Source organism: Variovorax boronicumulans, assembly GCF_029892485.1.
GTDB classification, from domain to species: domain Bacteria; phylum Pseudomonadota; class Gammaproteobacteria; order Burkholderiales; family Burkholderiaceae_C; genus Variovorax; species Variovorax boronicumulans_B.
In genome coordinates this window covers 55,434-111,842 of sequence record NZ_JARXVG010000016.1, presented here as the reverse complement: position 1 = coordinate 111,842, position 56,409 = coordinate 55,434, and the positions used below count along the sequence as shown (strand labels likewise).

General features: G+C 68.2%; 52 protein-coding genes (2 of these 52 running past the window's edge). 24 read left to right on the top strand and 28 right to left on the bottom strand.

All coding sequences use genetic code 11. The features are described from left to right. A protein-coding gene (locus M2282_RS27855) for a phospholipase D family protein (protein WP_280812020.1) crosses the window boundary here: on the top strand, positions 1-1,154 show its 3' portion. The gene continues 655 nt to the left of window position 1, outside the view; 1,154 of the gene's 1,809 nt are visible here — the last part of the coding sequence; the start codon falls outside the window, past its left edge; the stop codon is at positions 1,152-1,154. Positions 1,155-1,163: 9 nt separating this feature from the next. On the opposite strand, the gene M2282_RS27850 is transcribed toward M2282_RS27855, so the two are convergent. From M2282_RS27850 to M2282_RS27835, 4 genes are all read right to left on the bottom strand, one after another. Continuing rightward, entirely contained in the window at positions 1,164-2,075 is a 912-nt protein-coding gene (locus tag M2282_RS27850; RefSeq protein WP_280812019.1) for a copper chaperone PCu(A)C, read from the bottom strand. A gap of 31 nt (positions 2,076-2,106) precedes the next feature. Continuing rightward, positions 2,107-4,392 carry a TonB-dependent receptor gene (locus M2282_RS27845; RefSeq protein WP_280812018.1) on the bottom strand — a complete coding sequence of 762 codons (2,286 nt, stop codon included), beginning with the start codon at positions 4,390-4,392 and terminating at the stop codon, positions 2,107-2,109. 115 nt (positions 4,393-4,507) lie between these two features. After that, positions 4,508-4,879, bottom strand: a complete 372-nt coding sequence (locus M2282_RS27840; protein WP_280812017.1) for a DUF2946 family protein — start codon at positions 4,877-4,879, stop codon at positions 4,508-4,510. Between the two features lie 11 nt (positions 4,880-4,890). Continuing rightward, complete coding sequence (locus tag M2282_RS27835; RefSeq protein ID WP_280812016.1) at positions 4,891-6,135, bottom strand: TraB/GumN family protein; 1,245 nt, start codon at positions 6,133-6,135, stop codon at positions 4,891-4,893. Positions 6,136-6,199: 64 nt separating this feature from the next. Between M2282_RS27835 and M2282_RS27830 the strand changes: the two genes are divergently transcribed. From M2282_RS27830 to M2282_RS27820, 3 genes are read left to right on the top strand one after another with little or no spacing between them, the layout of a single operon-like run. Further along, the gene (locus M2282_RS27830) at positions 6,200-6,613 is read left to right on the top strand and encodes a VOC family protein (RefSeq protein ID WP_280812015.1); all 414 of its coding nucleotides are present in this window, start codon (positions 6,200-6,202) and stop codon (positions 6,611-6,613) included. 6 nt (positions 6,614-6,619) lie between these two features. Further along, the gene (locus M2282_RS27825; RefSeq protein ID WP_280812014.1) at positions 6,620-7,225 is read left to right on the top strand and encodes a MarC family protein; all 606 of its coding nucleotides are present in this window, start codon (positions 6,620-6,622) and stop codon (positions 7,223-7,225) included. 8 nt (positions 7,226-7,233) lie between these two features. Further along, positions 7,234-8,439, top strand: coding sequence for a toxin-antitoxin system YwqK family antitoxin (locus tag M2282_RS27820; RefSeq protein ID WP_280812013.1), 1,206 nt, complete (start codon positions 7,234-7,236; stop codon positions 8,437-8,439). A gap of 21 nt (positions 8,440-8,460) precedes the next feature. Here M2282_RS27820 and M2282_RS27815 read toward each other — a convergent pair whose 3' ends face one another. The 3 genes from M2282_RS27815 to M2282_RS27805 are packed head-to-tail and all read right to left on the bottom strand — an operon-like array spanning position 8,461 to position 11,429. Further along, positions 8,461-9,435 carry a Bug family tripartite tricarboxylate transporter substrate binding protein gene (locus tag M2282_RS27815; protein ID WP_280812012.1) on the bottom strand — a complete coding sequence of 325 codons (975 nt, stop codon included), beginning with the start codon at positions 9,433-9,435 and terminating at the stop codon, positions 8,461-8,463. A gap of 3 nt (positions 9,436-9,438) precedes the next feature. Further along, entirely contained in the window at positions 9,439-9,672 is a 234-nt protein-coding gene (locus M2282_RS27810; RefSeq protein ID WP_280812011.1) for a hypothetical protein, read from the bottom strand. After that, positions 9,669-11,429, bottom strand: a complete 1,761-nt coding sequence (locus tag M2282_RS27805) for an FAD-dependent monooxygenase (protein ID WP_280812010.1) — start codon at positions 11,427-11,429, stop codon at positions 9,669-9,671. Before M2282_RS27805 ends, M2282_RS27810 begins: the two co-directional genes overlap by 4 nt. Positions 11,430-11,510: 81 nt before the next feature. Here M2282_RS27805 and M2282_RS27800 point away from each other — a divergent pair, with 81 nt between their 5' ends. Further along, complete coding sequence (locus M2282_RS27800; RefSeq protein ID WP_280812009.1) at positions 11,511-12,293, top strand: helix-turn-helix transcriptional regulator; 783 nt, start codon at positions 11,511-11,513, stop codon at positions 12,291-12,293. Between the two features lie 29 nt (positions 12,294-12,322). Here the strand turns inward: M2282_RS27800 and M2282_RS27795 are convergent, their stop codons facing one another. Further along, complete coding sequence (locus M2282_RS27795; RefSeq protein WP_280812008.1) at positions 12,323-13,084, bottom strand: M48 family metalloprotease; 762 nt, start codon at positions 13,082-13,084, stop codon at positions 12,323-12,325. Between the two features lie 182 nt (positions 13,085-13,266). Next, positions 13,267-14,340 (bottom strand): fumarylacetoacetate hydrolase family protein, encoded by a 1,074-nt coding sequence (locus tag M2282_RS27790; protein WP_280812007.1) that lies wholly within the window; start codon positions 14,338-14,340, stop codon positions 13,267-13,269. Between the two features lie 132 nt (positions 14,341-14,472). Between M2282_RS27790 and M2282_RS27785 the strand changes: the two genes are divergently transcribed. Both M2282_RS27785 and M2282_RS27780 read left to right on the top strand, forming a co-directional pair. Next, a complete protein-coding gene (locus tag M2282_RS27785; protein WP_280812006.1) occupies positions 14,473-15,654 on the top strand; it encodes a DUF3108 domain-containing protein in 1,182 nt (393 codons plus the stop codon). A gap of 108 nt (positions 15,655-15,762) precedes the next feature. Further along, the gene (locus M2282_RS27780; RefSeq protein ID WP_041944045.1) at positions 15,763-16,041 is read left to right on the top strand and encodes a BTH_I0359 family protein; all 279 of its coding nucleotides are present in this window, start codon (positions 15,763-15,765) and stop codon (positions 16,039-16,041) included. Positions 16,042-16,086: 45 nt separating this feature from the next. Here the strand turns inward: M2282_RS27780 and M2282_RS27775 are convergent, their stop codons facing one another. After that, complete coding sequence (locus M2282_RS27775) at positions 16,087-17,160, bottom strand: AbrB family transcriptional regulator (RefSeq protein WP_280812005.1); 1,074 nt, start codon at positions 17,158-17,160, stop codon at positions 16,087-16,089. 73 nt (positions 17,161-17,233) lie between these two features. On the opposite strand from M2282_RS27775, the gene M2282_RS27770 reads away from it, so the two are divergent. Beyond that, positions 17,234-18,079: a ChaN family lipoprotein gene (locus tag M2282_RS27770; RefSeq protein WP_280812004.1), complete on the top strand. Its 846-nt coding sequence runs from the start codon at positions 17,234-17,236 to the stop codon at positions 18,077-18,079. Positions 18,080-18,103: 24 nt separating this feature from the next. Here the strand turns inward: M2282_RS27770 and M2282_RS27765 are convergent, their stop codons facing one another. Beyond that, positions 18,104-19,438 (bottom strand): aminotransferase class III-fold pyridoxal phosphate-dependent enzyme, encoded by a 1,335-nt coding sequence (locus tag M2282_RS27765; RefSeq protein ID WP_280812003.1) that lies wholly within the window; start codon positions 19,436-19,438, stop codon positions 18,104-18,106. Between the two features lie 70 nt (positions 19,439-19,508). On the opposite strand from M2282_RS27765, the gene purU reads away from it, so the two are divergent. From purU to M2282_RS27750, 3 genes are all read left to right on the top strand, one after another. Further along, complete coding sequence (gene purU / locus M2282_RS27760) at positions 19,509-20,375, top strand: formyltetrahydrofolate deformylase (protein ID WP_280812002.1); 867 nt, start codon at positions 19,509-19,511, stop codon at positions 20,373-20,375. A gap of 61 nt (positions 20,376-20,436) precedes the next feature. Continuing rightward, on the top strand, positions 20,437-21,141 hold the full coding sequence (locus M2282_RS27755) for a DUF2846 domain-containing protein (RefSeq protein WP_280812001.1): 705 nt from the start codon (positions 20,437-20,439) through the stop codon (positions 21,139-21,141). After that, complete coding sequence (locus M2282_RS27750) at positions 21,138-22,385, top strand: S1 family peptidase (RefSeq protein ID WP_280812000.1); 1,248 nt, start codon at positions 21,138-21,140, stop codon at positions 22,383-22,385. The genes M2282_RS27755 and M2282_RS27750 overlap by 4 nt, the downstream gene beginning before the upstream one ends. 39 nt (positions 22,386-22,424) lie before the next feature. Here the strand turns inward: M2282_RS27750 and M2282_RS27745 are convergent, their stop codons facing one another. From M2282_RS27745 to M2282_RS27730, 4 genes are all read right to left on the bottom strand, one after another. After that, complete coding sequence (locus M2282_RS27745; protein ID WP_280811999.1) at positions 22,425-22,799, bottom strand: YXWGXW repeat-containing protein; 375 nt, start codon at positions 22,797-22,799, stop codon at positions 22,425-22,427. A gap of 130 nt (positions 22,800-22,929) precedes the next feature. Further along, positions 22,930-24,249 (bottom strand): SGNH/GDSL hydrolase family protein, encoded by a 1,320-nt coding sequence (locus tag M2282_RS27740; protein ID WP_280811998.1) that lies wholly within the window; start codon positions 24,247-24,249, stop codon positions 22,930-22,932. Between the two features lie 65 nt (positions 24,250-24,314). Further along, entirely contained in the window at positions 24,315-27,608 is a 3,294-nt protein-coding gene (locus tag M2282_RS27735) for a carboxyl transferase domain-containing protein (RefSeq protein ID WP_280811997.1), read from the bottom strand. A 10-nt stretch (positions 27,609-27,618) separates the two neighbouring features. Beyond that, positions 27,619-29,232, bottom strand: a complete 1,614-nt coding sequence (locus M2282_RS27730; protein WP_280811996.1) for an AMP-binding protein — start codon at positions 29,230-29,232, stop codon at positions 27,619-27,621. Between the two features lie 86 nt (positions 29,233-29,318). On the opposite strand from M2282_RS27730, the gene M2282_RS27725 reads away from it, so the two are divergent. The 5 genes from M2282_RS27725 (at position 29,319) to M2282_RS27705 (ending at position 37,762) form a co-directional block, all read left to right on the top strand. Beyond that, on the top strand, positions 29,319-30,017 hold the full coding sequence (locus M2282_RS27725; RefSeq protein WP_280811995.1) for a TetR/AcrR family transcriptional regulator: 699 nt from the start codon (positions 29,319-29,321) through the stop codon (positions 30,015-30,017). 24 nt (positions 30,018-30,041) lie between these two features. Next, positions 30,042-31,298: a branched-chain amino acid ABC transporter substrate-binding protein gene (locus M2282_RS27720; protein ID WP_280811994.1), complete on the top strand. Its 1,257-nt coding sequence runs from the start codon at positions 30,042-30,044 to the stop codon at positions 31,296-31,298. A gap of 443 nt (positions 31,299-31,741) precedes the next feature. Next, complete coding sequence (locus tag M2282_RS27715; RefSeq protein WP_280811993.1) at positions 31,742-34,960, top strand: bifunctional cytochrome P450/NADPH--P450 reductase; 3,219 nt, start codon at positions 31,742-31,744, stop codon at positions 34,958-34,960. Between the two features lie 115 nt (positions 34,961-35,075). Next, positions 35,076-36,455, top strand: coding sequence for a chromate efflux transporter (gene chrA / locus M2282_RS27710; RefSeq protein WP_280811992.1), 1,380 nt, complete (start codon positions 35,076-35,078; stop codon positions 36,453-36,455). 11 nt (positions 36,456-36,466) lie between these two features. After that, positions 36,467-37,762 carry an MFS transporter gene (locus tag M2282_RS27705; RefSeq protein WP_280811991.1) on the top strand — a complete coding sequence of 432 codons (1,296 nt, stop codon included), beginning with the start codon at positions 36,467-36,469 and terminating at the stop codon, positions 37,760-37,762. Positions 37,763-37,803: 41 nt separating this feature from the next. Here M2282_RS27705 and M2282_RS27700 read toward each other — a convergent pair whose 3' ends face one another. From M2282_RS27700 to M2282_RS27680, 5 genes are all read right to left on the bottom strand, one after another. Next, positions 37,804-38,577, bottom strand: coding sequence for an esterase/lipase family protein (locus tag M2282_RS27700; protein ID WP_280811990.1), 774 nt, complete (start codon positions 38,575-38,577; stop codon positions 37,804-37,806). Positions 38,578-38,666: 89 nt separating this feature from the next. Beyond that, positions 38,667-39,302 (bottom strand): TetR/AcrR family transcriptional regulator, encoded by a 636-nt coding sequence (locus M2282_RS27695; RefSeq protein WP_280811989.1) that lies wholly within the window; start codon positions 39,300-39,302, stop codon positions 38,667-38,669. Positions 39,303-39,324: 22 nt separating this feature from the next. Further along, positions 39,325-39,834: a phasin family protein gene (locus tag M2282_RS27690; RefSeq protein WP_280811988.1), complete on the bottom strand. Its 510-nt coding sequence runs from the start codon at positions 39,832-39,834 to the stop codon at positions 39,325-39,327. A 53-nt stretch (positions 39,835-39,887) separates the two neighbouring features. Next, a complete protein-coding gene (locus M2282_RS27685) occupies positions 39,888-40,448 on the bottom strand; it encodes a hypothetical protein (protein WP_280811987.1) in 561 nt (186 codons plus the stop codon). Positions 40,449-40,584: 136 nt separating this feature from the next. Beyond that, positions 40,585-42,279 carry a WS/DGAT/MGAT family O-acyltransferase gene (locus tag M2282_RS27680; protein ID WP_280811986.1) on the bottom strand — a complete coding sequence of 565 codons (1,695 nt, stop codon included), beginning with the start codon at positions 42,277-42,279 and terminating at the stop codon, positions 40,585-40,587. Positions 42,280-42,457: 178 nt separating this feature from the next. On the opposite strand from M2282_RS27680, the gene M2282_RS27675 reads away from it, so the two are divergent. Next, on the top strand, positions 42,458-44,512 hold the full coding sequence (locus M2282_RS27675) for a prolyl oligopeptidase family serine peptidase (RefSeq protein WP_280811984.1): 2,055 nt from the start codon (positions 42,458-42,460) through the stop codon (positions 44,510-44,512). Then, positions 44,509-45,429, top strand: coding sequence for an arginase (gene rocF, locus M2282_RS27670; protein WP_280811983.1), 921 nt, complete (start codon positions 44,509-44,511; stop codon positions 45,427-45,429). The genes M2282_RS27675 and rocF overlap by 4 nt, the downstream gene beginning before the upstream one ends. Positions 45,430-45,436: 7 nt before the next feature. Here the strand turns inward: rocF and M2282_RS27665 are convergent, their stop codons facing one another. The 3 genes from M2282_RS27665 to M2282_RS27655 form a co-directional block, all read right to left on the bottom strand. Further along, positions 45,437-46,099 (bottom strand): DUF2242 domain-containing protein, encoded by a 663-nt coding sequence (locus M2282_RS27665; RefSeq protein ID WP_280811982.1) that lies wholly within the window; start codon positions 46,097-46,099, stop codon positions 45,437-45,439. 84 nt (positions 46,100-46,183) lie between these two features. Next, on the bottom strand, positions 46,184-46,837 hold the full coding sequence (locus tag M2282_RS27660; protein ID WP_280811981.1) for a nucleoside/nucleotide kinase family protein: 654 nt from the start codon (positions 46,835-46,837) through the stop codon (positions 46,184-46,186). Between the two features lie 34 nt (positions 46,838-46,871). Then, positions 46,872-48,143, bottom strand: coding sequence for a Glu/Leu/Phe/Val family dehydrogenase (locus tag M2282_RS27655; RefSeq protein ID WP_257865281.1), 1,272 nt, complete (start codon positions 48,141-48,143; stop codon positions 46,872-46,874). A gap of 249 nt (positions 48,144-48,392) precedes the next feature. On the opposite strand from M2282_RS27655, the gene M2282_RS27650 reads away from it, so the two are divergent. Both M2282_RS27650 and M2282_RS27645 read left to right on the top strand, forming a co-directional pair. After that, entirely contained in the window at positions 48,393-48,866 is a 474-nt protein-coding gene (locus M2282_RS27650) for a hypothetical protein (protein ID WP_280811980.1), read from the top strand. Positions 48,867-49,003: 137 nt separating this feature from the next. After that, a complete protein-coding gene (locus M2282_RS27645; protein WP_280811979.1) occupies positions 49,004-49,471 on the top strand; it encodes an Lrp/AsnC ligand binding domain-containing protein in 468 nt (155 codons plus the stop codon). Between the two features lie 12 nt (positions 49,472-49,483). On the opposite strand, the gene M2282_RS27640 is transcribed toward M2282_RS27645, so the two are convergent. Then, positions 49,484-50,185: a YggS family pyridoxal phosphate-dependent enzyme gene (locus M2282_RS27640; protein ID WP_280811978.1), complete on the bottom strand. Its 702-nt coding sequence runs from the start codon at positions 50,183-50,185 to the stop codon at positions 49,484-49,486. A gap of 51 nt (positions 50,186-50,236) precedes the next feature. On the opposite strand from M2282_RS27640, the gene M2282_RS27635 reads away from it, so the two are divergent. The 3 genes from M2282_RS27635 (at position 50,237) to M2282_RS27625 (ending at position 53,419) form a co-directional block, all read left to right on the top strand. Further along, the gene (locus M2282_RS27635; protein WP_013543830.1) at positions 50,237-51,280 is read left to right on the top strand and encodes a type IV pilus twitching motility protein PilT; all 1,044 of its coding nucleotides are present in this window, start codon (positions 50,237-50,239) and stop codon (positions 51,278-51,280) included. 27 nt (positions 51,281-51,307) lie between these two features. Beyond that, on the top strand, positions 51,308-52,444 hold the full coding sequence (locus M2282_RS27630; RefSeq protein ID WP_013543831.1) for a PilT/PilU family type 4a pilus ATPase: 1,137 nt from the start codon (positions 51,308-51,310) through the stop codon (positions 52,442-52,444). A 66-nt stretch (positions 52,445-52,510) separates the two neighbouring features. Continuing rightward, the gene (locus M2282_RS27625; protein ID WP_280811976.1) at positions 52,511-53,419 is read left to right on the top strand and encodes an NAD(P)-dependent oxidoreductase; all 909 of its coding nucleotides are present in this window, start codon (positions 52,511-52,513) and stop codon (positions 53,417-53,419) included. Positions 53,420-53,447: 28 nt separating this feature from the next. Here M2282_RS27625 and M2282_RS27620 read toward each other — a convergent pair whose 3' ends face one another. From M2282_RS27620 to M2282_RS27610, 3 genes are all read right to left on the bottom strand, one after another. Beyond that, entirely contained in the window at positions 53,448-54,239 is a 792-nt protein-coding gene (locus M2282_RS27620; RefSeq protein ID WP_280811975.1) for a BON domain-containing protein, read from the bottom strand. Then, on the bottom strand, positions 54,236-54,880 hold the full coding sequence (locus M2282_RS27615; RefSeq protein WP_280811974.1) for an SIS domain-containing protein: 645 nt from the start codon (positions 54,878-54,880) through the stop codon (positions 54,236-54,238). The genes M2282_RS27620 and M2282_RS27615 overlap by 4 nt, the downstream gene beginning before the upstream one ends. An 87-nt stretch (positions 54,881-54,967) precedes the next feature. Next, entirely contained in the window at positions 54,968-55,342 is a 375-nt protein-coding gene (locus tag M2282_RS27610; protein ID WP_280811973.1) for a YraN family protein, read from the bottom strand. A gap of 48 nt (positions 55,343-55,390) precedes the next feature. On the opposite strand from M2282_RS27610, the gene rsmI reads away from it, so the two are divergent. Beyond that, positions 55,391-56,347 (top strand): 16S rRNA (cytidine(1402)-2'-O)-methyltransferase, encoded by a 957-nt coding sequence (gene rsmI / locus M2282_RS27605; RefSeq protein WP_280811972.1) that lies wholly within the window; start codon positions 55,391-55,393, stop codon positions 56,345-56,347. On the opposite strand, the gene M2282_RS27600 is transcribed toward rsmI, so the two are convergent. Next, a protein-coding gene (locus M2282_RS27600) for a glutathione S-transferase (protein ID WP_280811971.1) crosses the window boundary here: on the bottom strand, positions 56,344-56,409 show its end. 663 nt of this gene lie beyond the right edge of the window; the window shows 66 of its 729 coding nt (coding positions 664-729); its start codon lies beyond the right edge, outside the window — the gene reads right to left on this strand; the stop codon is at positions 56,344-56,346. The genes rsmI and M2282_RS27600 overlap by 4 nt on opposite strands.

Here is a 56,409-nt window from a genome sequence, read left to right as displayed (position 1 = left end):
CCATCGTGCAGGACCTCTCGCGCAGCTTCGACAGCTACTGGAACAACGAGCGCGCCTATCCGGTGCAGTCGCTGGTCTCGCGGGAGGAATTCCAGGAGATCCGAGACCGCGCGCGCAAGGCCGACAAGGAACTGACCGACGAAGCCGCCCAGGCGAAGAGCGATCCGCAGGCACCCGAGAGCCAGGACAAGAGCAAGCCCCGGCCCGACGCGCCGCCCACCGCCGAACAACGCGCCCGCGTCTGGGACGAGAAACCCCTGGACCTGCGCACCGCCACCTTCGTCTGGGCGCCGGCCGTGATGCTGGCCGACCAGCCCGGCAAGATCCCGGCCGACACCGGCCCCGGCGCAACGCGCGACCCGGGCCTCGTGGTAAGCCAGTCCGCCGACGCAGCGCGCGCGCCTCGCGCCTCGAACGCATCGCCGACCTCGCCGCCCCCTCCGGCTTCGCGCCGCACCGCGTCGCTCGAAGCCGCATCGGACGCGGCTGCCAGCGGCGACACCGTGGTCGAAGGCCTGCTGCAACTGATCGGCCAGGCGCGCTCCGAGCTGCTGATCATCTCGCCCTACTTCGTGCCTGGCGAGGACATGAAGCAGGCGTTTTCGGCCGCACGCGCCCGCGGCGTGAAGATCCGGGTGCTGACCAATTCGCTGGCGTCGAACGACGCGCCCGTGGCGCACGTCGGCTACGCGCGCCACCGCGAAGAACTGCTGAAGATGGGCATCCAGCTCTACGAACTGCGCAGCGAGCAGACCACCTTCGGCACGGTCTTCGGCTCCGGCTCATCGGGCGGCGGCGCCGGCGGCAGCAGTGCCACCGGCGAATCGCGCGCGATGCTGCACTCCAAGGTGCTGGTGATGGACGGGCGCCTCCTGGTCGTCGGCTCGATGAACCTCGACCTGCGCTCGCAACTGCAGAACACCGAGATCGCGCTGCTGATCCGCAGCGACGAACTCTCGCGCGCGGCCGGCGAGCAGATCGAGCGCGGCATGCGCGAGCGCTCCTGGCACGTCGAACAGGTCAACGGCGCGCTGGTGTGGCACGCCCCCGAAGGCAGCGGCCTCGCGGACACGACCACCGAGCCCGACGCCAGCGCCACGCTGCGCCTGATGCTGAAGCTCTTCGGCCCGCTCGCGCCCGACCAGTTGCTCTAACCGACCCGGTCAGTGCTTGTGCTGGTGGGTCGCCCCGCCGGCATCGGCGCCTTCGGGCGCGCCCACGGGCAGCGTCACGTCCAGCGCGGTCTTCACGCCCTTGGCGTCTTCGAACTTCAGGGTGAACGGCACGGCCGCGCCCTTGGCCAGCGCGCCCTTCAGGTCCATCATCATCACGTGGTAGCCGCCTGGCTTGAGCTCGACGGTCTGGCCCGCGGGCAGGTCGAGGCCGCCGGCCAGCTCGCGCATCTTCATGGTGTCGCCTTCCATCTTCATCTCGTGCACCTCGGCCACGCCGGCCGCGGGCGTCGAGATGCCGACCAGCTTCGCGCCGGTGGGCGCGGTGAGCTTCATGAAGGCGCCCGTGCCGCTCTGGCCCGGCACCGATTGCCGCACCCAGCCGTCGCGCACGTCGACCGTGGCCACGCCCTGTGCCACCACGTTGAGCTTCGCGGCCGGCGCCTTGAGCCCCGCGGTCGAACTGCCCGACGTCGGCACTTCGGCCCAATCGGCGGCGCCGACGTCGCAGGTCTGCAGCACCTTGAACCACAGCGTGCCCGGCGTGCCCGGCACCTTGCCGCGCAGCACGAACTCGCTGCGCTCCTTGCCGGGCAGCGCGTCCTGCGGGGTCTCGGCGGTCCAGCGCACCTCGCCGCCGCCGGCGTTCTTCTGCACGTCGAGCTTCCAGCCCTTGCGCGCCTGGGCGTCGGTCAGCACGAAGCCCTTGGGCAGGCGCACCGCGAGGCCCGTGGTGGCGGTGGCGCCCTCGCAGGCATGGCCGACGCGGAAGGCGGCGTTGTAGTCGCTGCCGACCGTGGCGCCGCCCGGCGGCAGGGTGACGTGGGCCAGCGCGGCGGCCGCTCCGCCCAACAGGGCGCAGGCGGCGAGGGTCTTGTGGATCTTGAAGCGAGGGGTGTTCATGTCGTCGTGTCCTTGCAGATGAATGAAAGCGTCATAGGTCGAACTTGAGTTCGGCCACGTAGGTGCGTTGCGGGTACGGGTGGAAGGCCCAGTACTTGTTGTTGTTCAGGTTGTCGATGCCGACGGCGGCGCTCCACTGCCGGTCGATGCGGTAGCGGATGCGCGCATCGACCACGAAGAATTTCGAAAAGCCCATGTACGCGAAGCCGTTGGGGTCGCTGTTGTCGAGCGAGCCGTACTGCTTGCCGCTGTAGCGCATGCCGACGGTGTAACTCCATTTGGCATCGGGCCGGTACGTGGCGAGGAGCGAGGCGCGCACCTTGGGCACACGCGGCTGCTCCCGGCCGACGCTCGCGGGGAAGCCGCTGTTGGCGGTGATCTTCGAGTTCGTGAGCGTGAGGCTGCCGCTCAGGTCGAGCCCCTTCATGCCCACGTCGACCGCGTTCAGCGCCACTTCGAGGCCGCGGGTGCGGACGGCATCGACGTTCTGCACCGTGCTCACCAGGCTGTTGAGCGCCTGGCTGTAGAGCGCGTCCTTCGTGTTCTCGAAGAAGAGCGTGGTGCGCAGCATGCCGTCCAGGCCCCAGCCCTTGAGGTCGCGCTCGGCGGTGAGCTCGGTGGTCCACGAGCGCTCGGGGCGCAGGTTCGGGTTGGTGTTGACGATGCGGTTGCCGTCGATCGAGCCCTGGTAGAGCTCACTCACCGTGGGCATGCGCACCGCGCGGCCGGTCGAGGCCTTGAAGAGCCAGTCGGGCGTGGCCTGCCAGGCGATGGCCGCCTTGGGCGAGTCGTAGCTGTTCTTGCGCGGCGCGAAGTCGAGCAGCCGCGTCGCGTTGCCCAGCTGCCCGCCGTAGGCTTCCCAGCGTTCGTGGCGCAGGCCCAGCGTGGTCTTCCAGTCCTTGGCGAAGCGCCAGGTGTCCTGCACGTAGAGCGACTGCAGCCGGGTGTTGCCGTTGAAGGCGGAGAACGGGGTCACGGCCGGCCCGTTGATCCAGTCGAGCGTGTTGCCGACGCTGGTGCGCAGGCGCGCCGTGTCCTGCTGGAAACCGAAGTCGACCACGTGCGCGCCCACGCCCTCGGCCGAGCCGGTGGGGCGCCAGGTGCCCGCGGCCTTGAAGGTGTTCCAGCCCGAGCCGCCCATGTCGGTGGTGCGCCCGGGGCCGCCGTTGAAGGCGCCCGGCAACGGGGTCGTTGGCGTGCGCGAGGTGTCGCTCGAATAGTCGAACAGGCTCGCCGCCACCTCCCAGTCGAACACGCCGCCGGTGTGGCTCTTCACGGAAAGGCCGTGCATGTAGTGGGTGAGCGCGGTTTCGGTCGGCGCCAGCGCGGCGCTGGGAGCATCGAGGTTGTAGGCGCGCCCCGCGATGTTCACCCGCCCCGAATACACCGGCTGCCCGAACGCATTGCGCAGGTAGGTGTCGACGCCGCCGTGCGTGGTGTTGTTCCAGGCGCCCAGCGTGTAGGTCGCGCGGACGGTGGGCGAGAAGTCGTAGGCCACCTTGAGCTTGGCCTGCTCCTGCGTGGTGTCGTAGATGGTCGAGCCGCCCACCAACCACCACGGCTGGTTCGACGGGTTCAGCCCCAGCACCGCGCCGGTGACCGGCGTGCCGGCGTTGCCCACGGTGCCGGCGCTGAGCAGCCGGTTGCCGAACACCAGCGCCTGTCCCTTGCTGTGGGTGCGCGAGGCGCTGAGCCACCACGACCAGTCGCCGCTGCGGCTGCCCAGCGACAGGTCCAGCTGCTGGCCGGCCGGCGACGAATGGCTGCCGTACTGGTCGAAGTTCGAAGCAAAGCCGCTGAGCTTGACGTGCGCTTCCAGCTGCGTGGGCATGCGGGTCACGTAGTCGACCACCGCGCCCACCGAATTGCCCGGGTACGCGGCAGAGAACGGCCCGTAGAGCACATCGACCCGCTCGATTTCCTCGGGCGACACCATGCCCCAGCGCGGCGCATACGTGGCGCCGTTGCCCAGCGGGTTCGACAGCATGATGCCGTCCGCATAGACCATCGAGCGCGCGCTGTTGCCCGTGCCAGAGGCGCGGGTGGCGAGCACCGCATGGTTGAAGTCGCCGATGTAGCGCTTGCGCACGACCAGGCTCGGCAGGTACTTCAGGGCGTCTTCGCTGTCGGTCGCGTTGACCGTCTCGGCGATCTGCTCGTGCGTCACGCCTTCGATGGTGGTCGGAATCTGCGCCGGCAGCGAGGTCGGCCGGCCACCGGTCACGGTGACGGTGCTCAGGGCGCGGCCGGTGCCGCCTTCAGGCGAATCGCCGGATGCCTGCTGCGCCCACACGGGCGCGCTGAGGGGAAATGCCATGGCGATCGCCAAGGCGCGGGAATGCTTTTTCACTGGGAACCTGCTCCACGAACTTCAACACGGACAAACCGCAGGCACCCGTTCGATCGGGCACATGCGGCGAGGTTTGAAAGCTTCAGGAGCGGTTCGGGGGCCCGCGCGCCGGCAACGGCGCCGCGGTGGCCGCGGCAAGGCGCGCGGCGGGAATCGGCTGGACCACGCGGCCCAGCGGGAGGGGAAGGTCGAAAGAGGCCGCCGCCATCGCCGGCGGCGGTGCGCCGGTCAGCACGCACAGCGGGCAGTCCATGTGCGAGGCGCCCATTTCCTGCGCGCCGTCCTCGGTGTGCACCACCACCTTGATGGAACCGGCGCTGGAACACACCAGTTCCATGGCCTGCGGATGCACGAGCGGCGACGCCACCGCCACGCCCAGCGAGAGCACGAACCACAGCAGCACCCAGCGGCCGATGTGGCCGAGGAAGCGGGTGTGGGAGCGCAGCAGGTGCATGGCGGGCGCGATTATCGGCGCACTTGGCCCTTGGGAGCCGCCGCACGTGTGCCGGCCGCTGCCTTGGCGGGCGCCTTCGCACCCTTCGGAGCCGGTGCGGCCTTCGAGGATTTCGCCCCCTTCGCGGCCGGCGCGCCCTTCTGGGCTTTCTGCCCTTTCTGGACCTTCTGTCCCTTGATGGCCTTGCCGCCCCGTGCAGCCCGGGGCGCCGGCTCGGGCGCCGAGAGCGCGGGCATCGGCACCGCCTCCTGCGCCTGTGCGCTGGTCAGCACCGGCGTGACCGTGAAGCCGCGCGTCGCCATCAGCGCCGGCAGCCCCTGCGGGCCGATCATGTGCAACGCGCCGACCGCGGCAAACACACCCTTGCCGCCCGCATGCAGGCGCTCGATGCCGTTGGCCAGGCCGGGATTGCGGTCGTCGAGCAGGCGCTTCATGAGCCGCTGCTCGGCGGGGGTGCGAAGGCAGTCGCACCAGTCGGCATAGCGGGCCAGCTTGTCGGCGTCGCTGCGCGCCCAGACATCGGCCAACTCCTTCATCTGCCCGCGCAGCTTGCCCGACTCCAGTTCGTCGAGCGCCGCATCGACCTGCTCGGCTTCTTCGGTCTCGGAGCCGCCGGTCAGCGCCTTCACCTGGTCGGCCGCGTTCTCCAGCGCGAAGATCGGCTTGTTGGCGTTACGGGCGGACACCGCCATCGTCTCGTCGACGCCGAATTCGGGGTACAGCCCATCGGCGCGCGCCACCAGGCCGGCCAGCGCCGCCACCTGCAGGATGGGCTGCAGCTTCGCCGTCGCGCCCGGCGGCACGCAGGCCTCGGCGTTCTGGCGGTCGAGTCGGCGTGCGCGCTCGCCGCTGAGCATGCGCGAGAGCAGGGCCGGATCGGCCGGCTGGCCCATGAACCGGGCGGTGGCGTCGTCGCGCGCATCGATCTCCAGCGCGAGCGTGTCGCTCTGCGCCAGCGCCTTCTGCACGGTGGGGCCGGGCCGCACCCATTCGGCGCGGCCGATGTGGATGGTTCCGTAGAGCCAGGAGGTGCGCCCGTCGCGCTCGATGCGCCAGAGCATGCCCCGGTCGACGCCGTTGCGCACGCCCGGTCCGAGCTTGGCGAGGCTGGCAATGGCCGAGGGCGGGCAGTCGGCCGCATGTGCCGCGACAGCGAACACGCAGAGGGCGCCGGCCAGCGCCTGGCGCGCAAGACGCCCAGGGGTCGATAAATCGGTGGTGCGCCTCAGCGCGGCGAGGATCCGGCGTATCCGCAAGGCCTGCTCCAGGATGAAAGAAAGTCCGGCATTCTCACAGCACCGCTGCCCATAATCCGAAACCATGCAGAGCATCTTCCACCTTGCCTTTCACGTCCGCGACCTCGACGGTGCCCGCCGCTTCTACGGCGACGTCCTCGGTTGCGCCGAGGGCCGCAGCACCGATACCTGGGTCGATTTCGATTTCTTCGGCCACCAGATCTCGCTCCACCTGGGCGAGCCCTTCGCCACCGCGCGCACCGGCCGCGTCGGCGACGTGATGGTCCCGATGCCGCACTTCGGCCTTGCGCTGGCCCTGCCCGACTGGCAGGCGCTGGCCCGGCGGCTCCAGGCCGCGAACACCGATTTCGTGCTCGAGCCCCAGGTGCGCTTCGAAGGCCAGCCGGGCGAGCAGTGGACGATGTTCTTCTGCGACCCCTTCGGCAACCCGATCGAGGTCAAGGGCTTCCGCTCCCTGGCCACCCTCTACGACAAGTAAAACCCAGTGGGATACACCTTCGCATCGGCCACCGTGTTGCTGCTGCTGATCACCGATCCGCTGGGCAACATCCCGATCTTTGCCAATGCGCTCAAGGGCGTGGCGCCCGAACGGCGCACCCGGGTGATCGTGCGCGAGGTGCTGATCGCCTTCGCGCTGCTGCTGGGCTTCATGTTCGTGGGCGACGGGTTCCTGCGGGTGATGGGCCTGTCGGGCCTCTCGCTTCAGATCGCGGGCGGGGTGGTGATGTTCCTGATCGCGCTGCGCATGATCTTTCCGCCCGAGCACGGCGCGGCGCCTGTCGCGGCACCGACCGAAGAACCGTTGATCGTGCCACTCGCCGTGCCCGCGCTGGCCGGCCCCTCGGCACTGGCCACGGTGATGCTGCTGGTGTCGCAGGCACCCGAGCGGCGCCTCGAATGGGTGGCCGCGCTCAGCGTCACCATGGCCGTGTGCGCCATCGTGCTGGTGCTGGCCGAGCGCATCCAGCGGCTGGTCGGCGAGCGCCTGGTGCTGGCCTTCGAGCGGCTGATGGGCCTGATCCTGGTGGCCGTGGCGGTCGAGATGATGATCCGCGGCGTCAAGCTGCTGGCATCGGAAATGGGGAGGTAGCCGTCCACATGCCTGTCTTCGCAGAGCCTCACACGGCCGCCCGGATCTTCCGGCTCGCCCTGACCACCCTGGCCCCGCTGCCGTTCCTCTTCGGCGCGAGCGCCGCCCAGGCGGTACAGGCCTGCGAACTCAACGGCCAGAGCGTGAGCCCCTCCAACGGCAGCACCACGGCCGGCAAGACCGGCCTCATGCGCTGCAAGGACGCCGCGACCGGCGAGCTCCAGCGCGAGCAGCAGGTGCAGAACGGCGTCTTCATGGGCCTGGTGCGCTTCTACGAGAAGGGCAAGCTCGCCCGCGAACACACCACCAACGCCAAGGGCAACATCCAGGGCCGGGCCCGCGAGTACTCGGCCACCGGCCAGGTGCTGCGAGAGGCGGTCTACGACGACGGGCAGGAGCGCGGCCTGGCGCGCAGCTTCTACCCCGGCGGCCAGTTGCGGCGCGCCACCTTCTATCCCGACACCGGCGCCGGTCCCGAGCGCGCCTTTGTCGAATTCACCGAGCGCGGCCAGATGTCGATGCTGCGCTGCGGCGAGAAGCCGGTGCTGGCGCCCGTGGCCGACGATGCGAAGCTGTGTGGCTTCACGAGCAGCGGCGCGTCGCAGGTCGACCTGTTCGATGCGGGCGGCACGCTGCGCTCGCGGGTGTCGTACCTCGCGGGCAAGCGCATCCGCAGCCAGGAGTTCTACGACAACGGCAAGCCCTCGACGCTCGACGAGACCATCGGCAACCAGCGCACCGAGCGCAGCTTTTCGTCCGAGGGCGTCAAGCGCCGCGAGACCGTGTGGCTGCTGGTCGATCGCACGGCCATCCGGCAGCGCGAGCAGGAGTTCTCCGAAAAGGGGTCCGTGGTGCGCGACCAGCGCTGGACCCCCAAGGGCGAGCCGCTGCGCGACGACAGCTTCTACCTCAACGGCCAGCCGCGCAGCAAGGCCGTGTACAGCGGCGCCGGTACTGCGCGCACCGTCGAGGTGACCGAGTTCTACGACAGCGGCCAGCGTGCTGCGCAGGGCCGCTTCCTCGCGCCTGGCCGCGGCCGGCAGGTGCCTATCGGCACGCACCAGCGCTTCAACGAAAAAGGCACGCTGCTGGCCGAATCGCATTTCGACACCAGGGGCCGCGTGACGCGCGAGCGCGCCTGGGACGAGAGCGGCGACCTGCAGCGCGACGACGAGGTCTTCGAAGACGGCTCGCGAAAAGCCTTCACCCAGTAGATTGGGCGAGGCCTTCGCGCGTCAGTCCAGCTTGATGCCGGCCTGCTTGATGATCGGCCCCCAGCGCCCGGACTCCGCGCGCGACAGCGCCGCGAACTGCGCCGGGGTGCCAGGCATCGCTTCCATCCCGAAGTCCTCGAAGCGCTTTTGCACGGCTGGCGTGCCGAAGGCCTTGTTCAGGTCGCCGTTGAGCTTGCTCACCACCGCGGGCGGCAGGCCGGCCGGGCCGAGGATGCCCTGGAACGCGAACACCTCGGTGTTGGGCACGCCCACTTCGGCCAGCGTCGGCACATTGGGCAGCACCTTGCTGCGCGCGCCCGAGCCGATGGCGAGCACCCGCACCTTGTTGCTCTGCATGATCGACAGGCCCGAGGCGAGATCCAGGAACATGCAGGGCACCTGCCCGCCCATCACGTCGGCCATCGCGGGCGCGGCGCCGCGGTACGGAATGTGGGTGATGAAGGTGCCGGTGCGCACCTTGAACATTTCCATTGCCAGGTGGTGCGGCGAGCCGTTGCCGGGCGAGGCATAGTTGACCTTGCCTGGGTTGGCCTTCACATAGGCCAGGAACTCCTTGAAGTTCTTCGCCGGGAAGTCCGGATGCACCACCAGCGCGAGCGGGAACTTGCCGATGGCGCCGATGTAGGTGAAGTCCCTTTCGGGGCTGAACGGCAGCTTGCTGAACAGGTGCTCGTTGAAGGCCAGCACGGCGTTGTCGGCCGAGAGGATCGTGTAGCCGTCGGGCTTGCTCTTGGCGACGATGTCGGCGCCGATGTTGGTCGAGGCGCCGGGTCGGTTGTCCACCACGATCTGCTGGCCCAGCGTCTGGCGCATGGATTCGGCCAGCACGCGCGCGATCACGTCGGTGCCGCCGCCCGCCGGATACGGCACGACCCACTTGATGAGCTGCGCGGGGTACTCCTGCGCATGGGCGAAGGGCGAGGCGGCCACGGCGGCGCCTGATGCGAGCGTGGCGAGAAGGGTGCGGCGATCCATGGATCAGTCTCCTGGTTGTAGTTGGGTTGCGGAAAGCGATGGTACGGGCAGCGCACGCAGCGCGTCGGCCAGCGCGGCGCGGCAGCGCGCCTCGTCGCCGACCTGCTCGAACAGCAGCAGCGCCAGGCGCGCGAGGAACAGCGATTCGCGCTCGGCGCCCGCTTCGGTGATGGCGCGCGCGCACTCGGCGTAGAGCCGGTCGCGGGCGTCGGGGTGGAGGGAGGCGGGGTTGCTCATGCGACGGGCTCCAGTGAAACGGCAGCGCGGGCCAGCGCGGGTTGCAGTGCACCAGTCGGCAGGTGATGCCAGCGCGCGGCCACATGGCCGTCTGGGCGCAGCAGGTAAATGGCGCCATCGCGGGCGCCTAGCGCTTCGAAGACGGCGGGGCTCGCATGCGCATCGACACCGTCGATGCCCTGGGCAGCGATGGTGCGAACGGCGAAAGGCAACGCGCCTTGCTGCGCCTGCTTCACATCGTCTTCGGGCAGCGGCGCCGCATCGGCATTCGGCTGCAGCACCAGCAGCGTGAAGACCGGCGCGATCAGGTCGGTGAGATGGCCTTGCTCGAGCTGCTGCTCCGGCACCACCTCGCCCGGCAGCGGGCCTGAGGGCAATGCATCGCCATCGCTCGACAACGGCGACGCCGCATAGCGCACCGCCTGCGTCTGCCGCGGATTGATCAGCTGCGCGATGCCCCGGTGTTCTTCCGACAACGACAGCGCCGCCTCACGCAGCAAGTCGAAGCCGCGCGACGGCGGCGACATGAATTCGGTGCTGCGCATCGCGTTCTCCGCATTCACATGGAAGGCTGCGATGCGCTCCTGCGAGTACGAATCCAGCAGCGCCGCATCCGACACGCCGCGCGCGACCAGCGCCAGCTTCCACGCCAGGTTGTCCGCATCGTCGAAGCCCGAGTTGAGCCCGCGCACGCCGAAGATCGGCATCGCATGCGCCGCGTTGCCAGCGAACACGACGCGGCCGTGGCGATAGCTCTCGAGCGTCATCGCGCCGGCGCGGTACACGGAGGTCCACACCGTCTTCCACGGCAGATGACCTTCGCCGATCGCATCGAGATGGCGTTGCACGAACTCGGCCACGGCCGCAGGCTGCAGCGCCTCTTCGGTGCTCTGGCCCGCGCGCAGCTGGTAGTCGATGCGCCAGATGTCGTCGGGCTGGCGGTGCATCAGCACGGTGGAGCCGGGGTTCCACGGCGGATCGAACCACGCGCGGCGCTCGGTCGGGTGGTCGCTGTGCAGCTCGATGTCGATGATCACGTAGCGGCCTTCGTAGCCCGTGCCTTCGAGCGAGAGTCCCAGCGCCTTGCGCACGAAGCTCTGGCCGCCGTCGCAGGCCGCCAGCCACTGGCCGTGCAGGCGATAGCTGCCTTCGGCGTTGCGCACATCGAGCGTCACGCCGTCGTCGTCCTGTGCGAGGCCGGTGAGCTCGGTGCCCCAGCGGATGTCGATGAGCCCCGGCGTCGCCTCGTTGCGGCGGAAGATTTCTTCGAGCAGGTAGTGCTCGGCGTAGTACTGCTCCAGGTTGATCATCGGCGGCAGCTTCTGCTGCGCGTCGTGCGGCATCTCGAAGCGGAACACCTCGGCGGTCTTGTAGTAGCTGCGCCCGCCGGTCCACGGCAGGCCCTTGGCCATGAACGACGCGCGCACGCCCAACCGCTCCATGATCTCCAGGCTGCGCCGCGAGATGCAGGCCGCGCGGCTGCCGACGCACACCGTGTCGTCTGCTTCGAGGATCACGCAGCGCACGCCGTGGTTGGCGAGCCCCAGTGCGAGCGCCATGCCCACCGGCCCGCCGCCCGCGATCACCACCGGATGGCGGCCGGGCTCGATGCCATCCGCTTCCAGCGGCGGCGTCCAGACCTTGTATCGCGTGTAGTGGAAGGCGCCGACCGAGGGCGGCAGTTCGGTCGCGCTGGGGGCCGGTGGCACGGGGCCGCTCGCGGCATCGGCGGCAACAACAACGGTGGGGTTCGTCATGCAACGGGATTGTCCGGATGCACGGCGGCCGCCAATGTCATAACTTCGTACGAAGTATTTACCCTTGACTCATCGAAACGCATGAGACGCTGGCGCATCCACCCCACCGACGCCGCGCTGGCCGCGGCCGTCGTCGGCGACGTGCTCTCCGGCGTCGGCACACCGCACCTGGCCACGAGCTATCTCAAGGCGATGCAGCGCGTGATGCCGGTGACCTTCTGCACCGTGTTCGCCGTGAGCAGCACGGGCCGCATCGAGGCCGTGTCGGCTGCCAGCAGCTACGGCAGCACGGCGGAACGCACGTCCGAGCGCTATGTGGAGCAGCGCTTCGACCTGCTGGACCCCAACATGGCCTGGCTCGCGGCCCGCAAGCTGCCCAAGCGCCCCCAACTCTGGATGGGCCACCAGCGCGCCGACGAAGTGGCCGATCCGGCCTACCGCGCCGCCTGCTATGGCGATGTCGGCATTCGCGAGCGGGCCTCGGTGCTGTTGCTGCTGCCGACCGGCCAACGCGTGGCGGTGAGCTTCTACCGCAGCCTCGCGCAGCCCGAGTTCGATGCGGGCGACTTCGCGCGGATCGAGGCGCATGCGACGCTGCTGGCCGATGCCACCGCGGCGCACGGCCGCAGCGCCGTGGCCGTGCGGGAGTCCGTGGCGCCCGCCCTCGCCTCGCGGTTATTGACGCTGAGCCTGCGCGAGCGCGAAGTCATCGGCCACCTGATGGCGGGCAAGACCGCGAAGGAGGCGGCGCGAGAGATCGGCGTGGAGCTGACGACGGTGCGTACGCATCAGTACCGGGCGTTCCGGCGGTTGGGGATCAGGACGCAGAAGGAACTGCTGAGGGGCGCCACGACAGACGCGTAGCGCCCTCCCTCGCTTCTCCCTCTCTCTGCTTACTTGGCGGCGTCCAGGCGCTTCTGCATGCGCGCCGAGCGATCGGCCGACGGCGGATGCGAGCTCATGATCGAGCTGCCGGTGGCGCCGCCGCTGAGCTTGGCCAGCTTGTCGAAGGCAGTGACCAGGCCCTTGCGTTCGAGCTTGCGCTCGGTCAGCAGGTCGAAGGAATAGTTGTCGGCCGCGCTTTCGTTCGCTTGCGAGAACTGCGCATTGACGAACTTCTCGCCCAGGTCGCCGGCCTGCGACTGCGACAGCTGCGCAGCCACCCCGCCGGCGGCGCCGGCCAGTCCGCGCACCGCCGAGGCGGCGTAGGCGGTCTGCATGCGCGACTTGGAGTGGCCCAGCGCCACGTGGCCGATCTCGTGGCCGATCACACCGCGCAGTTCGTCGTCGTTCATCAGGTCCATCAGGCCGCTGTAGACGCGGATGCAGCCGTTGGCCATGGCCCAGGCATTCACGTCCTTGGTCATGTAGACCTTGTAGTTGGCCGTCTTGCCGTTCACGGTGGTGGGCATCTGCTTGACGACCTGGTTCAGGCGCGTGGCGTAGCGGCTGCCCGCGGGCGCGATCTGGTTCTTCTGGTCCATGGCGGCGCACGACTGGTCGGACATGGTGCTGACTTCGGCGTCGCTCAGCGACATGGCCTTGAAGGCCGAACCGCCCGCCTGGGCGAGCGCGCCGGTATCGGCGCTCTTCATGGTTTCGCAACCGACAAGGGCGAAGGCCGCAACGGCGGCGGCAACAGGCAAATAACGCATGGAAAACTCCCGGTTTTTTTCTTGGTATGAATGGCGGCCGCGGAGCGCAGCCGCCGGACGCGCTGCCCGGCGTGTTGAAGACGCTTTCAGGCAGCCGCTGGATCATAGCCATGGAGAAACGGGGTCCGCGGCCACCGGCGAGCAGCAGCGCGCACGGCGTGCGACGTATTGCCGCGGCGCGCTCAGTCTTCGGCGACGTCCTCGGCCTGCGGCTTCACCAGCGACACCGGCGCCTCCTTCGGCCTTCCGTTCGTCGACACGATCTCCTGGTCGATCGCCCCGAACAGCGAACGCCCGTCCAGCCCCTTCATCTCGATACGGATCGTGTCGCCGAACTTCATGAATTCCGTGACCGGCGCGCCGGTCTGGATGGTCTCGATGCAGCGCTTCTCGGCGATGCACGAGTAGCCCTTGGGCCAATCGGTCTGGCCGTCCTTCTTCTCGACACCCTTGTTGCTCACCGTGCCGCTGCCGACGATGCTGCCGGCGCGCACGTTGCGGGTCTTGGCGATGTGGGCGATCAACTGGCCGAAGTGGAAGGTCATCTCCGGCCCTGCATCGCACATGCCGACCTTGCGGCCGTTCCAGCTGCTCTGCAGCGTGAGGTGCACGCGGCCGTCCTGCCAGGCTTCGCCGATCTCGTCGAGCGTCACGGCCACGGGGCTGAAGGCGGTGGCGGGCTTGCTCTGGAAGAAGCCGAAGCCCTTGGCCAGCTCGGCCGGGATCAGGTTGCGCAGGCTCACGTCGTTGGCCAGCATCACGAGGCGGATGCCATCCAGCGCCTGGTCGGGCGTGGCGCCCATCTTCACGTCGCCGGTGATCACGGCGATCTCGGCCTCGAAGTCGATGCCCATGGCTTCGCTGGGAACGATCACGTCGTCGACCGGACCGAGGAAATCGTCGCTGCCGCCCTGGTACATGAGCGGGTCGGTGTAGAAGCTCTCGGGCACCTCGGCGTTGCGGGCCTTGCGCACCAGTTCGACGTGGTTCAGGTACGCCGAGCCGTCGGCCCACTGGTAGGCGCGGGGCAGCGGCGCCATGCACATTGCGGGGTCGAAGGGGAACGAATGGCGCGCGCGGCCGGTGTTGACGGCGTCGTACAGGTCCTGCAGCTGCGGGCTCATGAAGCCCCAGTCGTCCAGCACCTGCTGCAGCCGGCTGGCGATGCCGGTGGCGTAGTGGGCGAGCGTGAGGTCGCGCGAGACAACGACGAGCTGGCCGTCGCGCGAGCCGTCCTTCAGGGTGGCGAGTTTCATGATGCGGTGCGTGATGCGGGACACGGCGCGGACACGAAGGCCGGGCGCTGCTCCCACTAAACTGGTTGAACGGGCGGCAGTTTACCGAGGTGGTCTTCGCGAACCTCGGCGCACCCGGCCACTCCACACCTGATGCCGACGCTCGTCGCCCCCTCTTCGCTGCATGCCCGCTTGCCCGGGCGCCCGTCCTGGCGGGTGCTGGCCGGGCTGACGCTGGCCGTGGCGCTGGTGCACCTGCTGGTGCTCGGGGTGGCCCCGATGGCCATCGGGCCGGAGCCCTCGCCGCTGGCGAACAAGTTCATCACGCGCACGATCGTGATCGCACCGCCCGCGGCGGAAAAGCCCACGGCACCGGCCGCTGCGGCCGCGCCGGTCGAGACCAAGCCGGCGGCACCCGCCAAACCCCGGCGACCGCGCGCCCCGACACCACCAAAGCCAGAACCGCAGCCGCAGCCCGAACCCGACGCGTCTGCACAGCCTTCTGCGGAAACGCCCGACCAGACGGCGGCGGCCGCTACGGATTCAGGAGCAACGCCGCCAGAAGCACCCGCCAGCGCGCCGGCTGCCGCACCTGCCCCCAACGGCACGGGGAGCGGCATGCCCGGCGGTGCGACGGCCGCCGGCAGCGAAGCCTCCGGCACCATCGCCGGCACCCAGGCGCTGCGGATTCCGGGCTCGGTCACCCTCGATTTCGAAGCCACCGGCCAGACCGGCGCCTCCCCGCAGCGCGGCGTGTTCGGCGAACTGGTCTGGCTGCAGGACGGCAGCCGCTACGACGGGCGGCTCACGCTCAAGGCAGTGTTCTTCACCCTGCTGAACTGGCACAGCACCGGCAGGATCGGCCCCTCGGGGCTCGAACCCGAGCGCTATTCCGAGAGCCGCAAGGCCGAGGTGGCCTCGCATTTCGTGCGCGACCAGGGGCAGATCATCTTCAGCAACAACGCCCCCAGCGTGCCCCTGCAGGCCGGCGCGCAGGACCGCATGAGCGTCATGATGCAGCTGGGCGGCCTGCTGGCGGCCAGCCCCGACCGCTATCCGGCGGGCACCCGCATTTCGATCCAGACCGTGGGCGTGCGCGACGGCGACGTCTGGGTCTTCGTGGTCGGCGACGAGGAAAAGCTGCAGCTTCCGGCCGGCGAATTCACCGCGCGCAAGCTCACCCGCACGCCCCGCAAGGACTTCGACCGGAAACTGGAGCTCTGGCTGGCGCCGAAGTACGGCTACCTGCCCGTGCGCATCAGGCAAACCGAGGCGAACGGCGACTTCGCTGACGCCCAATTGCGCAAACCCCTACCCGAGGCGCCCGCCAACTGAGGCAAAAAGGCTCATGAATCAACGGTTGGCGACAACGCTTCTTGAAACTGGCGCGTTGATTGCTATCTACCCATCATGAACGCCATCGACATCCTCACTGGGCCCGCCATGAACATGCTTTACGACTCGGAGTCCTTCGTCGTCGTGCACGTGCAGCCGAACGAAGGCGACGAGCCCGCGAAGCCCAATGTGCCGGTGCTGGAGCGCCACGGTTTCGAAATCGTGGACAAGCGCTCGGGCAAGGAGGTCTACCTCGACGGTTCCTGGGCCGAACTGTTCCAGCAGCAGATCGCGGCCTGGCAGCTCAATACCCCCACGCAGGAAGAAGTCGAGGACACCCTCGAGGGCTACGCCGAACTGGCCCACACCCCTGTGCTGGTGCACTGAGCCCACCGGCCTCCGACCGCCAACAGCGCCCGCCGGGCGCTTTTTTCATGGGCGCGCGGTCTTGCGCAGGTAGATCCACCGGAACATCGGCCCGACCAGCAGCAGCACCGCCACCAGCCGGCACACCTGGAACGCCGTCACCACCGGCACCCCGAGCTGCAGCACCTTGGCCGTGATCGACATCTCGGCGATGCCGCCCGGCGAGGTGCTCAGCAGCATCGTGGCCGGATGCAGCCCGGTCGCCAGGGCCAGCAGCCACGCCACCCCGCCGCACAGCACCAGCATGACGAATGTGCCCAGCACCACCGAGCCCAGCCAGCGCGGCGCCGTGTGCAGGAACTCGCGGCTGAAGCGCACGCCCAGGCTGACCGCGATCACCAGTTGCGCCGCATTCGACATCCAGGTCGGTACCGCCGACAGCGACTGCCCGGCGATCGTGAACCCCATAGCCACCAGCAACGGCCCGATGAACCACGGGTTGGTGCGCCCCAGCGCCCGCATGGCGAGGCCGCCGACGCCCGTGGCCAACGCAAGCAGCGCCAGCCCGCCCGCATTCACCTCGCGCACGCCCGGCGGATTGATCTCCAGCCCGTGCAGCCCGCTCCATTGCATCGCGAACGGGATGGTGACCGTCACCACCACCAGCCGCAGGCTGTGGGCCGCGGCCACGAGGTCGGTGCGGGCGCCGGCCGATTCGGCCAGCAGCGTCATCTCCGACGCGCCGCCGATGGCGCCGGCAAAGTAGGCCGTGGCTCTCATGGCGCGCGGCGGCACATGCGGCATTCGCGCGGCATGCAGCCCGTACAGCCAGCGGCCGAAGCCCCAGCCCAGCAGCAGCGCCCAGGCAATCGCCAGCGCAATCGCCCACCAGACGCTCGCCACCAGCGACACCACATGCGGCGTGAAGTAGAGCCCGAGCGCGGTGCCGATGGTCCACTGCCCCGCATTGCGCAGCGGCGTGGAACTGGCGGTGGGTACGCCCGCGATCGAGGCCAGCGACACCGCCAGCAGCGGGCCGATCATCCAGGGCAGGGGCGTGTGCAGCGCGAGGCAGGCGCCCGCGGCGGCGAGTGCGAGCAACAGCGTGGCCAGCACGCGAACAAGAAAACGGGACGACACGCGAGAAAGAGGGACAGCGAAAAGCGGAAATGGATGGCACGGCGCGACCCCGCCGCGGCCATAGTATGGCCCGATGTCTTTTCAACGCTGGCCCGCGCGGGCTTCCTGGTGGCTGCCTCCGCTGCTGGCTGCGGCCGCATTGACGGCCTGTTCTCCTTCACGCCTCTTTCCGCCCGGTCCCGATGCGCCCGTCGCGCGCCGGGTGTCGGCGCTGCTGCCGGTGGACGCGCTGCTGCTCGGCGAACAGCACGATGCTCCCGAGCACCACGCGATCGAGCGCGAAACCGTCGAGGCGCTGGTCGCGCGCGGCCAGCTCGCCGCACTGGCGCTCGAGATGGCCGAGGAAGGCCGCAGCACCGCGCAACTCGCCCCCGCCGCGAGCGAGGCCCAGGTGCAGACCGCCCTCGGCTGGAGCGACAAGGCCTGGCCCTGGGCCAATTACGGCCCGGCCGTGATGGCGGCCGTGCGCGCCGGTGTGCCGGTCGTCGGTGCCAACCTGCCGCGTGCGCGCATGAAGGATGCGATGGCCGACGTGTCGCTCGACGTGCAACTCAACGGCGAGGCCTACACCGCGCAGCAGGATGCCGTGCGCGAGGGCCACTGCAAGCTGCTGCCCGAGTCGCAGATCATTCCGATGACGCGCATCCAGGTCGGCCGCGACCGCGCCATGGCACAGGCGATCGTCAAGGCCCGGCAGCCGGGCAAGACGGTGCTGCTGATCGCAGGCGCCGGCCATGCGGTGCGCACGCTCGGCGTGCCGCAGCACCTGCCGGACGACGTCAAGGTTGCCTCGGTGCGGCTGCTGGCCTCGGCGACGAACGATGTCGAAGCCGGCGACTACGACAAGACCTGGCGAACGCCGCCGCTGCCCGAGAAGGATGACTGCGCCGAACTCCGGCAGCCGCCTAAAAAGTCCTGAAGGCGCGAGCGGCCCGATCCGCTCTCAGGCGTGCTTCCTGATCGAATCCGCCAGCGTGTTGACCAGCGTGTCGATGTGCGACTTCTCCACGATGTACGGCGGCGCCATCACCAGCACGTCGCCCGCAGGCCGCACCAGCGCGCCCTTGTGGAAGCAGTCCAGGAAGATCTCGAAGGCGCGCTTGCCCGGCGAGCCCGCGATGGGCGCGAGCTCCACCGCTGCGGCGAGGCCCAGGCTGCGGATGCTGATCACGTTCGGCAGTCCCTTGAAGGCGCTGTGGAACGCATCGCCCAGCACCTTGCCCATGTCGCTGGCGCGGGCGAACAGGTTTTCTTCCTTGAAGAGATCGAGCGTGGCGATGGCCGCCGCGCAGGCCACCGGATGGCCGGAGTAGGTGTAGCCGTGGAAGAACTCGACCACATGCTCGGGCGCGTCGGTCTTCATCATCGCGTCGTAGAGCTTGTCGCGGCAGATCACGCCGCCCAGCGGAATCACGCCGTTGGTCACGCACTTGGCGAAATTCAGCATGTCGGGCACGACGCCGAAATAGTCGGAGGCGAAGTTGGTGCCCATGCGGCCGAAGCCCGTGATGACCTCATCGAAGATCAGCAGGATGCCGTGCTTGTCGCAGATCTCGCGCAGGTGCTTGAGGTAGCCCTTGGGCGGCAGGTACCAGCCGGCCGAACCGGCCACGGGCTCGACGATGATCGCGGCCACGTTGCTCGGGTCGTGCAGAGGCAGGATGCGAGTCTCGAGTTCGACCAGCGGGTCTTCGGCCCACACCGGCTCCTCGTTGTGGATGTAGGCATGGTTCACCGGATCGTGGATGAAACGCATGTGGTCCACGCGCGGCAGGAAGGCCGAGCCGAACACCTTGCGGTTGCCCGGAATGCCGCCCACCGACATGCCGCCGAAGCCCACGCCGTGGTAGCCCTTCTCGCGGCCGATGAACACGTTGCGGTGGCCTTCGCCGCGTGCGCGGTGATAGGCCAGCGCCACCTTCATCGAGGTGTCGGCGGCCTCGCTGCCTGAATTGCAGAACAGCACCTTGTTGAGGTCGCCGGGAGCGAGCGCGGCGATCATCTCGGCCGCGCGGAAGGCCTTGTCGTTGCTGACCTGGAAGGCGGTGGCGTAGTCGAGCGTATCGAGCTGCGTCTTGATGGCCTCGTTGATGGGCTTCCGGTTGTGGCCCGCGCCCACGCACCAGAGCGAGGAGACGCCGTCGATCACCTTCTTGCCGTCGTGCGTGGTGAACTCCATGCCGTCGGCCGCCACGAAGACGCGCGGGTCTTTCTGGAAATGGCGGTTGGGGGTGAAGGGCAGCCACTGGTTGCCCATGTTGAAGTCCTGGTAGGCCATGTCTCGCTCCTGCGGTTATCTGTCGAGGGAAAATCGCGATTCTGGCACCCCTGCGACAATTGCGCCCCTCATGACGACCCCAACTTCCACCTCGCCCGCCTACATCCTGAACCTCTCGTGCCCGGACCGCACGGGCATCGTGCACGCTGTCTCGGGCTTCCTGCTCGAGCGCGGCGCCAACATCGAAGAGGCGGCCCAGTACAACGACCACGGCACCGGCCTGTTCTTCATGCGCGTGCGCTTCGCCTGCGGCGAGCACGGTGAAGCGGCGCTGCGCGAGGAACTCAAGACCTTCGCGGCCGGCTTCGGCATGAACCTGCAGCTGCACGCCGCGGCCGAGCCGATGAAGACGGTGATCCTGGTCAGCAAGGAAGGCCACTGCCTCAACGACCTGCTGTTCCGCTGGAAGAGCGGCCTGCTGGCCATCGACGTGCGCGCGATCATCTCGAACCACCGCGACTTCTACCAGCTGGCCGCGAGCTACAACGTGCCGTTCCATCACATTCCGCTGACGGCCGCAACCAAGGCGCAGGCCGAAGCCAAGCAGCTGGAAATCATCGAGGCCGAAGGCGCCGAACTCGTGGTGCTCGCACGCTACATGCAGATCCTGAGCAACGACCTGTGCCGCAGCCTGGCGGGCCGCGCGATCAACATCCACCACTCGTTCCTGCCCAGCTTCAAGGGCGCCAAGCCCTACTACCAGGCGCACGACCGCGGCGTGAAGCTGATCGGCGCCACCGCCCACTACGTGACGGCCGACCTCGACGAAGGTCCGATCATCGAGCAGGACGTGGCCCGCGCCGACCACACCGACACCGTCGAAGACCTCACGGCCCGCGGCCGCGACACCGAGAGCCAGGTGCTGGCCCGCGCGGTGAAATGGCACAGCGAGCACCGCGTGCTGCTGAACGGGCACCGGACCGTCATCTTCCGCTGAACCCCGGCATCCGCCGCTGCAGGCGGGTGTAGCATCCGGCGCCAAAAGAGGAGAAGGCGCGATGCGACATTGGTTCGGTGGGTTCCTGCTGGCTGTTCTTTCAGCCTGCCTGTTCGGATGTTCGGCCACCGGGCCGCGTTTCTCGGAGCTTTCGCAAAGCCTCCCCTCGCTCGGCGAGAACGACGGCCGCATCTACTTCTATCGCGACTCGATCGTGGGCATGGCGGTCCAGCCCGAGGTCGTGGTCAACGGCCAGGTCGTCGGCAAGTCGCAACCCAACAGCTTCTTCTTCATCGACAGGCCCGCCGGCACCTACCGGGCCACCGCCCAAACCGAGGCCGAGGGCAGCATCGACATCGTGCTGCGGCCCAAGCAGACCGCGTATGTGCGGATGAGCGTCGGCATCGGTTTTCTCGTCGGCCGCCCGGCGTTCGCGCGGGTCGGCGAAACGGAAGGCCGCAGCGCATTGCCGCCGCTGGCCTACGGCGGCACGGCGCCGGTCTCGACCAAGGCGGCGGTCGCGACGCCGGCCGCACCATCGCTCCCTGCAACGCCCACGGCCGCCGCTGCGACTGCGACCGCGACTCCCGTCCGGCAAGCGGCGGTTGCGCCGAATGTGCCAGCGCCTGCGGCCGTTGCCGTTCAACCGGCGGCTGCGCCCACTCCGAACCCTGTCCCCGTCCCTTTCCCCGTAGCCTCCGAGGCCACGCCTTTCGCCAAGACGCCCGTCAACGATCTCCGACTGCTGCTGCAGCCCACCCGATGAGACATCTGCTCGCTCCCTTCGCACTGACCCTGGCGATCTCCCTTCCCGCGTCGGCCCAGGTCCCGCTTGCGCCCGATGCGCTCTTCGCCCGCGTGTCTCCTTCTGTCTGGGTGGTACAGGCCAGCGACGCGCAAGGCAAGGCCCTTGCCACCGGCAGCGCGGTGGCCACCGGCCCGGGCACGGCCGTCACGAGCTGCCAGTTGCTCGCGAAGGCAAGTTCGGTGGCACTGAAGCGCGACAACGTGAGCTACGGTGCGACGCTGGAATTTCCGGATGTCGAGCGCGACCTGTGCCAGCTGCGGATCGCCAACTTCGCGCCGCCCGCCCTCGCCATGGCGCCGGCGACGGCGCTGCAGATCGGCATGCCGCTCTACATCGTCGGAGCGCCCAGAGGCAAAGAACTCACGCTCGGCATCGGCATGCTCGCCGGCGTGCGACGCGGCGGTGCGGGCGAACTCGAAGCACTGCAACTCGCATCGCCCGCCGAAAAGGGGCTCGGCGGCGCCGGACTGTTCGACGCCCAGGGCCGGCTGGTGGGACTGCTGGGCACGACGCCCGCTGCAAATCTCGCAATGCCCTCGGTGTGGATTGCCGAACTGCCGACGCGCGGCCGCGTGGCCATCGAACGCCTGGCCGCACTGCCTCCCATGGCGGCGGCAGGCGGCGCGACCACGACGAGCGCTGCCGTCGCAGCGGGCCGGCCAAGCGTCATCGAGTACCAATTGCACGACCGGCTGACCAACACCTATCGCAAGGTGTTCTACCGCGCGGACCCTGCCACCGACGATCGCATCAGCTTCAACAACGGCGGCTGGATCGAGAAGCCCGGCGGCGAGGTGGTCAGCGTCACCACGGCCATCGCGGGCGAGTTCGACGCGGCCATGCCGCCCGGCGGCTGGGGCAAGGCGAACCTGAAGGAAGAAGCCGCCTGGCGAACGCGCTACAGCACCGTCTTCGGCGGATTGCGCATCAACATGGAGCTCGATGCCACGGTGATGGAAGACACCATCGTGAAAGTCGGCGGCCAGGAGATGAAGGCAGTGCGCATCGAGTACCGCGGCTACACGCAGCGCTTCGCCAATGCGGGTTCGGTGGGTGGCAACCAGTACGGCAAGTACTGGGCCGAGGTCTGGTACTCGTCCGAACTCGGACGCGTCGTCCGGTTCGAAGCTCAGACGCGCGGAGGAGCCGGCGGCATTGCATTCCAGGTGCGCGAAACCCTCGAGCTGGTCAGCATCCGCTAAAGGGTTCCGCGACCCCGGCGTCTCCGCCGAAGTGCAACGTCAGTTGCGGTTCGGATTGTCCGGACGACGGTCCTGGCGGTTCGGCACGCCGTCACCATCACGGTCCCAGCGGCCGCGGTTGTATTCCCAGCGGCCATTGTTCTCACGCCATTCCGGTGCGCGGTACGCATAGCCCGGCCGTGCGCGCACATAGGTGCCGCGGACCCACACGTGGCGGCCGCGATTCCATTCGTAGTGCCCCGGTGCCCACACATAACCACGGCGCGGCGGCGGCACGCGCTCGGCGCGCGGCGGCGGCGGTGCGACCTGGATGACCACCGGCTGCGCTTGCGCCGTCGTGGGAATGGTCATTGCGGCGCCCATCGACAGCAGCGAAGCGGCGCCGACGGAAAGGGTGATTGCGAGTTTTTTCATGGGGGTCTCCTCATGAGTGGTTGGAGCCTTCATGCTGCGCGGCCCATGTGAAGGCCCTGTAAGCCTTACACGAAATCTTGTGTAAAGCTGTTTCGCCACCTTTTGGGTACTTTCGGCGCCCTCGCTGCACTTACTCCAGCAATTCCTTCAGCTCGATGGCCGCGGCCATCGCCGCGTGGCCGGCCTTGTTGGGGTGCAGATGGTCGCCATTGTCGAATTGCGGATTCAATGCCTGCGGGTCCGCGGGGTCGCGCAGCGCGGCGTCGAAATCGATCACGCCATCGACGTCCTGACGGTTGCGTATCCAGCGATTGACCGCGTTGCGCATCGCCTCGTTGGCCTCGTTCCAGTAGGGCGTGTTCCTGAACGGCGGCACCGTGCCGATCAGCACCTTGATGCCCTTGGCGCGCGCCTGCTTGACCAGCTGCTGCAGGCCGTCGGTGATGCGCCCGGCGGTCGGAAGATCGTGCACCGTGTCCGGGTTGCCGGGCGCCCCGAGGAACACGCTGCGGCCGATGTCGTTGGTGCCCAGCAGCACGATCGTGTGCGTCACGCCGCTCTGCCCCAGTGCATCGCGCGCGAAACGCGACAGCCCGTGGGGGCCGATGCCATCGACCAGCAGGCGATTGCCGCCGATGCCGGCATTGAGCACCGACACCTCGTGTGCCGCCTGAGGACTGTCGCGCAGACGCGTGGCCAGCATGTCGGGGTACGCGCCATCGCCGGACTCGCCGCCGCCCGCCGTGATCGAGTCGCCGAACGCGACCACGGTGCGCACGGACTTCGTGGTCAACACGTCCAGGCCCGTCACGATGTGGTTCAGCGGGAGCGTTGTCGCGCCCTGCAATTTCGATGCTGTCACTGCATTGCCCGGCGCGACCCAGCTCGTGTCGACGGACAGCAGGTGCACCGTGCCGTAGGGCGTCGCGCGGTCGAAGAAGGCGCTCACCGCCACCGTCTGCCCGGCCTCGATCCTCAGATCGACGCCATCGCTCCAGGCCTCGGCGCCGGGCGCGATGGTGAGACTCGTGCGGCCGCCGAAACGCAGCGCGCGCAGCGTCGACGGAGAAATCGCGTCGCCCCCCGTGCCGCGCGCCACGCTCGCCGCCGCAATGCGCAACGGCGCCTTGCCGAAGCGATTCGAAAAACGGATGCGGATGCGCTCGCCGCCGAGCGTGGGCGCCAGCTGCTGGCGCAGCGTCTGCCCGCGGAACTGGTCGCCGCCGGGTGCGGGCTTGTGCGCCATGGCAGGGTTGGAGGCCAGTTCGCGAAAGTCCAGCGGGGCCACCGCCCAGCTGCCGACCCAGTGCGCTTCAATGGGTTGCCGTGGCTTGCGGTCGGGTTGCACCGCCTGCACACCGACAGCCAGCACGGCAAGGCACAGCGCCGTCAGCCAGTGCGCCAGGGCCACTTCGCGGAGGCTGGAGAGCCAGCGGGAAACGAGGTTCATGCGTGCAAAGCGGCCCAGTGTACGGAGCCACCTTGCCCTCATGCGTGACGAGGTCTAGCGCGCGGTTACCAAGTGTCTACATAGGGAGAAACAGGCGCCGCTGCACGCGTGGCGGAGGCCAGGCCGCGCACCAGCCATGTGCGCGTCTCGGCCGGATCGATGACCGCATCGATCTCCAGCGTCTGTGCCATGTGGATCGCCTCGCCGTTCGCATATTGCTGTGCGACGAGTTGCTTGAAGAGCGCGTCGCGCTCGGCGCCTTCAGGCACCGCCGCGAGCTCCTTGCGAAAGCCCAGGCGCACCGCACCTTCGAGCCCCATCGCACCGAACTCGCCCGTGGGCCACGCCACGGTGAACACCGGCGCATCGAAGCCGCCGGCCGTCATCGCCTGCGCACCGAGGCCATAGCCCTTGCGCAGCACCACCGCGAAGAAGGGCACGCGCAGGTGCGAGGCCACCATGAACATGCGGCACACGTGGCGCACCTGCGCCTGTGCCTCGATCTCGGGGCCGACCATGAAGCCGGGCGTGTCGCACAGCGACACGATGGGCAGCCCGTGCGCATTGCACAGCTGCATGAAGCGCGCGGACTTGTCCGCGGCCTCCACGTCGATGGCGCCGCCGAGGTGCTGCGGGTTGTTGGCCATGAGGCCCACCGGCTTGCCCTCGATGCGCGCGAGCGCGGTGACGATGCCCGCGCCGAAGCCCGCGCGCAGCTCGAGCAGCGAGCCGGTGTCGGCCACGCCGCGCATTGCGGCACGCACGTCGTACACGCGCAGGCGGTTCTCGGGCACGACGTGGCGCAGCGCGCGCGAGTCGGCGCATTGCCAATCGGTGGTCGGACCCTGGAAGTACGAGAGGTATTGCTTCGCTGCGGCAACCGCGGCCGCTTCGTCCTCCACGAGGATGTCGATCACGCCGTTGCGCGACTGCACGCTGCTCGGCCCGATCTGCTCGGGCGCGAAGGTGCCGAGCCCGCCGCCCTCGATCATCGCGGGCCCGCTCATGCCGATGTTGCTGCCGCGCGTGGCGATGATCACGTCGGCGCAGCCCAGCAGCGCCGCATTGCCCGCAAAGCAGCGGCCATGCACGATGCCGACCACCGGCACCTTGCCTGAGAGCGCGGCGAACTGGCTGAAGGTGTGGTTGTTCAGGCCCGCGACGATGGGCATGTCGGTGTCGCCCGGCCGGCCGCCGCCGCCTTCGGCGAACAGCACCACCGGCAGCTTCAGTTGGTGCGCCACCGCCAACAGGCGGTCGGTCTTGTGGTGGTTGCGCATGCCCTGCGTGCCGGCAAGCACCGTGTAGTCGTAGGCCAGCACGGCGCAGCGCGACTTCTCGGGGCCGAACCGCTTCGCATTGATGCTGCCGAGGCCCGTCACCATGCCGTCGGCCGGTGTGTTGGCGATCAGGTCTTCGAGGGTGCGGCGGCGCGTTTGCGCGGCGATGGCGAGTGCGCCGTATTCGATGAAGTTGCCGGGATCGTTCGCCGTGTCGCACAAGTCCGCGATGTTCTCGCGTGCGGTGCGGCCGCCCTGCGCGTGGCGCTTGTCGACAGCCGGCTTGCGGTTGACGTCGAGCGTCGGCGCGTGGCGGTCGATCACCTTCTGCAGATCGGGGCGGATCGCGTCGAGGTCGTGCTCGGTGCGCGCCTCGGCCTCGACAGCTTGCGCATCGACGGCTTCCAGGCGCACCAGCGACTGGCCTTCCACAAGGTAGTCGCCGGGCTCCGCGAGCAGCGCGACCACGCGGCCCGCAAAGGGCGCGTGCAGCAGATGCTCCATCTTCATGGCTTCGAGCACGCCGAGCTGCGCGCCGGCGGGGACCACATCGCCGACGGCAACTTCGAACTGCACCAGCTTCGCGGGCATCGGGGCTTTGACGGTGAGGTCGTCTGCTTCATCGCCTGCGGAGGTCAGAGCCTCTGCGACGGCAGGAGCGATCTGCTTCGCATGCTTTTCGAGCGATGCCGCAGCCGCCAGCAGATCGCCCAGATGCGCTTCGACGAAGCGCGTATGCACCGCCTGCGTCGCGAACTCGGGCCGCGCGGCGATGGCGCGCAGCAGCGAGAGATTCGTCGCGATGCCGTCGATGCGGCATTCGTCCAGCGCACGCAGCGAGCGGCGCAGCGCATCGGCAAAGTTCGGCGACGGTGAATGCACGATCAGCTTGGCGAGCAGCGTGTCGTAGTGCGGAGATGGCGCAAGGCCCGCGTAGCCGTGCGTATCGACGCGCACACCCGGCCCGCTCGGCAGGTCGAAGCGCGCGAGCGTGCCACCCGAAGGCCGCGCGCTGCCTTGCGCATCCAGCGTCTCGGCGTTGATGCGCCACTGCACCGCGAAGCCGCGCTGCGGCGCCGTGCGATCGGCCTCGATGCCCAGTGCGCTCAAGGATTCGCCGGACGCGACGGCCATCTGCAGTTGCACCAGGTCCAGCCCGGTGACGGCCTCGGTCACCGTGTGCTCGACCTGCAGGCGCGGATTGGCTTCGATGAAGACGAAGGGCAGCGTGGCCGATGCCGCATCGACGAGGAATTCGAAAGTGCCGAGCCCGCGATACCCAACCGTCTTCGCCATGCGCAGCGCAGCCTGCGTGACTTTCACGCGCAACGCCTCCGGCAGCGAAGGGCTGGGCGCGATCTCCACCAGCTTCTGGAAGCGCCGCTGCAAGGTGCACTCGCGCTCGCCCAGGCTGGCCACGGCCTGCCCGTCGCCCAGCACCTGCACCTCGATGTGCCGCGCATTGCGCATCAGGCGCTCGACGTATACGCCCTCGATGCCGAATGCCGCCTTGGCCTCGGACATGCAGCGTGCATGCGCCTCGGGCAGTTCGTCGGCATCCAGCACCGCGCGCATGCCGCGCCCGCCGCCGCCACCGATGGCCTTGACCATCACGCCCGCACCCTGTGCATGCTGCTCGGCGAAGAAGGCCTGTGCCTGCGAGAGGGTCACCGCGCCTGCGCTGCCTGGCATCACCGGCACATCGCATTGCGTGGCCAGTTCGCGCGCGCGCGCCTTGTCGCCGAACAGGCCCAGCTGCTCGGATGTAGGCCCGATGAAGACCAGGCCGGTAGCCGCACAGGCCTGCGCGAAATCTGCCCGCTCGCTCAGGAAGCCATAGCCGGGATGCACCGCATCGCAGCCCTGCGCCTTCGCGACCGCTATCAGCGCGGCCACATCCAGGTACGCCGAAGGCCCGGTCGCATCGAGCGCCACCGCCACATCGGCCAGTTGCACATGAAGCGCCGACGCATCGTCGCGCGCATGCACCGCCACGCTGGCGATACCGAGGTCGCGCAATGCGCGCACCAGCCGCACGGCGATCTCGCCGCGGTTGGCAATCAGAACTTTGGTGAACACGCGATGTCTTTCAGTTCTTGTCTTTGAGCAACCGGCGCAGCACCTTGCCGGCGCCCGTCGTGGGCAATGCATCGATGAAGCTCACGGCGCGCGGCGCCTTGTAGCTCGCCATGTTGTCGCGCGACCAGGCGATGAGTGCGTCGGCATCGAGCTGGGCATCGGGCTTGCGCACGATGAAGGCCTTCACGACTTCGCCCTTCTCCGCATCTGGCTGCGCGATCACCGCGGCCTGCGCCACGGCGGGATGCTTGATGAGGATGGTCTCTACCTCTTCCGGGAACACGCTGTAGCCCGAGACCTTGATCATCTCCTTGAAGCGGCCGATGAAGGTGAGGTAGCCGTCGGCATCGAGCTTGCCCATGTCGCCCGTGTGCACCCAGCCGTTCCGCAAGGTGGCGGCTGTGGCCTCGGGCTTGTTCCAGTAGCCCTTGAAGGAGCCCGGGCTGGTGAGCACGATCTCGCCGACTTCGCCGGCGGGCATGTCGGCCTGCGTTTCGGTGTCGACGATGCGAATCGTCACGCCAGGCACTGCAATGCCTTGCGTGCCCCAGCGCGGCGCATGGTGCGGCGTGTAGGTGTCGCAGGTGTGGGTTTCGCTGAGACCGTAGGCGGCCTCGAACGACGTGCAATTCGCGGCATGCGAGCGCCACTGCGCGGCGAGCGGTTCGGTGAAGGTGATGCCAAAGCTCGTCACCGGGTTCATCTTGAGGCTCGACAGGTCGAAGCCCGCGATGTCGGGCACCTGCATGCATGCCACGTTCATCGGCGCGATGCTGTACCACCAGCTGACCCTGTACGTCGCGATGGCCTGCAGCACCGCGCGCGGATCGAAGCGGTGCAGCAGCACCGAGGTGGCGCCGCTCAACACCGGCACGTTCACGCCCATCAGCATGCCCGCGATGTGATATAGCGGCGCGATGGAGAGCAGCACATCGTGCGACCCCACGCCGTTGCAGTCGGCCGCGGCGCGCGTCTTGAAGAGCGCGTTGCCGTAGCTCAGCATTGCGCCCTTGGGCAGGCCGGTGGTGCCCGAGGTGTAGGTCATGAGTGCGACGTCGTCCATGTCGACGGCCACAGGCGCCGGCTTCGCATCGGACTTCATCACCGCAAGAAAGTCTTCGCAATCGGACGGCACATTGCGCTGCGTCTTCTGCTCGGCAGCGAGTTCCGCCGGCAGGTCGAGCGCGGCCGGCACGGGCAGCAGGTCCGCGTAGTGCACCACGAACACATGCGCGAGCGCGCTGTCGGGCTGCACCTTGCGCACCACCGGCAGCAGCGATGCAGCCGCGACGATCACGCGCGCCTTCAGGTCGTTGACCTGGTACGCCAGCTCGTGCTCCTTGTTGAGCGGGCCACTCGGGCAGACGATGGCGCCGATCTTCTGGATGCCGAAGTGCGCGACCAGGTACTGCGGGCAGTTGTTGAGAAAGAGCACGACCGGCTCGCCCTTCTTCACACCAAGGGCTTGCAGCCGCGCGGCGAAGGCGTCGCTCGCGCGGTCGAGCTCGGACCAGCTCATCGCATGGCCGTACCAGATGCAGGCGGCGCGCTCGCCGCGCTCGCGCGCATGGGTGCGCAGGTATTCGTGCAAAGGCTGTTGCGGACGGTCGGGCAGTGTCTCCATGGCGTCTCTTTCTCAGGGTTATCGATAGCCGCCTGCAAGGGGCAGGCGCTTGCCAATGGGTGCATGGTGCACGAACAATCCTACCCATGGGTATAACTTCCGCGACACGGCACAAACCCTCTGGGGCCGACAAGCAACCAACGGCCACAGCGGCACAACCGCACCTGCCGCAGGGCACAGGCCGCCAGCGCGCGGCCACGCAGAGCACCGACGCGCAGCGCGAGCGCATCCTGCAGGCGGCCGCGCAACTCTTCGCCGCGCAGGGCTACGCCAACACGACGATGGCGCAGATCGTTCGCGCGCTCGGCGTGACCAAGCCCTTCGTGTACTACTACTTCCGCGACAAGCAGGAGATCTTCGAGACGCTGTCGTGGCGCCCCGCGGTCGACTGCTTCACTGCGCTCGATTTCGCCGCCGACGACCCGCGCCGGGCGAGCGAGAAGGTGCTCGAGGGCATCGAGCGGCTGATCCGCGCGACCATCGTGCATCACCCCTGCGCCTTCTTTCCGTACCGCGAGCCGCAGGTGTACCGGCCCGAGTACATCGCGGCGCAGAAGAAGCTCGCGCACCACTTCTACGACCTGCTTTGCCCGCTGCTCGAAGAGGCGCGGCGCGATGGCGACCTCGACTTCGGCGAGACCAAGATCACCGCGCTCGCGGCCTGCAGCCTGCCGGGCTTCCTGTACAGCTGGTACCGCCCCGGCGGCCGGCTCTCGCCCGACGAGGTGGTGGTCGAGCTCACGAAGCTCGCAAGCCGCGTGATCGGGCTGCGCGCCAAAGACTGATTGCACAACCTCCGGAGACACACCATGAAGCTCAAGAAAGCGCCCTCGACGCGGATCGCCCTTGCCTGCCTGCTTTGCATCGCGGGCGCAGCGCATGCGCAGCAGCCGACCTACAAGATCGCCTACATCGATCCGCTTTCGGGCCCCTTCGCCAACGTCGGCGAGCTGATGCTGATGCACACGCAGTACGCCATCGAGGACATCAACGCCAAGGGCGGCGTGCTCGGCGGCACCAGGCTGCAGCTGCTGCAGTTCGACAGCAAGCTCTCGGCGCAGGAGAGCCAAAGCGCGCTGCAGGCGGCCATCGACCAGGGCGCGAAGGCCATCGTCACGGGTGGCTCGGGCTCCTCGGTGGTCACGGCGCTGGTGCAGTCGGTGGCGCGCTGGAACCAGCGCAATCCGGGGAAGGAGCTGATCGTGTTGAACCACTCCTCCATCGACCCCGAGATGACCGGCAAGGGCTGCAGCTTCTGGCACTTCCAGACCGAGGCCAATACCGCGATGAAGATGAAGGCGCTGGCCAACTACATCAAGAAGACGCCGGATGTGAAGAAGGTCTACCTGCTCAACCAGGACTATGCGCACGGCAAGCAGTGGGCCAGCTACGGCCGGCAGATGGTCGGCCTCGCACGGCCCGACGTGCAGTTCGTGGGCGAGGCGCTGCACCCCATCGGCCGCGTGAAGGACTTCGCGCCCTACATCGCCAACATCCGCCAGAGCGGCGCCGATTCGGTCATCACCGGCAACTGGGGACAGGACATGACGCTGCTGCTCAAGGCCGCGGGCGATGCGGGCTACAACCTGCGCTACTTCAACCACAGCGCGGGCTCGGTGCCGGGCACCGTCACCGCGGTGTCGCAAGCGAAGACAGGGCAGTTGACCTGGGTGGCCGAGTGGCACCCGGGCCAAGCCGACACACCCAAGGCAGACGCGCTGGCCAAGGCCTACAGGGCCAAGACCGGCAAGGACTTTCTCGCGCCGCGCATCGACATGACGCCGCGCCTCCTGGCGCTGGCCATCAACAAGGCCGGCAGCGACGACACCGTGAAGGTGGCGCGCGCGCTCGAAGACATGGTCTTCGACTCGGTGGTCGGCCCGGTGCGCATGCGCGCCGAAGACCACCAGTTGCTGCTGCCGCAGGTGGTCAACACCATCGCGCCGGTGGACGGCAAGACGGTGAAGACGGGCTGGGAAGGTACGAACTACGGCTTTCGCACCGACGCGGTCTACACCGGCAACGAGCTGGCGCAGGGGACCGAGTGCAAGATGGTTCGGCCCTGACTTTTTGCTGATGGGGTTCGAGTTTTCTCAGGTCGGGGGGCGTGCGAAGAACACCGGGTACTCCCCTCCGCGAATGTCCCCCGGGCTTCGCCCTCCTCCTTGATTTCGCTGCGGGGAGCACCCGGTGCTCTTCGCACCTGGGCACGCTCCGGGTGATCGAGCGACCAACCACCGACGCTCACAACGCTCGCGCCGATGGGGTGCCTTGCGCAGCGAAATCAAGGAGGAGCCCGAAGGGCGGGGGACATTCGCGGAGCAAGGCACCCCGTCGGCGCGAGCGCGCCCTGAACTGCGCGAGCGCACCCCAAGCTCTTCGCAGCCGAGAACCGCACGGACATTTCTAGGGGAAACCCCGTCCTGCCTGCCCCCTGTGCCGTCCGGATACTCCGGGTGGCACCTCACGGATTTCCGAAGCGGGTCCATTCCAAAAGGCACAACACCAAATGGCAGGCAAAAACTCGCTCTATCCGATCCCGCATCCGGCGAAGAAACCCTTCGTCGGAAACCTGCTGTCGATCGGCTCCGACTCCCCCGTGCTCGACATGTGGAAGATCGCGCAGGACCTGGGCGGCATCTACTGGCTCGACATGCCGGGCATGCCGGTGATCGTGGTGTCGTCGCCCGCGCTGGTCGACGAGCTCTGCGAGGAAGCGCGCTTCGACAAGAGCACGCGCGGTGCATTGCGCCGGCTGCGCGCCGCATCGCACGGCCTCTTCACCTCCGACACGCACGAAGAGACCTGGTCCAAGCCGCACAACATCCTGCTGGCCAACTTCAGCCAGCGCGCGATGCAGGCCTACCACCCGATGATGCTGGACATCGCGGGCCAGCTGGTCACCAAGTGGGAGCGGCTGAACTTCGACGAAGAAGTGGACGTGGTGCGCGACATGACCGCGCTCACGCTGGACACCATCGGCCTGTGCGGCTTCGGCTACCGCTTCAATTCGTTCTACCGCGAGGGCTTCCATCCTTTTGTCGATGCGATGGTGCGCACGCTGGAGACGGTGCAGAACCGCCGCGGCCTGCCGCTCGAAGAGCTGATGCTCAAGAAGGAGCTCAACCAGCAGCGCAAGGACATCCGCTACATGCACAAGATGGTGGAAGACATCATCGAGGAGCGGCGCGCGAGCGGAGCCGACATCGCCACCAAGCCCGACCTCCTGAGCTACATGATCGCGGGCGTGGACAAGAAGAGCGGCGAGCAGCTCACCGACAAGATGATCCGCGACGAGTGCATCGAATTCCTCATCGCGGGCCACGAGACCACCAGCGGCCTGCTCTCGTTCGCGATCTACTTTTTGCTCAACAGCCCCGAGGCCATGGCCAAGGCGCAGGCCGAGGTCGACAGCGTGTTCGGTGGCGACACCTCGCAGAAGCCCACCTATGCGCAGGTCAACCGCCTGCAGTACGTGATGCAGGTGCTCAAGGAATCGCTGCGCATGTACCCGACCGCGCCCGCCATCTCGATGCGCGCCAAGGAAGACACGACCATCGGCGGCCAGTACACGATCAAGAAGAACAACATGGTCATCATGCATGCGCTCGCGCTGCACCGTGACAAGGGCATCTGGGGCGAGAACGCCGACCAGTTCAACCCCGACAATTTCAGCCGCGAAGCCGAGCGCGAGCGGCCGGTGAATGCCTTCAAGCCCTTCGGCAACGGGCAGCGCGCCTGCATCGGGCGGCAGTTCGCCCTGCAGGAGGCGGTGCTCACGCTGGGCATGATCCTGCAACGCTTCAACCTGGTCGATCACACGGGCTACAAGCTCAAGATCAAGGAAGCGCTGACGATCAAGCCGGAGAACTTCAAGATCAAGGCGCTCTTGCGCGATCCGGCCTCACGCCCGCGCGGCAACGGCGAAGCGAACGCCACGCCGGACGCACCCGCCAAACCCGTCGCGCGCAAACCTCAAGCGGCGCGCCACGGCACCTCGTTGCTGGTGCTGCAGGGCTCCAACCTCGGCACCGCCGAAGACCTCGCGCGGCAACTGGCCGAGGCCGGCGAGCTGCGCGGCTTTTCCACGCAGGTGGCCTCGCTCGACGACTATGCCGAGCGCCTGCCGGCCAACGGTGCGGTGGCGATCGTCTGCGCCTCGTACAACGGCGTCGCGCCCGACAACGCGGCCGAGTTCCACCGCTGGCTCGACAAGGCCGACGACGCGCTCAACGGCGTGCGCTTCAGCGTGTTCGGCTGCGGCAACACCGACTGGGCCGCTACCTACCAGGCCGTGCCGCGCCGCATCGACGAGCGGCTCGAAACGCTGGGCGCCACGCGCGTGCATCCGCGCGGCGAAGGCGATGCGCGCGAGGACATGGACGGTGCCTTCCAGGACTGGAGCGATGCGCTCTGGCCCGAGCTGGTGAAGGCCTTCGGCATCAAGGCCGGCGCCGACACGCCGGCCGAGGCCGAGCCGCTCTACACGCTCGAGGAACTGCCGCCGCCGCAGAAGAACGCGCTGGTCGATGCGCTGGGCGCCGTGGCCTTGCGCGTCGTCGAGAACCGCGAACTGCAAAGCCCCGGCAGCGATGCCGAGAGCAGCCGCTCCACGCGCCACGTCGAGCTGATGCTGCCCGAGGGCGTGAACTACGTGCCCGGTGACCACCTGAGCGTGGTGCCGCGCAACAGCCCCGCGCAGGTCGAACGTGCGATGGCGCGCTTCGGCTTCGACCGCTCGGCGCATGTGCGCCTTTCGGCCGTGCCGGGCCGCAAGGCCGCACTGCCAGTCGACCAGGTGATCGCGGTCGACCGCCTGCTGGGCGACTACGTCGAACTGCAGGACGTGGCCACGCGCAAGCAGATCGCCACGCTCGCGGCCCACACCGAGTGCCCCTTCACCAAGCCGAAGCTCGCCGCGCTCTCGGGCAGCGACGAGGCCTCGCAGGCCGCGTACAAGGCCGAGGTGCTGCACAAGCGCAAGTCGCTGCTCGAACTGCTGGAAGAACACCGCGCCTGCCAAGTACCGTTCGCGGTGTTCCTGGAAATGCTGTCGCCGCTGTCGCCGCGCTACTACTCGATCTCTTCGTCGCCGGCGATGACGCCGGGCCGCTGCAGCGTGACCGTGGGCGTGGTGAGCGAGCCCGCGCTCTCGGGCAACGGCACCTTCGAGGGCGTGTGCTCCAACTACCTGGCGCGCGCGGAGGCGGGCGACACGGTGCACGGCGTGATCCGCGAGACCACGGCCGAGGGCTTCCGCCTGCCGGAAGACGCGAAGCGTCCGCTGATCATGATCGGCCCCGGCACCGGCCTTGCGCCGTTCCGCGGCTTCCTGCAGGAGCGCGCGGCGCGGGCCGAGCGCGGCGAAGCATTGGGCGAGGCGATGCTGTTCTTCGGCTGCCGCCATCCGGAGCAGGACTTCATCTATGCCGAGGAGCTGCAGGGGTGGTCGCACCGCGGCCTGATGAAGCTGCACACCGCGTTCTCGCGCTCGGGCGAGCGCAAGGTCTATGTGCAGGACCTGATCCGCGAACAGGCCGCGGCCGTGTGGAAGCTGCTCGAAGCCGGCGGCGTGATCTACGTGTGCGGCGACGGCTCGCGCATGGAGCCCGACGTGCGGCGCACGCTGACCGACATCGCGCGCGAACACGGGCACGACAGCAATACCTGGATGGACAAGATGATTGCCGACCAACGCTACGTGCTCGACGTGTGGGCCGGCAGCTGACGGGCGCGGGATTCGGCTTCGCTGCTACCATCCGCATCCCGGGAACACAGCCTCCCGGCCTGCAAAGATCGACGGTGTCCCGTCCAAGTGCTGGTGACTCACAACGGAGCTTTCCGTGGACACCGCTATTTCCGACGACACCTCCCCCGCGCACGGCGCACCGCCCCCCACCGTTTCCTTCGCCGAGGCTTTTCGCTTCTGGCTCAAGCTCGGCTTCATCAGCTTCGGCGGCCCGGCTGGACAGATCGCGATCATGCACACCGAGCTCGTGGAGCGGCGCCGCTGGATCAGCGAAAAACGTTTTCTGCATGCGCTGAACTTCTGCATGCTGCTGCCCGGCCCCGAGGCGCAGCAACTGGCCACCTACATCGGCTGGCTCATGCACCGCACGCGCGGCGGCATCGTTGCCGGCGCCCTGTTCGTCCTGCCGTCGCTGTTCATCCTGATCGCGCTGTCGTGGATCTACATGCGCTTTGGCAACGTGCCGGTGGTGGCCGGCATCTTCTACGGCATCAAGCCGGCGGTCACGGCGCTGGTGCTCCATGCGGCACACCGCATCGGCAGCCGCGCATTGAAGAACGGATGGATGTGGGGCATTGCAGCCGCGGCCTTCGTGGCCATCTTCGCGTTCGGCGCGCCATTCCCAGCGATCGTGATCGCAGCCGGACTGATCGGCCACCTCGGGGCGCGATGGGCACCCGGCGTGTTCGCGCTCGGTGGCGGCCACGGCAGCGCGAAGCAAAGCTACGGCCCGGCGCTGATCGACGACGACACGCCAACGCCGCCGCACGCGCGCTTCTCGCGCTCGCACCTCGCCAGGATCCTCGCGGTCGGCCTGGGCCTTTGGCTGCTGGCCATGGGCGCCCTGATTGCCACGCAGGGACTGCAGGGCACGCTCGCACAGATGGGCTGGTTTTTCACCAAGGCGGCGTTGCTGACCTTCGGTGGTGCCTACGCGGTGCTGCCCTACGTTTACCAGGGCGCTGTCGAACACCAGCAGTGGCTGTCGGCGACACAGATGATCGACGGACTTGCCCTGGGCGAGACGACGCCGGGGCCGCTCATCATGGTCGTGGCTTTCGTCGGCTTCGTCGGCGGATGGCTCAAGCAGGTCCTGGGACCCGATGCGCTGTTCCTCTCGGGAGCGCTGGCGGCCACAGTCGTCACCTTCTTCACCTTCCTGCCGTCATTCATCTTCATCCTTGCGGGCGGGCCGGCCATCGAGGCCACGCACGGCAAGCTGCGCTTCACTGCGCCGCTGTCGGCCATCACTGCGGCCGTGGTCGGCGTGATCCTGAACCTGGCGCTCTTCTTCGCGTACCACGTGCTGTGGCCGCAGGGCTTCGGAGGCCGCTTCGACGCGATCTCGGCAGCCATCGCCATCGCCGCGGCCGTCGCGCTGTTCCGCTTCAAGGTCGGCGTGATGCCGTTGCTTGCCGCCTGCGCGGCCATCGGGTCGATGGTCACTTTGCTGCTTGCGCTGCCGATGCGCTGAAAGAAGTGGCCATGTTGGACAAACCCGATCGGCGCCCAGGCCCCGCCCCGCTCGCAGGTCTCGCGCGCCTGCTGCCCTCCGGGGTCAATCCCGGCGCGCTCCCCTTGCTCGCCGCGCGCGGACTTCGCGCATTCGGCGACGGCTACATGGCGGTGCTGCTGCCGGCCTATCTGCTGTCGATTGGCCTCGGCACGCTGGAGGTGGGCATCGTCAGCACGGCGACGATGCTGGGCTCGGCACTCGCAACGCTCGCGGTCGGCGCCTGGGGGTACCGTTTCCCGGGCGGGCGGCTGCTGCGCGGCGCCGCCTTGCTGATGGCCGCGACCGGCCTGGGCTTTGCGGGCCTGAGCTCGTTCTGGCCTTTGCTGGTCGTCGCGCTGGTCGGCACGCTCAATCCCAGTTCCGGCGACGTCAGCGTGTTCCTTCCACTGGAGCACGCGCGGCTCGCGGCGGCAGCGAAAGGCCATGCGCGAACCACCCTGTTCGCCCGCTACAGCCTTCTGGGCGCCCTGTGTGCTGCGTTCGGCGCGCTGGCCGCGGCGGTTCCGGACTGGCTGGTTCGCCATGGCGACTTCGCGCGCCTGGACGCCTTGCGCGGCATGTTCGCGGTCTACGCGGCGATCGGCCTGGTCGTCTTCCGGCTCTATCGGAACCTGCCGGCCCATGCGGTCACCGGCAACGCCGACAGCGTGCCTATGGCGCCCGCGCCCCTCGGACCTTCACGCCGCGTCGTGGTGCGGCTGGCAGCCCTCTTCAGCGTCGACGCGTTTGCGGGTGGCCTGACGGTCAACGCGCTGATGTCGCTGTGGCTGCTGGAGCGATTCGGCCTGTCGCTGGCCCAGGCAGGCGTGTTCTTCTTCTGGACCGGCCTCCTCGGCGCGGCATCACAGCTTGCGGCCCCGCTTGTGGCGCGGCGCATCGGGTTGCTCAACACCATGGTCTTCACGCACCTGCCGGCCAATGTCTGCCTGGTGCTGGCCGCCCTGGCGCCGAGCTTGCCGCTGGCGCTGGGCCTGCTGATGATCCGCAGCGCGCTTTCTTCCATGGACGTGCCCACTCGAACAGCGTACGTGATGGCGGTCGTGACGCCGGCTGAGCGCAGTGCCGCCGCGAGCTTTACGGCCGTGCCGCGAAGCTTGGCCGCCGCCATCAGCCCGACGCTGAGCGGCGCGCTGTTCGCAGCCGGCTGGATCTCGTTGCCGCTCGTCGCCAGCGGCCTTCTCAAGATCTGCTACGACCTCGCGCTATGGCGCGCCATGCGGCGGGATCGGCTCGAGGAGGAGGAGGAGCGAACCGTCGACCCGTGAAGCTGCTCGCGATGCGCATCGGAAACATGCGCATCCAAGGCTCACAAGTCGCGGTCGGGATCGGGATAGACCAGCGGCCCCAGCAGGCCGCGGTTGAAGGGCTTCCATTCGCCCTCGGGCTGCGCCAGCCGGTCGGCCACCGCGTAGAGCACCGCGGGATGCGCACCGAGCCCCAGATGGCTTGCCATCACTTCGATGTTCTCCGACTGCGGGCCGGTCTTCTCGATGCTGCAGCGCCAGGCGACAACGCCGTCGGTGCGGCTGAAGATCGAGGTGGTCGGCACCGGCGGCGTGGGCTGCACGTGCTTCATGCGGCGCGGGTCGTGCGAACTCTGGCCGCTGACGCCTTCGTACACGCGCCATGCGTTGGTCGCGCGCGGGCTGCCGGAGAACGGGCTGCCCAGGGTGATGACGTTGCGGATCAGATCCGGCTGCGCAGACGCCAGCAGCCGCGCATAGACGCCGCCGAGGCTCCAGCCGATCACGCTGACCTTCTGGCCGCTCTTCTCATTCAGGTTCTGCAGCAGTTGCACCATGCCGTCTTCCACGCCTTCGCGCGGGCCGAGGTTGCGGCCCAGGCCCCAGCCATGGGCGTCGTAGCCGCGGCTCGTCAGGTAGCGGCGCAGCAGCAAGGTGGAAACGTCGCTCGCCACCAGGCCCGGCAGCACGAGCACCGGGTGCCCGTCGCCGCGCGGCGTGAGTTGCAGCAGCGGCCACATGGCGATGCCGGCGCCTGTTTCCCAAAGGGCACGCGCCTCTGCCAACAGCAGCAGGCGCGAAGGCGGTGCGATGTGATCGTGGGTGGCGGTGGTCATGGAAGCAGCTTTCTTTCGGGTTTTCTCTGTTTTCGTAAGACGAGCATGAGGGGCCATGGTTGCACTCTCCCGTCAGACGACTTCCTCATTTATCCGAGGTATTTGCCCCTCAGGTAATCGAGGTAAGCCCTCGATTCGCTGGAAACATACGGGGAAACCAGCGTGAGCGTATAGAAAGCCGCCAGACCGGGATCGGCCTGCGCCAGGGCATCGCGCCCGGGCACCAGCCGCTCGAACGACAACCAGCAGGTGGTGGTGAACACCATCTGCAAGGCCAGGATGCGCGCCTGCTCGGCGCTGGTCTCGATCACGCCAGAAGCCACCAGCCCTTCGCACAGCGTCTGCGCGGCGAGCAGGTTCTGCGCGGTGAGCGCCTGCGCGCGCTGGCCGAGGGCCGGGTATTCGCTGGCCAGGAAGGCCATGTCGCGGTAGATGAAGCGGTACTCGTCGATGGCCTCGAAGCGCAGGTGCAGCGCGAGCCAGAGGTCGTCGATGGCCGTGATCGACGGCGAGGAACCGTTGAGCGCCTCGAGCCGCTGCTCGAAGCGCCGGAACAGCCACTCGACGATCAGCTGCTTGGCCTTGAAGTGGTAGTGCAGGTTGCCCGGGCTCATGCCGAGCTCGGCGGCGATCTTGTGCGTGGACACGGCCGCCAATCCTTCCGCATTGAACAGCGCGAGGCTGGTCTGCAGGATGCGGTCGCGCGTGGTGTTGGAACTGGCCACAACCGGCTTGCGTCGTCGTCGCTCAGCGTTTGCCGCTGCCGCTGCGCGGCCCGGCGTTGTTCTCGAATTGCACGAGGCGTTCGCGCAGGTCCGCCACCTCGTCGCGCAGTGCCTGCACCTCTTGCGCACTCGGCATGCCCAGGCGTTGCAGGGCGGTGGCGACGCGCTGGTCGAACACGTCCTCGAACTTGCGGATGCCGAAGCTGTCGAGGCTCGGAAAGCCGCGGGTGAGCGCTGCCTTGGCAGCCGTCGCATCGACCTTGCCCTGCCCGATGCCGAGCAAGCCTTCGATCACGTTGGCCTGCCGCTTGGCGACGTCGTTGCGCACGTTGTCCAGCGCCTTGAGACCCGCACGCAGAAGGCCTTCGGCCTTGCCGGGTGCGGCGGCGGTCTTGGCCGTGGTCTTGGTCTTGGTCTTGGCGGCGGTTTTCTTCGCCGCGGGCGCAGCAGACTTCTTCTTCGCCGCCGGAGCTTTCTTCCCAGGCGTCGCCTTCTTCTTCAACTTTGCAGTTTCGTCAGTGCGGGTCGCCATTCAGTGGTGCTCCAGATAGCAGAAAGAAAAAGAGGCGCAGAGCGCCTCGGGGGTCAGGCCGCCTTGCGGGCGGCAGCGCGGCGAACCGGCTTCTTGGCCACGGCGGCCTTGGGCTTCACGGTGCGCACGGGCTTGGCGATTTCAGCGTCCACGCCGGCCACGCGGGTTTCGATCTGCTTGGCACCGGCGGCGATGCGGTCGGCGATCTGCACCGAGACGGTGGCGATCGGCTGGTTGACGGCGTTCAGGGTGTTCAGCACCGAGGTGACGACCGGCGATTCGACGCGGGCCACGCGGCCGGCCACGGTTTCGATGCCGCTGGTGGTGCCGGCGGCAACGCGGTCCATCACCGAGACGATGCGGCTGGTGTCGATGTCCAGGCGGTTGGCCAGGAAGCCGTTGACCTTCTCTTGCGCACCGATCAGGTTGGCCTTGATCTGTTCGCTCACCAGCGGGATCTGGCGGCTGCCCAGGAAGTTGCTGTAGCGCGAAGCGGCGCCGCCCAGGAGGCGATGCACGCCGGTGCGGTAGGCGCCGACCAGGGTCTTGCCCGCGTCGTTGTACTGGCCGACGACGTGGATGGCTGCGGAAGCGAGGGTGGTTTGCGTGGACATGATGAAGATTTCCTTGAAGTTGAATGGGTCGCCGGATGCGATGGGTCCATCTTCTTCGCAAGGGCCTAGGCCTGCAAAACTAGAACCGTCGGAAAACTAGTCCAACTGCCCCAATTTTCTGGCCTGTGGCTCGCTGTCATGCCGCCGCAGCCCTTGAAGCGCTGGACCGCTTGGCCGGCACGGCCTTTCGGGCCGCGGGCTTGGCAGTTGGCTTGATGGGTGCCGGCTTGCCCGCTTTCTTCGCCGGGGCCTTCCCGGCCGCGGCCTTGACGGGAGCGGACTTCTTGACCGCCGCGCTCACCGGCGCCTTCCTGCGTGCCGCCGGCTTCTTCGCGGCGGGGGCGGCTTCCTCGACCTCGGGCTCATGTGCCGCCACAGGCGCGGGCCTGGGCGCCGTGACGCCGGCCACCGAGGGATGCTTCTGCGTCAGGTCCATCAGGAGCTTGTGCTCGGCCAGCATGTAGTCGCCGATCTCGGTGATGTCGGGAACGGCGCGGCGGCAGGCGATCAGGCCGTAGTCCATGCGGCCGTTGTAGCTCTGCACCGTCACGTTGAGCGCGGTGCCGTGGCTGGCGATCGACACCGGGTAGTAGCAGGTGACGAGCGCGCCTGCAAAGTACATCGGGAACGGCGCGCCCGCCACGTTGGAGATGGCCACGTTGGCCGCGGGCGGCAAGAGATTCACCAGCCCCGAGCGGCCCACCATCGAGGCGATGCCCGACACCAGCCAGGGCGCGGCGAAGGTGGGGAAGTCATCGAGGACCACCGCCTTGAAGCGGTTCATCGTCGACTTGGAGCTGTTGGACGACGCGTTGATCGCCTTCAGCCGCTGGATCGGGTCGGTGATGTCGGTCGCCAGGCTCACCAGGATCATGCTGGCCTGGTTGTTCGCCGTGTCGTCGCCGGCTTCGCGCAGGCTCACCGGCACGCCGGCCACCAGCGGCTTGGCGGGCAGCTCGTTGTTGTCGGCCAGGTAGTGGCGCAGCGCACCGGCGACGGTGGCCATGACCACGTCGTTGAGCGACACGCCGAAGTGCTTGGCGATGTACTTGGTCTCGGCCAGCGAGATGGTGCGGCCCGCGAAGGTGCGCTGGTTGGTGATCGACACGTTCAGCGAAGTGCGCGGCGCGAAGAGGTTGAACTTCTTCGGCGCGGTGGCCGTGGCCTTTTCGGCCGCCTTCTCGTCGGGCTTGGCCAGGCCGCCGATGGCGCGCGCGATGGCTGGCGCCATCTTGAAGAGCTTGACGTACTGCTGCGCCGTGTTGCGCAGCGCGGCCGTTGCGAGTTCGGCCATGCCGAGCTGGTAGTTGTGGTTGCGTGGGCGCGAGCGCGGCGGCTTCACCACGCGGCCGGTGGCCTCCAGGTCGAAGATGGCCTTGCCCACTTCCACGCCGGCCTGTCCGTCGATGCCCGCGTGGTGCACCTTGGTGTAGAGCGCCACCTGACCGCTCTTGAGGCCATCGATGATGTAGAACTCCCACATCGGCCGGCTGCGGTCGATGAGCGACGAATGCAGCCGCGCGACGTACTGCTGCAGCTGGCGGTTGGTGCCGGGCCGGGGCAGCGAGATGTGGCGCACGTGGTAGTCGAGGTCGATGTCCTCGTCCTCCACCCACACCGGGTTCGACATGTCGAAGGGCATGAGCGCGAGCTTGCGCGTGAACACGTCGGCCAGGTGGATGCGGCTGGCCATGAACTGCTTGGCGTCCTCGTAGAAGTCGCCCTTGTAGCCCTTGGGCAGATCGAGCACGTTGAGCGAGCCCACGTGCATCGGCATCTCGGGCGTCTCCAGGTGCAGGAAGGTGGCATCAAGACCGCTCAGGTGTTTCATGTGTTGTGTCTCCTTGGTGGGGCAAGCGCCGTCCGGCAGGATACCCCTCGCGTGGCGTCCGTGGGCCCCGCCCGCTTCAGTGTTTCCACCGAGGCTGAGCCCAGGTAATGAAAAAGTGGCCGCGGCCGCAACAACCGCCCGCAGCGCCTTTTTCACGGGGGCTTCGTACACTGCGGCCATGACCTCCAGCCCCTCCCCGACCTCGCAAGACGACCACCTCTGGCTCGAAGACATCGACGGCGACGCCCAGCTCGACTGGGCCCGCAAGGAGAACGAGAAGACCGTGCAGACGTATGCCCAGTCGCCCGCCTTCAAGGCGCTCGAAGCGGGCATCCTCGAAGTGCTCGACTCGGACGCGCGCATCCCGATGGTGCGCAAGATCGGCCCGCTCTTCTACAACTTCTGGCGCGACAAGGAACACCCCAAGGGCCTGTGGCGCCGCACCACGCTTGCCGAGTACCGCAAGCCCCAGCCCGCATGGGAAACGGTGCTCGACATCGACGCATTGGCCGCGGCCGACAAGGAGAACTGGGTGTGGCATGGCGCCGACTGCCTGGAGCCCGACTACAAACGCTGCCTCATTTCGCTCTCGCGCGGCGGCGCCGACGCCGACGTGGTGCGCGAGTTCGACCTGGTGCGGAAAGCCTTCGTCGAAGGCGGCTTCACGCTGCCCGAGGCGAAGAACCATGTGGGCTGGAAAGACATCGACCACCTCTACGTGGCCACCGACTTCGGCCCCGGCTCGATGACCAGTTCGAGCTATCCGCGCATCGTGAAGGAATGGAAGCGCGGCACGCCGCTCGAGGCCGCCGTGACGGTGTACGAAGGCGCGCACGAGGACATGTCCGTGAGCGCCTACCGCGACAACACGCCCGGCTTCGAGCGCGACTTCGTCTCGCGCCAGATCGACTTCTACGAAAGCGAGACCTGGCTGCGCGGTGCCGATGGCTCGCTCACCAAGATCGACGTGCCCGACGACTCCAACACCGACATCCGCCGCGAGTGGATGCTGATCGAGCCGCGCGAGGACTGGACCGTGGGCGGCGCGACCTACAGGTCGGGCTCGCTGCTGGCCGCGAAGTTCGACGACTACATGGCCGGCCAGCGCGAGCTCACCGTGCTGTTCGAGCCCGACGACACGACTGCGCTCGACAGCCATTCGTGGACGCGCCATCACCTCATCCTCAACGTGATGCACGACGTGGTGAACCGGCTCGAAGTGCTCACGCCGCAGGACGGCGGCCCGTGGAAGCGCGAGAGCCTGGGCGGCGCGCCCGCGCTCTCCACCATCGCGGCCGGCGGCATCGACGAGGACGACAACGACGACTACTTCCTCACCGTGAGCGGCTTCCTGCAGCCGACCACGCTCTACATCGGCACCATCGGCCAGGGGGAGCCCGAGGTGCTGAAGGACAGCCCCGGTTTCTTCGATGCGTCGCGCTACAGCGTGAGCCAGCATTTCGCGGTGTCCAAGGACGGCACGCGCGTGCCCTACTTCGAGATCGCGCCCAAAGACCTGAAGGCCGACGGCACGAATCCCACGCTGCAGTACGCCTACGGCGGCTTCGAGATCTCGCTGCAGCCGAGCTACAGCGGCAGCATCGGCCGCGCCTGGCTCGAGCAGGGCGGCGTCTACGTGATCGCCAACATCCGCGGCGGCGGCGAGTACGGGCCGCGCTGGCACCAGGCCGCGCTGCAGGAAAACCGGCTTCGCACCTGCGAAGACTTCGCGGCCGTGTCCGAGGACCTGATCGCGCGCAGGATCACCTCGCCCAAACACCTCGGCGCCATGGGCGGCAGCAACGGCGGCCTGCTGATGGGCAACATGCTCACGCTCTACCCGCAGCTCTACGGCGCGATCGTGAGCGAGGTCGCGCTGCTCGACATGCAGCGCTACACGCACCTGTCGGCCGGCGCCTCGTGGATCGCGGAGTACGGCGACCCCGACCAGCCCGAGGAATGGGCCTTCATCCGGACCTTCTCGCCCTACGAGAACGCGAAGGCCGATGGGCGCTATCCGCCCGCGCTCTTCACCACCTCGACCCGCGACGACCGCGTGGGCCCGGTGCATGCGCGCAAGATGCACGCGAAGCTGGCCGCCCAAGGCCACGACACCAGCTTCTACGAGAACATGGAAGGCGGCCACAGCGCGGCGACCGACAACAAGGAATCCGCCTTCATGGATGCCCTCGGTTATGCGTATCTGTGGCAACACATAGGAAAGCCGACATGAGCATCTCCAACGCCACCCTCGAACTGATCGGCGCGCCGACCGACATCGGCGCCAGCGTGCGCGGCGCGGGCATGGGCCCTGACGCGCTGCGCGTGGCGGGCGTGGCCGAGGCGCTCGCCGGACAAGGCTTCACGGTCATCGACCGCGGCAACCTCGCCGGCCCGGCCACGCCGTGGGCGCCGCCGGCCAACGGCCTGCGCCACCTCACGGAGGTGATTGCCTGGAACCGCTCGGTCTACAACGCCGTCGATGCGGCGCTCGGCCTGAACCACGTGCCGCTGATGCTGGGCGGCGACCACTGCCTGGCCATCGGTTCGATCAGCGCCGTGGCCTGGCATGCGCGCAAACGCGGCAAGAAGCTGCGCGTGCTGTGGCTCGATGCGCATTCCGACGTCAACACCGAAACCACGAGCCCCAGCGGCAACCTGCACGGCATGCCCGTCTCGTGCCTGCTGGGCCACGGTCCGGCGGAACTGACCGGCTGGAGCGGCGAACCGGCCGCGCTGGCGCACGAGGCGATCCGCTTCATCGGCATCCGCAGCGTCGATGGCGATGAGAAGGAGGCCATTCGCACCTTGGGCCTGAACGTGTTCGACATGCGCCACATCGACGAGCACGGCATGCGCACCACCATGACCGAGGCGCTGCAGGACGTGGACGAGGACACCCACCTGCATGTGAGCTTCGACCTCGACTGCCTGGACCCCAACATCGCGCCCGGCGTGGGCACCGGCGTGCGCGGCGGCCCGACCTACCGCGAGATGCAGCTGTGCATGGAAATGATCTCCGACACGGGGCGGCTCTGTTCGCTCGACGTGGTGGAACTCAACCCCGCGCTCGACGTGCGCAACCAGACCGCGGAAATCGCCGTGGAGCTGATCGAGAGCCTGTTCGGCAAGTCGACGCTGGTGCGCTAGGGCCTGCTCAGCCGCGGTTCGGCGAAGGAGCCACCGGAAAGCTGGTCGCGGGCGTGGGCGCTTGCAGGGGGGCTTCGGCCGGCATGTCCGGCGGCGCATCGGCACCGCCGCCTTCGAGGAAGCGGTCCATCAGCGTGAAGAAGCGGTCGTAGAAGCGCTCGTCGGTCAGCGTTTCGCTGGCCACCTTGACCATCGCGTCGTCGCTTGCGGAGAACGGCAGCGACAGCGAACCGATCGCGCCGACGCCCACGCTGGCCGAGTTGTTGACTTTCTTGATGCCGTAGCGGTCCTGCAGCGCCGTCGCGAAGGCCACGGTGCTCTGCCTGCCGGACTTGCCGCCTTCGCGCGCGCAGACCACGCGGAACTCGACCTCGACGTGCACCTCGGCCGCCGGCTGGAAGCTCTTGCGCCCGGTCACCAGGTCGGCGTTGGCCGCGGTGACCATGTAGCCCTGGCTCAGCAGGGCCCGGCGCGCGGCTTCGCAGGTCCGGGCCTCGGTGGCGGCGTAGTTGCGCGTGTGGGTGGTGGTGGAGTCGAACTCCTCCGGCTCGTAGGACACGCGCCGCGAGCTGCTGCCGCAGCCGGCGAGCGCCAGGGCGGACAGCAGGCTCAGGAGGAGAACCGGGGCACGGAAGGTGGAAGAAGAATAGGAAGTGGGATGGGAGAGCATGGCGCGGCGAATGCTAACCGGCGCCTCCGCCGGCAAAGCTTCGAGCGTGGCGGCGTGCCGGCGTTCCCTCGTGTCGAACAAATTTCAGGACCACATCAGCACGTGATGCGCCCGCGCCTTCGTGGCGGCAATCAGCCGCGCGTTGGGCGCATCGGTGCCCGCCACCCAGTCGCGCGCGGCCTCGGCGCTGCGGCCGAACTGCTGGTGGCGCGCAACCAGACGGGCCTCGCGCACTGCGTCGTCGATGTCGACGTACCAGACCTCGTCGAGCATCGCCGCCGCTCCGCCCCAGGGGCCGACGTCGTGAAGGAGGTAGTTGCCTTCGGTGATGACGAGCTGCGTCGAGGGCAGCACCGCGATGGCACCGGCAATCGGCTCCTCGATCTCGCGGCGGAATTCGGGGGCGTAGACGATGTCGCCGTCGGGGCGCTGGTTGCGCAACCGCTGCAGCAGCGCGACGTAGCCGGCGCTGTCGAAAGTGTCGGGGGCGCCCTTGCGATCGGCACGGCCGAGCCGTTGCAGCTCGACATTGGCCAGGTGGAAGCCGTCCATGGGGACGACCTGGGCGCGGTCGGCACCCACTGCCTGGAGCATTGCCAGCGCCAGCGTGGACTTGCCCGCGCCGGGCGCACCGACCAGCCCCAGCAGCTTGCGCTGCCCGCTGGCCATGAGGGCCTGCAGACGGGCGAGGCCGTCTGCAGGAACGGGAGGAAGTTTCTGCACGGGGATGGAACTCATCCCTGGAGCGTAGCGTCCCCGCGCGTCAAAAACATCAGGGGTACAGGCCGCGCTCCTGACGCGCCATCAGGATCCGCTCGCAGGCCACCGCATAGGTCGCAGTGCGCAGCGTGATCTTGTGCTTGTCGGCCGTGTCCCAGATCTGGTTGAGCGCATTCATCATGATGCGGTCCAGGCGCACGTTGATCTCGTCCTCGTCCCAGAAGAAGGACGAGAAGTCCTGCACCCATTCGAAGTAGCTCACCGTCACGCCGCCGGCGTTGCAGATCACGTCGGGCACCACCAGCACGCCGCGCTCGGCGAGGATGTCGTCGGCCGTGGGCACCGTGGGGCCGTTGGCGCCTTCGAGCACCAGCTTGGCAGTGGTTTTCTGTGCGCGCTCGGCGGTGATCTGGCCTTCGAGGGCGGCCGGGATCAGGATGTCGCAGGCCGTGTCCCAGAAGGCTTCGTTGGGCACCACGTCGCCGCCCTTGAAGGCGATGACGCCGTCCTTGTTGGCGATGGGAATCAACGTCGCGAGGTCCAGGCCGTTGGTGTTGACGATGGTGCCGGTGTGGTCCTGCACCGCGACGATCTTGGCGCCCGCTTCGGCAAAGAGTTCGGCCGCGACCGAGCCCACGTTGCCGAAGCCCTGCACCGCGATGCGCGCGCCGCGCAGGTCCAGCCCCAGGCGGCGGGCGGCTTCACGGCCGGTGACGAACACGCCGCGGCCGGTGGCCTTCACGCGGCCCAGCGAGCCGCCCAGATGCAGCGGCTTGCCGGTGACGACGCCGGTGGCGGTGCCGCCGGTGTTCATCGAATAGGTGTCCATCATCCAGGCCATGATCTGGCCATTGGTGTTGACGTCGGGCGCGGGGATGTCGGTGTGCGGGCCGATGATGATGCCGATCTCGCTGGTATAGCGGCGGGTGATCTTTTCCAGCTCGTTCTGCGAGAGCTTCTTCGGATCGACGCGGATGCCGCCCTTGGCGCCGCCGTACGGCAGGTTCACCGCGGCGGTCTTGATGGTCATCCAGGCCGACAGGGCCATGACTTCCTCGAGCGTGACGTCGGGGTGGAAGCGCACGCCGCCCTTGCCCGGGCCGCGGCTCATGTTGTGCTGCACGCGATAGCCCTCGTAGTGGGCAATGCGGCCGTCGTCCATTTCGATCGGCACGTCGACGATCAGCGCGCGCTTGGGGCGCTTCAAGGTTTCGACCCAGCGGGCCAGCGGGCCGAGGTACGGCACGACACGGTCGACCTGGGAGAGGTACGTTCCCCACGGGCTGTTGGCGGTGGGCGAAACGAAGGAGAGTTTTTCACTCATGAGAGATCCCTTGGGTTGGAACTGAGGTGGCCGCAACGATAGACCTCTCGCGCCCGCCGCGCCATGGCTTATGCGCGCCGCGCTGACGGTTATGCAAGAGACGTTATGCGGCGTCGTTCGGGCGCCGACCGGGCCAGCGATGGCGCGAGCGGCCGGCAGATAACCGAACTGTCATCGACCGGTTATCGATCGCACGGATCTACTTCATAGAGTTGGCTTCACCAACCCACCACATCAAGGAGCCAGCGAATGAAGTCCTCTTCCACCACCCGCACCGCCCGCATCACCCGCATCCTGGGCACCGCCACCGTCGCCGCGCTGCTGGCCATCGCCTCGGCACCGAGCCTTGCAGGCAACTACGCCGAAGGCGATCCGCGGCCCGTGCCGTTCGCCTCGTCCACGACACGCGCCGTCGTGACGGCCGATGCGCAGCAGTGGCTCAAGAGCGCGCCCACGCAGGGCTACACCGACGGGCTCGCGCAGCAGGCGGCCGTCGTCTCCGCGAACAGCCGCGCCGCCGTGGCGGCCGACACGCGACTGTGGATCCGGTCCGGGCTGGCCGCGCAGCAGAACGGGGAAGCCGGCGCCGACACCACGCGGTCCGCCTACCGCCAGGCCGTGGCCGAATACGACAAGCTGCGCGCGAGCCCCGCCTACGGCGCGCTGGTCGAGCAGTTCACGAGCCGGCAGGCCGCTGCGCAGTCGCACACCGCCGTTCGCTGAGGGAAAAGGCATTGGGTACCGCAAGGAGGGTCGACGCAGGGTAGGCACGGGCATTTCCTTGGTTCTATCTCCTATGGCCAACAGCCATAGGCCGCATCTTCTGCAAAGAATCGATTCGTGAACCGGATAATTCTCCAATGCTCGACCTCGACCGCATCGACCTTCGCCTGCTGAAGATCCTTCAGGAGGACGGGCGCATCACCAATCTCAAGCTGGCCGAGGCGGTGTCGCTCTCGCCCACCGCGGTGCTGGCGCGCGTGCAGCGCCTGACGCGCGACGGGTTCATCCTGGGCTACGAGGCGCGCCTGGACCCCGAGAAGCTGGGACGTGGCTTCACGGTGTTCGTCGAGGTGCTGCTCGACCGCACCACGCCCAACGTGTTCGACCAGTTCAAGGCCGCGGTGCAGGTGCGCGACGAGATCATGGAATGCCACATGGTCGCCGGCGGCTTCGACTACCTGCTCAAGACCCGCATGGCCGACATGGCCGCCTACCGCGAGTTCGCGGGCACGGTGCTGTGGCAATTGCCCGGCGTGCGCGAGACGCGGACCTATGCGGTGATGGAAGAGGTCAAGAGCAGCGCGCGGCTGCCGCTCGGGATCTGAGGCGCCGCCTGCTCAGACGGGCTTTCGGGCCCGGCCGCCGAAGATCGCCGTGCCGACCCGCACCATCGTGCTGCCCGCGCTGATCGCCGCCTCGAGGTCGGCGCTCATGCCGAGCGACAGCGTGTCGAGCTCCATGCCCGCCGCTCTTATCGATTCAAAAACCGCATGCGCGCGCAGGCACAGATCGCGCTGCGCCGCGAAATCCGGCGCGGGTTCGGGGATCGCCATGAGCCCGCGCAGCCGCAGATGTGGCAACGCCGCCACAGCACGGGCGAGCGCGACGGCCTCTTCCGGCGGCACGCCGGACTTGTTCGCGCCGCCGTCCACATTAACCTGAAGGCATACATTGAGCGGCGGCAAATGAGCCGGCCGCTGCGCCGACAGGCGCTCGGCGATCTTGAGCCGGTCGATGCCGTGGACCCAGTCGAACTGCTCGGCCACCGGCCGCGTCTTGTTGCTTTGCAGAGGGCCGATGCAGTGCCATTCGAGGGAGGCGCGCAGATCGGCGAGCGCCTCGATCTTGTCCAGCCCCTCCTGCACATAGTTCTCGCCGAAGGCCGACTGGCCCGCCGCATGCGCCTCGCGCACCGCCTCCGGCCCGAAGGTCTTGGATACCGCCAGCAGCCGGACCCCGGCCGGGTCGCGGCCGGCCGTTACACATGCCGCCTCGATCCGCGCCTTTACTTGCTGGAGGTCGTCGCCAATCATCGTCATAATCGTCCAAAATCGTATCAAAACGTCACCGAACTCGAGCCGAGGATCCCCGTGGACATCACCCAACTGCTGGCATTCAGCGTCAAGAACAAAGCCTCCGACCTGCATTTGTCGGCCGGGCTGCCGCCCATGATCCGTGTGAACGGCGACGTGCGCCGCATCAATGTCGATGCGCTCGACCACAAGGGCGTGCACGCGATGGTGTACGACATCATGAGCGACACGCACCGCAAGCATTACGAAGAGTTCCTGGAGGTCGACTTCTCGTTCGAGATCGACGGCCTGGCGCGCTTCCGCGTGAACGCCTTCAACCAGGCGCGCGGCGCAGCCGCCGTGTTCCGGACCATTCCTTCGAAGATCCTCACGCTCGAGCAGCTGAACGCGCCGAAGATTTTCGGCGAACTGGCGCTCAAGCCTCGCGGGCTGGTACTGGTGACGGGCCCCACGGGCTCGGGCAAGTCGACCACGCTGGCGGCGATGGTGAACTACCTCAACGAAAACGAGTACGGCCACATCCTCACGGTGGAAGACCCGATCGAATTCGTGCACGAATCCAAGAAGTGCCTGATCAACCAGCGCGAAGTGGGCCCGATGACGCTGTCGTTCTCGAACGCGCTGCGCTCTGCCCTGCGCGAAGACCCGGACGCCATCCTGGTGGGCGAGTTGCGCGACCTTGAAACCATTCGCCTCGCGATGACCGCGGCCGAGACGGGCCACCTGGTGTTCGGCACGCTGCACACCTCGTCGGCCGCCAAGACCATCGACCGGATAATCGACGTGTTCCCGGGCGAGGAAAAGGAAATGATCCGCGCGATGCTGTCGGAGTCGCTGCAGGCGGTTATTTCGCAGACGCTGTGCAAGACCAAGGACGGCCAGAGCCGCGTGGCGGCGCACGAGATCATGCTGGGCACGCCGGCCATCCGGAACCTGATCCGCGAAGCCAAGGTGGCGCAGATGTACTCCACCATCCAGACCGGCCAGGGCTCCGGCATGCAGACGCTGGACCAGAACCTGATGGAGCTGGTGCGCCGCAACACGATCTCCGCCGCGGAAGCCCGCGGCAAGGCAAAGATTCCCGAGAATTTCCCCGGCTGATCCACAGCCCACCGGAGTACCGACATCATGGAACGCGATCAAGCCAGCCAGTTCATCAACGACCTGCTCAAGCTCATGGTGAGCCGCAACGGCAGCGACCTGTTCATCACCGCCGACTTCCCGCCCGCGATCAAGGTCGACGGCAAGGTCACCAAGGTGTCGCAGCAGGCGCTGGGCGCACAGCACACGCTGGCGCTCACGCGCTCGGTCATGAACGACAGGCAGGTGGCCGACTTCGAGCGCACCAAGGAGTGCAACTTCGCGATCTCGCCGACCGGCATCGGGCGCTTTCGCGTCAACGCCTTCGTGCAGCAGGGCAAGGTCGGCATGGTGCTGCGGACCATTCCCGCCAAGCTGCCCACCATCGACGGCCTGGGCATGCCGCAGATCCTGAAAGACGTGTCGATGACCAAGCGCGGCCTCACCATCCTGGTGGGCGCCACGGGCTCGGGCAAGTCGACCACGCTCGCCGCGATGATCGACTGGCGCAACGAAAACTCCTACGGCCACATCGTCACGGTGGAAGACCCGGTCGAGTTCGTGCACCCGCACAAGAACTGCGTGATCACGCAGCGCGAAGTGGGCATCGACACCGACAGCTGGGAAGCGGCGCTCAAGAACACGCTGCGCCAGGCGCCCGACGTGATCCTGATGGGCGAAATCCGCGACCGCGAAACCATGGAGCACGCGGTGGCCTTCGCCGAAACCGGGCATCTGTGCATGGCCACGCTGCACGCCAACAGCGCCAACCAGGCGCTGGACCGGATCATCAACTTCTTCCCCGAAGAGCGCCGCGCGCAGCTGCTGATGGACCTGTCGCTGAACCTGCGCTCGCTGGTCTCGCAGCGCCTGGTGCCCACCGAAGACGGCCAGGGCCGCGTGGCTGCCGTCGAGGTGCTGCTGAACACGCCGCTGATCTCCGACCTGATCTTCAAGGGCGAGGTGGGGGAGATCAAGGAGATCATGCGCAAGAGCCGCAACCTGGGCATGCAGACCTTCGACCAGGCGCTGTTCGACCTGTTCGAAAGCCATTCGATCACCTTCGAGGACGCGATCCGCAACGCCGACTCGGCCAACGACCTGCGGCTGCAGATCAAGCTCAACAGCCAGCGTGCGCGCAGCACCGACCTGGCAGCGGGCACGGAGCACTTCGCGATCGTCTGATTTCGAAGAGGGGACGGCGCCGGGGCCCGCTGCGCCCTGTCGCCGAATGGCTTTAAGCTCATGCCCATGAGCAGCATCAACACCCGCACCTACGAATCCGTCCCCGCGCAGACGGTGGCATTTCTCGGCCTCGGCGTCATGGGCGGGCCGATGGCCGGCCACCTGGCCAAGGCTGGCCACAGCGTCACGGTCTACAACCGCACGGCTGCCAAGGCAGAGGCCTGGGCCGCCGAATTCGGCCCGCCGGGCCGCCATGCCGCCACCCCGCGCGAAGCGGCGGCCGGCGCCGACATCGTGTTCTGCTGCGTCGGCAACGACGAGGACCTGCGTTCCGTGGTGCTGGGCGACGACGGCGCCTTCGCCGGCATGAAGAAGGGCGCGGTGCTCGTCGACCACACGACCGCCTCGGCCGACGTGGCGCGCGAGCTGTCGAAGGCCGCGCAGGCGCTGGGCCTGCACTTCATCGATGCCCCGGTGTCCGGCGGCCAGGCCGGCGCGCAGAACGGCGCGCTCACCGTGATGTGCGGCGGCGATGCCGCAGCCTTCGAGCGCATCAAGCCGGTGGCTGCGGCGTTTGCACGCGCCGTCACGCTGCTGGGAGAAAGCGGCGCCGGCCAGCTCGCAAAGATGGTGAACCAGATCGCCATCGCGGGCCTGGTGCAGGGCCTGTCGGAAGCCATTGCCTTCGGCCAGCGCGCCGGCCTCGACATGGAGGCCGTGCTCGGTGTCATCGGCAAGGGCGCGGCCCAGAGCTGGCAGATGGACAACCGCGGCAAGACCATGATCGACGGCAAGTTCGACTACGGTTTTGCCGTCGACTGGATGCGCAAGGACCTGGGCCTGGTGCTCGACGAAGCCAAGCGCAACGGCGCGCGCGTGCCGGTGACGGCGCTGGTCGACCAGTTCTACGCCGACGTGCAGCAGGCCGGTGGCAGGCGCTGGGACACCTCGAGCCTGATCATCCGGCTCAAATGAAAAAGGCCCGCTGAGCGGGCCTCTTCGATCAGCGCACCGGCGACGTTGTCACGCTGCCGGGCTGCCCCGGTGCGGGCAGCGGCTCCATCGGCGGCAGCGGCACACGCGAGCCCGAGGGCGAAGCAGGCGACGAGGGCGTTGCGTTGCTCACCGGTGCAGGGCCCGTGCCGCCGCGCTGGGCCGCAGCCTGGTTCGCCGCCTGGCTCGCAGCGAGATCGGCCTCGCTCACCACCTCGACCACGCGCACCACCTTCATCACACCGCCCACGCCGCGCGTGATGTCGGTCGCGCGATCGGTCTCGCGCCGCGTGGCGATGCCCATCAGGTAGACCACGCCGCGCTCGGTCACCACCTTGAACGAATTGGCGAAGATGTCCTTCGCGTCGAGCAGCGACGCCTTCACCTTGCCGGTGATGTAGAGATCGTTCGAGCGGTCCTGGAAGGTGCTGGGCGCGCCGAGCGTGAGCTCGTTCACCACGGAACGCACGTTGGTGATGCGGCTCACCTCGTCCTCGACGCGTCGGCGGTCGGCCTCGTTGCCCACCGCGCCGGTCAGCAGCACCTGGCGGTTGAAGCTGGTGACGCTTACGTACATCTGGTCGTTGGCGATGTCGCGCACGCGGGCGGCGGCACGCAGTTCGATGCCCTGGTCGTCGAGCTGGGCACCGGAGCTGCGGCGGTCGGTTGCCACCATGCCCACGCCCACGACCGCGGCACCGCCCACCACGAGGGGCACGCAGGCGGAAAGGCCCGCGACCAGGGCGGCACCCAGGGTGAGTGCAAGGGCAAGACGCTGGGGCGGTGTGGTCTTCATGGTCATGAGGAAGCTTCCTGTTCTCCGAGTAACTGGGCATCCACGCCGTCGCACAGGCAATGCAGCGCGAGCAGGTGGACTTCATGGATGCGCGCCGCACGCTCGTGCGGCACGCTGATCTGGACGTCGGTTTCGCGCAGCGCGCGGCCGATGACGCCGCCGGTGCCGCTGCTGCCCCCGCCGGGCGCCGCGGGCGGGCCCGACACGGCGTTGCCGAGCAGGGCGACCACCGTCATGTCGCGCTCATGGGCCGCCAGCACGGCGGCAAGCACTGCCGCGGACTGTCCGCTGGCGCTCAGTGCGAGCAGCACGTCGCCGGCCTGGCCCAGCGCGCGCACCTGGCGGGCGAAGCGGTCGGCATCGACGGCATTGGCGCTGTCGGCATTCGGGTCGGTGGCGTCGCCGGGCAGTGCGATGGCGCCCAGCTCGGGGCGCTCGCGCTCGAAGCGGCCGACGAAGTGCGCAGCGAACTGGGTGGCCAGCAGGCCCGAGACGCCCGCACCGCAGGCCAGCACCTTGCCGCCGCTGGTCACGCAGGCCAGGATGGCCTGCATCGCTTGAGAGATGGGTTTGCTGAGGACCGGTCCGGTCTGGTATTTGAGGTCGGCACTGTCGATGAAGTGCTGCTGGATACGTTGCTCGAGCATGGGGCGGGATGATAACTGGGGGTCGTGAAACAAGACGTTCGTGTGTGGAGCTGTCAGCCGGGGCTTCGGTTCCCGCGATGGATGGCATCAGCCCGCATCGAAAGCGGCCTTGAGCCAGGTGATTTTCTCCTCGACCAGCACCACATCGAAGCGGCACGGCGGCAGCGTGCGCAGCCGGGCGAGGTAATGCTGCGCGGCGAACACGATGCGCCGCTGCTTCAGCCCGGTGATGCTGCCGCCCGCGCCGCCATGCGTGCCGGCGCTGCGCTGGCGCACCTCGACGAACACCAGCGTGCCGCCGCCGGGATCGCGCGGATCGCGCATGATCAGGTCGATCTCTCCGCCGCCGCGGCCGGGCGTTCGATAATTGCGCGCGACCAGCACGAGGCCGGCGTCCTGCAGGTGCTCGAGCGCGGCGTCTTCCGCCGCATCGCCGCGGCGCTTGGTTGTGGTGGTCTTCATGGCTCCCTGCCGTTTTCTTTTTGTCGTTCGCTCTCACGGAGAAACCCCTTGGCTTCACTCGCACCTGCTTCTTTCGGCGCCGCCCTCGCGGCCGCGCACGACGCCGCGGGTGGGCAGCATTATCCGCAGGGCACCCTCTACGTGGTCGCCACGCCGATCGGCAACCTGGCCGACATCACGCTGCGCGCGCTGCATGTGCTGCAGCTGGTCGACGTGATCGCCTGCGAGGACACGCGCCACACCCAGAGCCTGCTGCGCGCCTACGGCATCGACCGCCCCGGCGCCCGGCTGCTGGCGGTGCACCAGCACAACGAAGCCGAGGCCGCACAGGCCGTGGTGGCGCGGCTCGCGCAGGGCGAGCGCATCGCCTACGTGAGCGACGCCGGCACGCCCGGCGTGAGCGACCCCGGCGCGCGACTCGTCGCTGCGGTGCGCGCGGCGGGCCAGCGCGTGCTGCCGCTGCCGGGTGCGAGCAGCGTCACCACGCTGATCGGTGCGGCCGGGCTCGTGGCGGACGGCGCGGATGGCAACGCAAGCAGCGCCTTCGTCTTCGCGGGCTTCCTGCCGAGCAAGGCGGGCGAGCGCGACACCGCCGTGCAGGCGCTCTCGCAGGAACCGCGCGCCGTGGTGCTGCTGGAGGCGCCGCACCGTATCGAAAGCCTGGCGCGTGCGCTCGCCGTGCTGGGCGAACGCCCCATCACCGTGGGCCGCGAGCTCACCAAGCAGTTCGAGGAGATCGCGACGGTCGCGGCCAGCGCCCTGCCCGACTGGTTCGGCGCGGACCGCGACCGCATCCGCGGCGAGTTCGCGCTGGTGCTGCATCCGGTCGCAGTGAGCGGCGACGACGGCGCGGAAGGCGAGCGCGTGCTGCGCCTGCTGCTGGCCGAGCTGCCGGTGAAGACCGCGGTGAAGCTGGCCGCCGAGATCAGCGGCTCGCCGCGCAATGCGCTGTACGAGACGGCGCTGCGTATTCGCAATGACGGCGACGACGAGGCGGGCGACTAACCGTCCAGCTCCGCATAGCGCCTGAAGATCCCGTCCTCGTTGAAAGCGATGCGGCGCGGGCT

Excerpts from the sequence above, each read along its gene's own strand:
- M2282_RS27850 (WP_280812019.1), bottom strand. The coding sequence starts at position 2,075 with ATGAACACCCCTCGCTTCAAGATCCACAAGACCCTCGCCGCCTGCGCC.
- M2282_RS27845 (WP_280812018.1), bottom strand. The coding sequence starts at position 4,392 with ATGGCATTTCCCCTCAGCGCGCCCGTGTGGGCGCAGCAGGCATCCGGC.
- M2282_RS27840 (WP_280812017.1), bottom strand. The coding sequence starts at position 4,879 with ATGCACCTGCTGCGCTCCCACACCCGCTTCCTCGGCCACATCGGCCGC.
- M2282_RS27830 (WP_280812015.1), top strand. The coding sequence starts at position 6,200 with ATGCAGAGCATCTTCCACCTTGCCTTTCACGTCCGCGACCTCGACGGT.
- M2282_RS27820 (WP_280812013.1), top strand. The coding sequence starts at position 7,234 with ATGCCTGTCTTCGCAGAGCCTCACACGGCCGCCCGGATCTTCCGGCTC.
- M2282_RS27815 (WP_280812012.1), bottom strand. The coding sequence starts at position 9,435 with ATGGATCGCCGCACCCTTCTCGCCACGCTCGCATCAGGCGCCGCCGTG.
- M2282_RS27810 (WP_280812011.1), bottom strand. The coding sequence starts at position 9,672 with ATGAGCAACCCCGCCTCCCTCCACCCCGACGCCCGCGACCGGCTCTAC.
- M2282_RS27805 (WP_280812010.1), bottom strand. The coding sequence starts at position 11,429 with ATGACGAACCCCACCGTTGTTGTTGCCGCCGATGCCGCGAGCGGCCCC.
- M2282_RS27800 (WP_280812009.1), top strand. The coding sequence starts at position 11,511 with ATGAGACGCTGGCGCATCCACCCCACCGACGCCGCGCTGGCCGCGGCC.
- M2282_RS27795 (WP_280812008.1), bottom strand. The coding sequence starts at position 13,084 with ATGCGTTATTTGCCTGTTGCCGCCGCCGTTGCGGCCTTCGCCCTTGTC.
- M2282_RS27790 (WP_280812007.1), bottom strand. The coding sequence starts at position 14,340 with ATGAAACTCGCCACCCTGAAGGACGGCTCGCGCGACGGCCAGCTCGTC.
- M2282_RS27785 (WP_280812006.1), top strand. The coding sequence starts at position 14,473 with ATGCCGACGCTCGTCGCCCCCTCTTCGCTGCATGCCCGCTTGCCCGGG.
- M2282_RS27780 (WP_041944045.1), top strand. The coding sequence starts at position 15,763 with ATGAACATGCTTTACGACTCGGAGTCCTTCGTCGTCGTGCACGTGCAG.
- M2282_RS27770 (WP_280812004.1), top strand. The coding sequence starts at position 17,234 with ATGTCTTTTCAACGCTGGCCCGCGCGGGCTTCCTGGTGGCTGCCTCCG.
- M2282_RS27765 (WP_280812003.1), bottom strand. The coding sequence starts at position 19,438 with ATGGCCTACCAGGACTTCAACATGGGCAACCAGTGGCTGCCCTTCACC.
- purU (WP_280812002.1), top strand. The coding sequence starts at position 19,509 with ATGACGACCCCAACTTCCACCTCGCCCGCCTACATCCTGAACCTCTCG.
- M2282_RS27755 (WP_280812001.1), top strand. The coding sequence starts at position 20,437 with ATGCGACATTGGTTCGGTGGGTTCCTGCTGGCTGTTCTTTCAGCCTGC.
- M2282_RS27750 (WP_280812000.1), top strand. The coding sequence starts at position 21,138 with ATGAGACATCTGCTCGCTCCCTTCGCACTGACCCTGGCGATCTCCCTT.
- M2282_RS27745 (WP_280811999.1), bottom strand. The coding sequence starts at position 22,799 with ATGAAAAAACTCGCAATCACCCTTTCCGTCGGCGCCGCTTCGCTGCTG.
- M2282_RS27740 (WP_280811998.1), bottom strand. The coding sequence starts at position 24,249 with ATGAACCTCGTTTCCCGCTGGCTCTCCAGCCTCCGCGAAGTGGCCCTG.
- M2282_RS27730 (WP_280811996.1), bottom strand. The coding sequence starts at position 29,232 with ATGGAGACACTGCCCGACCGTCCGCAACAGCCTTTGCACGAATACCTG.
- M2282_RS27725 (WP_280811995.1), top strand. The coding sequence starts at position 29,319 with ATGGGTATAACTTCCGCGACACGGCACAAACCCTCTGGGGCCGACAAG.
- M2282_RS27720 (WP_280811994.1), top strand. The coding sequence starts at position 30,042 with ATGAAGCTCAAGAAAGCGCCCTCGACGCGGATCGCCCTTGCCTGCCTG.
- M2282_RS27715 (WP_280811993.1), top strand. The coding sequence starts at position 31,742 with ATGGCAGGCAAAAACTCGCTCTATCCGATCCCGCATCCGGCGAAGAAA.
- M2282_RS27705 (WP_280811991.1), top strand. The coding sequence starts at position 36,467 with ATGTTGGACAAACCCGATCGGCGCCCAGGCCCCGCCCCGCTCGCAGGT.
- M2282_RS27700 (WP_280811990.1), bottom strand. The coding sequence starts at position 38,577 with ATGACCACCGCCACCCACGATCACATCGCACCGCCTTCGCGCCTGCTG.
- M2282_RS27690 (WP_280811988.1), bottom strand. The coding sequence starts at position 39,834 with ATGGCGACCCGCACTGACGAAACTGCAAAGTTGAAGAAGAAGGCGACG.
- M2282_RS27685 (WP_280811987.1), bottom strand. The coding sequence starts at position 40,448 with ATGTCCACGCAAACCACCCTCGCTTCCGCAGCCATCCACGTCGTCGGC.
- M2282_RS27680 (WP_280811986.1), bottom strand. The coding sequence starts at position 42,279 with ATGAAACACCTGAGCGGTCTTGATGCCACCTTCCTGCACCTGGAGACG.
- M2282_RS27675 (WP_280811984.1), top strand. The coding sequence starts at position 42,458 with ATGACCTCCAGCCCCTCCCCGACCTCGCAAGACGACCACCTCTGGCTC.
- rocF (WP_280811983.1), top strand. The coding sequence starts at position 44,509 with ATGAGCATCTCCAACGCCACCCTCGAACTGATCGGCGCGCCGACCGAC.
- M2282_RS27665 (WP_280811982.1), bottom strand. The coding sequence starts at position 46,099 with ATGCTCTCCCATCCCACTTCCTATTCTTCTTCCACCTTCCGTGCCCCG.
- M2282_RS27660 (WP_280811981.1), bottom strand. The coding sequence starts at position 46,837 with ATGAGTTCCATCCCCGTGCAGAAACTTCCTCCCGTTCCTGCAGACGGC.
- M2282_RS27655 (WP_257865281.1), bottom strand. The coding sequence starts at position 48,143 with ATGAGTGAAAAACTCTCCTTCGTTTCGCCCACCGCCAACAGCCCGTGG.
- M2282_RS27650 (WP_280811980.1), top strand. The coding sequence starts at position 48,393 with ATGAAGTCCTCTTCCACCACCCGCACCGCCCGCATCACCCGCATCCTG.
- M2282_RS27645 (WP_280811979.1), top strand. The coding sequence starts at position 49,004 with ATGCTCGACCTCGACCGCATCGACCTTCGCCTGCTGAAGATCCTTCAG.
- M2282_RS27640 (WP_280811978.1), bottom strand. The coding sequence starts at position 50,185 with ATGACGATGATTGGCGACGACCTCCAGCAAGTAAAGGCGCGGATCGAG.
- M2282_RS27630 (WP_013543831.1), top strand. The coding sequence starts at position 51,308 with ATGGAACGCGATCAAGCCAGCCAGTTCATCAACGACCTGCTCAAGCTC.
- M2282_RS27625 (WP_280811976.1), top strand. The coding sequence starts at position 52,511 with ATGAGCAGCATCAACACCCGCACCTACGAATCCGTCCCCGCGCAGACG.
- M2282_RS27620 (WP_280811975.1), bottom strand. The coding sequence starts at position 54,239 with ATGACCATGAAGACCACACCGCCCCAGCGTCTTGCCCTTGCACTCACC.
- M2282_RS27615 (WP_280811974.1), bottom strand. The coding sequence starts at position 54,880 with ATGCTCGAGCAACGTATCCAGCAGCACTTCATCGACAGTGCCGACCTC.
- M2282_RS27610 (WP_280811973.1), bottom strand. The coding sequence starts at position 55,342 with ATGAAGACCACCACAACCAAGCGCCGCGGCGATGCGGCGGAAGACGCC.